This is a genomic window from Streptomyces sp. V4I2 (genome assembly GCF_030817655.1).
GTDB lineage: Bacteria > Actinomycetota > Actinomycetes > Streptomycetales > Streptomycetaceae > Streptomyces > Streptomyces plumbiresistens.
Genome location: NZ_JAUSZM010000003.1, coordinates 6,437,315 through 6,491,518, shown reverse-complemented (window position 1 = coordinate 6,491,518; position 54,204 = coordinate 6,437,315). Strand labels below are relative to the sequence as shown.

General features: G+C 68.1%; 67 protein-coding genes. 13 read left to right on the top strand and 54 right to left on the bottom strand.

Annotated features, from left to right (window positions below):
• The first annotated feature begins 10 nt into the window (after positions 1-10).
• Positions 11-862, top strand: coding sequence for an immunity 49 family protein (locus QFZ76_RS30925; protein WP_307676760.1), 852 nt, complete (start codon positions 11-13; stop codon positions 860-862).
• Here the strand turns inward: QFZ76_RS30925 and QFZ76_RS30920 are convergent.
• Entirely contained in the window at positions 808-1,188 is a 381-nt protein-coding gene (locus tag QFZ76_RS30920) for an ATP-binding protein (protein WP_307676759.1), read from the bottom strand. The two genes, QFZ76_RS30925 and QFZ76_RS30920, sit on opposite strands and share 55 nt — an antisense overlap.
• A gap of 222 nt (positions 1,189-1,410) precedes the next feature.
• On the opposite strand from QFZ76_RS30920, the gene QFZ76_RS30915 reads away from it, so the two are divergent.
• Positions 1,411-2,262, top strand: a complete 852-nt coding sequence (locus tag QFZ76_RS30915) for a helix-turn-helix transcriptional regulator (RefSeq protein WP_307676758.1) — start codon at positions 1,411-1,413, stop codon at positions 2,260-2,262.
• Positions 2,263-2,269: 7 nt separating this feature from the next.
• Positions 2,270-2,491, top strand: a complete 222-nt coding sequence (locus QFZ76_RS30910) for a DUF397 domain-containing protein (RefSeq protein ID WP_307676757.1) — start codon at positions 2,270-2,272, stop codon at positions 2,489-2,491.
• On the opposite strand, the gene glmS is transcribed toward QFZ76_RS30910, so the two are convergent.
• From glmS to QFZ76_RS30895, 3 genes are all read right to left on the bottom strand, one after another.
• The gene (glmS, locus tag QFZ76_RS30905; RefSeq protein ID WP_307676756.1) at positions 2,452-4,299 is read right to left on the bottom strand and encodes a glutamine--fructose-6-phosphate transaminase (isomerizing); all 1,848 of its coding nucleotides are present in this window, start codon (positions 4,297-4,299) and stop codon (positions 2,452-2,454) included. The two genes, QFZ76_RS30910 and glmS, sit on opposite strands and share 40 nt — an antisense overlap.
• A gap of 91 nt (positions 4,300-4,390) precedes the next feature.
• A complete protein-coding gene (locus tag QFZ76_RS30900; RefSeq protein ID WP_307676755.1) occupies positions 4,391-5,200 on the bottom strand; it encodes an ABC transporter permease in 810 nt (269 codons plus the stop codon).
• Positions 5,197-6,204, bottom strand: coding sequence for an ATP-binding cassette domain-containing protein (locus QFZ76_RS30895; protein WP_307676754.1), 1,008 nt, complete (start codon positions 6,202-6,204; stop codon positions 5,197-5,199). Before QFZ76_RS30895 ends, QFZ76_RS30900 begins: the two co-directional genes overlap by 4 nt.
• A gap of 181 nt (positions 6,205-6,385) precedes the next feature.
• Between QFZ76_RS30895 and coaA the strand changes: the two genes are divergently transcribed.
• Entirely contained in the window at positions 6,386-7,354 is a 969-nt protein-coding gene (gene coaA / locus QFZ76_RS30890) for a type I pantothenate kinase (protein WP_266434987.1), read from the top strand.
• Between the two features lie 31 nt (positions 7,355-7,385).
• Entirely contained in the window at positions 7,386-8,321 is a 936-nt protein-coding gene (locus QFZ76_RS30885) for a DUF389 domain-containing protein (protein ID WP_307676753.1), read from the top strand.
• 147 nt (positions 8,322-8,468) lie between these two features.
• Here the strand turns inward: QFZ76_RS30885 and glmM are convergent, their stop codons facing one another.
• The 3 genes from glmM to rplM all read right to left on the bottom strand — a co-directional run bounded on the left by glmM (position 8,469) and on the right by rplM (position 11,028).
• Positions 8,469-9,827 carry a phosphoglucosamine mutase gene (glmM, locus tag QFZ76_RS30880; protein ID WP_307676752.1) on the bottom strand — a complete coding sequence of 453 codons (1,359 nt, stop codon included), beginning with the start codon at positions 9,825-9,827 and terminating at the stop codon, positions 8,469-8,471.
• A gap of 188 nt (positions 9,828-10,015) precedes the next feature.
• On the bottom strand, positions 10,016-10,543 hold the full coding sequence (gene rpsI / locus QFZ76_RS30875) for a 30S ribosomal protein S9 (RefSeq protein ID WP_266434993.1): 528 nt from the start codon (positions 10,541-10,543) through the stop codon (positions 10,016-10,018).
• Positions 10,544-10,584: 41 nt separating this feature from the next.
• Positions 10,585-11,028 (bottom strand): 50S ribosomal protein L13, encoded by a 444-nt coding sequence (gene rplM, locus QFZ76_RS30870; RefSeq protein WP_266434995.1) that lies wholly within the window; start codon positions 11,026-11,028, stop codon positions 10,585-10,587.
• A gap of 625 nt (positions 11,029-11,653) precedes the next feature.
• On the opposite strand from rplM, the gene QFZ76_RS30865 reads away from it, so the two are divergent.
• On the top strand, positions 11,654-12,538 hold the full coding sequence (locus QFZ76_RS30865) for a hypothetical protein (protein ID WP_307676751.1): 885 nt from the start codon (positions 11,654-11,656) through the stop codon (positions 12,536-12,538).
• Between the two features lie 123 nt (positions 12,539-12,661).
• On the opposite strand, the gene truA is transcribed toward QFZ76_RS30865, so the two are convergent.
• From truA to QFZ76_RS30695, 34 genes are all read right to left on the bottom strand, one after another.
• A complete protein-coding gene (truA, locus tag QFZ76_RS30860) occupies positions 12,662-13,525 on the bottom strand; it encodes a tRNA pseudouridine(38-40) synthase TruA (RefSeq protein ID WP_307676750.1) in 864 nt (287 codons plus the stop codon).
• Between the two features lie 90 nt (positions 13,526-13,615).
• Entirely contained in the window at positions 13,616-14,143 is a 528-nt protein-coding gene (rplQ, locus tag QFZ76_RS30855; protein WP_307676749.1) for a 50S ribosomal protein L17, read from the bottom strand.
• 116 nt (positions 14,144-14,259) lie between these two features.
• Positions 14,260-15,282: a DNA-directed RNA polymerase subunit alpha gene (locus tag QFZ76_RS30850; RefSeq protein ID WP_019055532.1), complete on the bottom strand. Its 1,023-nt coding sequence runs from the start codon at positions 15,280-15,282 to the stop codon at positions 14,260-14,262.
• A 140-nt stretch (positions 15,283-15,422) separates the two neighbouring features.
• Positions 15,423-15,827: a 30S ribosomal protein S11 gene (gene rpsK / locus QFZ76_RS30845; RefSeq protein WP_003956432.1), complete on the bottom strand. Its 405-nt coding sequence runs from the start codon at positions 15,825-15,827 to the stop codon at positions 15,423-15,425.
• Between the two features lie 66 nt (positions 15,828-15,893).
• Complete coding sequence (gene rpsM / locus QFZ76_RS30840) at positions 15,894-16,274, bottom strand: 30S ribosomal protein S13 (RefSeq protein WP_266435005.1); 381 nt, start codon at positions 16,272-16,274, stop codon at positions 15,894-15,896.
• 209 nt (positions 16,275-16,483) lie between these two features.
• Positions 16,484-16,597 (bottom strand): 50S ribosomal protein L36, encoded by a 114-nt coding sequence (rpmJ, locus tag QFZ76_RS30835; protein ID WP_003998809.1) that lies wholly within the window; start codon positions 16,595-16,597, stop codon positions 16,484-16,486.
• A 58-nt stretch (positions 16,598-16,655) separates the two neighbouring features.
• Positions 16,656-16,877: a translation initiation factor IF-1 gene (infA, locus tag QFZ76_RS30830; protein WP_003948620.1), complete on the bottom strand. Its 222-nt coding sequence runs from the start codon at positions 16,875-16,877 to the stop codon at positions 16,656-16,658.
• Positions 16,878-17,079: 202 nt separating this feature from the next.
• Positions 17,080-17,916, bottom strand: coding sequence for a type I methionyl aminopeptidase (map, locus tag QFZ76_RS30825; protein ID WP_307676748.1), 837 nt, complete (start codon positions 17,914-17,916; stop codon positions 17,080-17,082).
• A 137-nt stretch (positions 17,917-18,053) separates the two neighbouring features.
• Positions 18,054-18,713, bottom strand: a complete 660-nt coding sequence (locus tag QFZ76_RS30820; RefSeq protein WP_307676747.1) for an adenylate kinase — start codon at positions 18,711-18,713, stop codon at positions 18,054-18,056.
• A complete protein-coding gene (gene secY / locus QFZ76_RS30815) occupies positions 18,713-20,026 on the bottom strand; it encodes a preprotein translocase subunit SecY (protein ID WP_307680176.1) in 1,314 nt (437 codons plus the stop codon). Before secY ends, QFZ76_RS30820 begins: the two co-directional genes overlap by 1 nt.
• A 442-nt stretch (positions 20,027-20,468) precedes the next feature.
• A complete protein-coding gene (gene rplO / locus QFZ76_RS30810; RefSeq protein WP_307676746.1) occupies positions 20,469-20,924 on the bottom strand; it encodes a 50S ribosomal protein L15 in 456 nt (151 codons plus the stop codon).
• Positions 20,925-20,926: 2 nt separating this feature from the next.
• The gene (rpmD, locus tag QFZ76_RS30805) at positions 20,927-21,109 is read right to left on the bottom strand and encodes a 50S ribosomal protein L30 (RefSeq protein ID WP_005481207.1); all 183 of its coding nucleotides are present in this window, start codon (positions 21,107-21,109) and stop codon (positions 20,927-20,929) included.
• Positions 21,109-21,717: a 30S ribosomal protein S5 gene (gene rpsE / locus QFZ76_RS30800; protein WP_307676745.1), complete on the bottom strand. Its 609-nt coding sequence runs from the start codon at positions 21,715-21,717 to the stop codon at positions 21,109-21,111. The genes rpmD and rpsE overlap by 1 nt, the downstream gene beginning before the upstream one ends.
• Positions 21,718-21,758: 41 nt before the next feature.
• The gene (gene rplR / locus QFZ76_RS30795) at positions 21,759-22,142 is read right to left on the bottom strand and encodes a 50S ribosomal protein L18 (protein WP_266435021.1); all 384 of its coding nucleotides are present in this window, start codon (positions 22,140-22,142) and stop codon (positions 21,759-21,761) included.
• Positions 22,143-22,145: 3 nt separating this feature from the next.
• Positions 22,146-22,685: a 50S ribosomal protein L6 gene (gene rplF, locus QFZ76_RS30790; RefSeq protein ID WP_030619159.1), complete on the bottom strand. Its 540-nt coding sequence runs from the start codon at positions 22,683-22,685 to the stop codon at positions 22,146-22,148.
• Positions 22,686-22,709: 24 nt separating this feature from the next.
• Positions 22,710-23,108 (bottom strand): 30S ribosomal protein S8, encoded by a 399-nt coding sequence (gene rpsH, locus QFZ76_RS30785; protein ID WP_007494756.1) that lies wholly within the window; start codon positions 23,106-23,108, stop codon positions 22,710-22,712.
• A gap of 211 nt (positions 23,109-23,319) precedes the next feature.
• On the bottom strand, positions 23,320-23,505 hold the full coding sequence (locus QFZ76_RS30780) for a type Z 30S ribosomal protein S14 (RefSeq protein ID WP_003948630.1): 186 nt from the start codon (positions 23,503-23,505) through the stop codon (positions 23,320-23,322).
• 5 nt (positions 23,506-23,510) lie between these two features.
• The gene (gene rplE / locus QFZ76_RS30775; RefSeq protein ID WP_307676744.1) at positions 23,511-24,068 is read right to left on the bottom strand and encodes a 50S ribosomal protein L5; all 558 of its coding nucleotides are present in this window, start codon (positions 24,066-24,068) and stop codon (positions 23,511-23,513) included.
• Positions 24,068-24,391: a 50S ribosomal protein L24 gene (gene rplX / locus QFZ76_RS30770; RefSeq protein ID WP_266435029.1), complete on the bottom strand. Its 324-nt coding sequence runs from the start codon at positions 24,389-24,391 to the stop codon at positions 24,068-24,070. Before rplX ends, rplE begins: the two co-directional genes overlap by 1 nt.
• Before the next feature lie 2 nt (positions 24,392-24,393).
• On the bottom strand, positions 24,394-24,762 hold the full coding sequence (rplN, locus tag QFZ76_RS30765) for a 50S ribosomal protein L14 (protein WP_003992364.1): 369 nt from the start codon (positions 24,760-24,762) through the stop codon (positions 24,394-24,396).
• 103 nt (positions 24,763-24,865) lie between these two features.
• The gene (gene rpsQ, locus QFZ76_RS30760) at positions 24,866-25,153 is read right to left on the bottom strand and encodes a 30S ribosomal protein S17 (RefSeq protein WP_010354232.1); all 288 of its coding nucleotides are present in this window, start codon (positions 25,151-25,153) and stop codon (positions 24,866-24,868) included.
• Positions 25,153-25,377: a 50S ribosomal protein L29 gene (rpmC, locus tag QFZ76_RS30755; protein ID WP_003998824.1), complete on the bottom strand. Its 225-nt coding sequence runs from the start codon at positions 25,375-25,377 to the stop codon at positions 25,153-25,155. The genes rpsQ and rpmC overlap by 1 nt, the downstream gene beginning before the upstream one ends.
• Positions 25,377-25,796 carry a 50S ribosomal protein L16 gene (gene rplP / locus QFZ76_RS30750; protein ID WP_004927269.1) on the bottom strand — a complete coding sequence of 140 codons (420 nt, stop codon included), beginning with the start codon at positions 25,794-25,796 and terminating at the stop codon, positions 25,377-25,379. Before rplP ends, rpmC begins: the two co-directional genes overlap by 1 nt.
• 5 nt (positions 25,797-25,801) lie before the next feature.
• Positions 25,802-26,638 carry a 30S ribosomal protein S3 gene (rpsC, locus tag QFZ76_RS30745; protein WP_030619145.1) on the bottom strand — a complete coding sequence of 279 codons (837 nt, stop codon included), beginning with the start codon at positions 26,636-26,638 and terminating at the stop codon, positions 25,802-25,804.
• Positions 26,638-26,985 (bottom strand): 50S ribosomal protein L22, encoded by a 348-nt coding sequence (rplV, locus tag QFZ76_RS30740; RefSeq protein WP_006604878.1) that lies wholly within the window; start codon positions 26,983-26,985, stop codon positions 26,638-26,640. Before rplV ends, rpsC begins: the two co-directional genes overlap by 1 nt.
• A gap of 41 nt (positions 26,986-27,026) precedes the next feature.
• A complete protein-coding gene (rpsS, locus tag QFZ76_RS30735; protein WP_030619138.1) occupies positions 27,027-27,308 on the bottom strand; it encodes a 30S ribosomal protein S19 in 282 nt (93 codons plus the stop codon).
• A 12-nt stretch (positions 27,309-27,320) separates the two neighbouring features.
• Positions 27,321-28,157, bottom strand: a complete 837-nt coding sequence (gene rplB, locus QFZ76_RS30730; RefSeq protein ID WP_097285858.1) for a 50S ribosomal protein L2 — start codon at positions 28,155-28,157, stop codon at positions 27,321-27,323.
• Positions 28,158-28,197: 40 nt separating this feature from the next.
• Positions 28,198-28,617 (bottom strand): 50S ribosomal protein L23, encoded by a 420-nt coding sequence (gene rplW, locus QFZ76_RS30725; RefSeq protein WP_030039756.1) that lies wholly within the window; start codon positions 28,615-28,617, stop codon positions 28,198-28,200.
• Positions 28,617-29,273: a 50S ribosomal protein L4 gene (rplD, locus tag QFZ76_RS30720; RefSeq protein WP_307676743.1), complete on the bottom strand. Its 657-nt coding sequence runs from the start codon at positions 29,271-29,273 to the stop codon at positions 28,617-28,619. The genes rplW and rplD overlap by 1 nt, the downstream gene beginning before the upstream one ends.
• An 8-nt stretch (positions 29,274-29,281) precedes the next feature.
• A complete protein-coding gene (gene rplC / locus QFZ76_RS30715) occupies positions 29,282-29,926 on the bottom strand; it encodes a 50S ribosomal protein L3 (RefSeq protein ID WP_307676742.1) in 645 nt (214 codons plus the stop codon).
• Positions 29,927-29,943: 17 nt separating this feature from the next.
• Positions 29,944-30,252 (bottom strand): 30S ribosomal protein S10, encoded by a 309-nt coding sequence (rpsJ, locus tag QFZ76_RS30710; RefSeq protein WP_003948644.1) that lies wholly within the window; start codon positions 30,250-30,252, stop codon positions 29,944-29,946.
• 454 nt (positions 30,253-30,706) lie between these two features.
• Positions 30,707-31,219 carry a hypothetical protein gene (locus tag QFZ76_RS30705; protein ID WP_307676741.1) on the bottom strand — a complete coding sequence of 171 codons (513 nt, stop codon included), beginning with the start codon at positions 31,217-31,219 and terminating at the stop codon, positions 30,707-30,709.
• Between the two features lie 33 nt (positions 31,220-31,252).
• Complete coding sequence (locus tag QFZ76_RS30700; RefSeq protein WP_373464546.1) at positions 31,253-32,473, bottom strand: acyltransferase family protein; 1,221 nt, start codon at positions 32,471-32,473, stop codon at positions 31,253-31,255.
• Positions 32,474-32,749: 276 nt separating this feature from the next.
• Complete coding sequence (locus QFZ76_RS30695; RefSeq protein WP_307676739.1) at positions 32,750-33,094, bottom strand: hypothetical protein; 345 nt, start codon at positions 33,092-33,094, stop codon at positions 32,750-32,752.
• On the opposite strand from QFZ76_RS30695, the gene QFZ76_RS30690 reads away from it, so the two are divergent.
• Positions 33,093-33,314: a hypothetical protein gene (locus tag QFZ76_RS30690; protein WP_307676738.1), complete on the top strand. Its 222-nt coding sequence runs from the start codon at positions 33,093-33,095 to the stop codon at positions 33,312-33,314. The genes QFZ76_RS30695 and QFZ76_RS30690 overlap by 2 nt on opposite strands.
• A gap of 21 nt (positions 33,315-33,335) precedes the next feature.
• On the top strand, positions 33,336-33,503 hold the full coding sequence (locus QFZ76_RS30685) for a hypothetical protein (RefSeq protein ID WP_307676737.1): 168 nt from the start codon (positions 33,336-33,338) through the stop codon (positions 33,501-33,503).
• Between the two features lie 223 nt (positions 33,504-33,726).
• Here QFZ76_RS30685 and tuf read toward each other — a convergent pair whose 3' ends face one another.
• The 6 genes from tuf to QFZ76_RS30655 form a co-directional block, all read right to left on the bottom strand.
• Positions 33,727-34,920: an elongation factor Tu gene (tuf, locus tag QFZ76_RS30680; RefSeq protein ID WP_307676736.1), complete on the bottom strand. Its 1,194-nt coding sequence runs from the start codon at positions 34,918-34,920 to the stop codon at positions 33,727-33,729.
• 144 nt (positions 34,921-35,064) lie between these two features.
• Positions 35,065-37,191: an elongation factor G gene (gene fusA / locus QFZ76_RS30675; protein ID WP_307676735.1), complete on the bottom strand. Its 2,127-nt coding sequence runs from the start codon at positions 37,189-37,191 to the stop codon at positions 35,065-35,067.
• A gap of 39 nt (positions 37,192-37,230) precedes the next feature.
• Positions 37,231-37,701 (bottom strand): 30S ribosomal protein S7, encoded by a 471-nt coding sequence (gene rpsG, locus QFZ76_RS30670; protein ID WP_005481264.1) that lies wholly within the window; start codon positions 37,699-37,701, stop codon positions 37,231-37,233.
• A gap of 2 nt (positions 37,702-37,703) precedes the next feature.
• Complete coding sequence (gene rpsL, locus QFZ76_RS30665; RefSeq protein ID WP_003948652.1) at positions 37,704-38,075, bottom strand: 30S ribosomal protein S12; 372 nt, start codon at positions 38,073-38,075, stop codon at positions 37,704-37,706.
• Positions 38,076-38,350: 275 nt separating this feature from the next.
• Positions 38,351-38,980 carry a DUF1707 and DUF4190 domain-containing protein gene (locus QFZ76_RS30660; RefSeq protein WP_373464374.1) on the bottom strand — a complete coding sequence of 210 codons (630 nt, stop codon included), beginning with the start codon at positions 38,978-38,980 and terminating at the stop codon, positions 38,351-38,353.
• Between the two features lie 83 nt (positions 38,981-39,063).
• The gene (locus tag QFZ76_RS30655; RefSeq protein WP_307676734.1) at positions 39,064-39,489 is read right to left on the bottom strand and encodes a hypothetical protein; all 426 of its coding nucleotides are present in this window, start codon (positions 39,487-39,489) and stop codon (positions 39,064-39,066) included.
• Between the two features lie 1,128 nt (positions 39,490-40,617).
• On the opposite strand from QFZ76_RS30655, the gene QFZ76_RS30650 reads away from it, so the two are divergent.
• The 5 genes from QFZ76_RS30650 to QFZ76_RS30630 are packed head-to-tail and all read left to right on the top strand — an operon-like array spanning position 40,618 to position 46,696.
• Positions 40,618-41,442: a glycosyltransferase family 2 protein gene (locus tag QFZ76_RS30650; protein ID WP_307676733.1), complete on the top strand. Its 825-nt coding sequence runs from the start codon at positions 40,618-40,620 to the stop codon at positions 41,440-41,442.
• A gap of 25 nt (positions 41,443-41,467) precedes the next feature.
• On the top strand, positions 41,468-41,998 hold the full coding sequence (locus tag QFZ76_RS30645; protein WP_307676732.1) for a hypothetical protein: 531 nt from the start codon (positions 41,468-41,470) through the stop codon (positions 41,996-41,998).
• Positions 41,995-43,116: a glycosyltransferase family 4 protein gene (locus QFZ76_RS30640; RefSeq protein WP_307676731.1), complete on the top strand. Its 1,122-nt coding sequence runs from the start codon at positions 41,995-41,997 to the stop codon at positions 43,114-43,116. Before QFZ76_RS30645 ends, QFZ76_RS30640 begins: the two co-directional genes overlap by 4 nt.
• Entirely contained in the window at positions 43,113-45,560 is a 2,448-nt protein-coding gene (locus QFZ76_RS30635; RefSeq protein ID WP_307676730.1) for a DUF2206 domain-containing protein, read from the top strand. Before QFZ76_RS30640 ends, QFZ76_RS30635 begins: the two co-directional genes overlap by 4 nt.
• The gene (locus QFZ76_RS30630) at positions 45,557-46,696 is read left to right on the top strand and encodes a glycosyltransferase family 4 protein (protein WP_307676729.1); all 1,140 of its coding nucleotides are present in this window, start codon (positions 45,557-45,559) and stop codon (positions 46,694-46,696) included. The genes QFZ76_RS30635 and QFZ76_RS30630 overlap by 4 nt, the downstream gene beginning before the upstream one ends.
• A gap of 80 nt (positions 46,697-46,776) precedes the next feature.
• Here the strand turns inward: QFZ76_RS30630 and QFZ76_RS30625 are convergent, their stop codons facing one another.
• The 7 genes from QFZ76_RS30625 to QFZ76_RS30595 form a co-directional block, all read right to left on the bottom strand.
• Complete coding sequence (locus QFZ76_RS30625; RefSeq protein WP_307676728.1) at positions 46,777-48,033, bottom strand: glycosyltransferase family 4 protein; 1,257 nt, start codon at positions 48,031-48,033, stop codon at positions 46,777-46,779.
• On the bottom strand, positions 48,030-49,190 hold the full coding sequence (locus QFZ76_RS30620; RefSeq protein ID WP_307676727.1) for a glycosyltransferase family 4 protein: 1,161 nt from the start codon (positions 49,188-49,190) through the stop codon (positions 48,030-48,032). The genes QFZ76_RS30625 and QFZ76_RS30620 overlap by 4 nt, the downstream gene beginning before the upstream one ends.
• Positions 49,187-50,524: a lipopolysaccharide biosynthesis protein gene (locus QFZ76_RS30615; protein ID WP_307676726.1), complete on the bottom strand. Its 1,338-nt coding sequence runs from the start codon at positions 50,522-50,524 to the stop codon at positions 49,187-49,189. Before QFZ76_RS30615 ends, QFZ76_RS30620 begins: the two co-directional genes overlap by 4 nt.
• Positions 50,525-50,665: 141 nt before the next feature.
• The gene (locus QFZ76_RS30610) at positions 50,666-51,856 is read right to left on the bottom strand and encodes a cellulase family glycosylhydrolase (protein WP_307676725.1); all 1,191 of its coding nucleotides are present in this window, start codon (positions 51,854-51,856) and stop codon (positions 50,666-50,668) included.
• A gap of 147 nt (positions 51,857-52,003) precedes the next feature.
• Complete coding sequence (locus QFZ76_RS30605) at positions 52,004-52,876, bottom strand: glycosyltransferase family 2 protein (RefSeq protein ID WP_307676724.1); 873 nt, start codon at positions 52,874-52,876, stop codon at positions 52,004-52,006.
• A 370-nt stretch (positions 52,877-53,246) separates the two neighbouring features.
• Positions 53,247-53,453, bottom strand: a complete 207-nt coding sequence (locus QFZ76_RS30600) for a hypothetical protein (protein ID WP_307676723.1) — start codon at positions 53,451-53,453, stop codon at positions 53,247-53,249.
• Entirely contained in the window at positions 53,450-54,055 is a 606-nt protein-coding gene (locus QFZ76_RS30595) for a hypothetical protein (protein ID WP_307676722.1), read from the bottom strand. The genes QFZ76_RS30600 and QFZ76_RS30595 overlap by 4 nt, the downstream gene beginning before the upstream one ends.
• Between the last annotated feature and the right edge of the window lie 149 nt (positions 54,056-54,204).

Genomic DNA, 54,204 nt, shown 5'->3' with positions numbered 1-54,204 from the left:
GAGAAATGCGTTGGTCTCGATCATTTCCCGCCCTCCCCTGCCCACGGGGAACGCGGAAGAGGGCCTCGCCATGCTCCAGGAGAACGCTCAGGAGCTGATCGACGGTCTGGAAGAACGCTCCACGCGCCTGGGCGACACCCAGCGCATCACGCTCACCCTGGCCCAGTCGCGCTGCCTGGTGGACCCGCGGGCGTCGATCTTCCCCACGTGGGACGCCTGGGTCAACGCGATGCAGGTCAGCTCCGCCGTGTTCGCCGCCGCGACCACGACCGAGGACCAGGTCCAGTGCCGCATCGCGCACAAGGACCGCACCCTCCAGGCCACCGGCCCGCAGTGGTACGTGACTCCGGGCGCCTGGATCAGCGCCTTCTACCTGGCCGTGGTGTGCCGGGAGCGGGACAGGATCACGGCCCTGTGCAACGTACCCATGGCCCTGCTCCGGGAGAACGGCGCGCAGTTCGAGGAGTACCACTACGCCTGGATCGACACCCTCCAGACGTACTGGCTCGGGGGCCCCGACCTCGGCCCGAAGCTCGTCGCCGCGGTCGACGGCACCGAACCGGAAGCCGTCGCCGACCCGGAGACCGTGGGCAAGCTGCTGTACCCGCCGATGGAGATGTTCCACCGCTTCATCCGCAAGGACAACGCCGGTTTCAACCGCGCGCTGACCAGGGCCCTCGAACTGCACAAGGACTACTGGACCGAGGAGAGCCGGGCCTTCCAGGCCTCGGGCCTCGTCGCTCTCGCCCCGCTCGCCATCGCCTGCATGGCGCACGACGCGGGCATCCCCCTCGAGGTCGAGTCCGACTACCTGCCCGCGACGCTCCTGGGCCGCAACTGGTGCGGAGAGTTCCCCACGTAAGCAGTGGCCGCGGCAAGCTCGCACCACACGAACTTGCCGCGGTTGCCCTGCCTGGCCAGCGGATGCCACCCCCACAGGTCGGCGTCCCACGCCCCGATCCGCAACACCCCCGCCGACCAGCACACCCTGAGGGCGGCCGGCCCCTTGGTATGCCGTACGGCATTGGAGACCAACTCGGCGGCGAGGAGTTCGGCGACGTCGACGAGGCCGATCAGTCCGTGCATGGTGAGGATCAGGCGGAGGGTGCGGCGGCTGACGGTGACCGCGCGCAGGTCGTTCGGGATGTAGAGGCAGTACTCCCACGGTTCGGCTTCGTTTTCGGGCATGGGTGAACTCCGTTCGTGTGATGGGGAGTTGAAGACGCCGGGCGGTGGCAGTGCCGCGGCCGCCATGGCAGGACGGGGCGGTGCGCTTCCGGTACCCCGGGGTTTCGCAGCGTGTGCGTCGCATCACCGACGGTAGGTCTAACCGTTTAGGGTTTGCAAGCCAGTCGCTTAAAGTAGCCCCCGAACGAGTCGCGCGTGCAGGCGTGTTGGGAGGAGCGGACAATGGCATTGAGGCGCGAGCCAACGGCACGTCAGATGCGCTTGGCGGTCGAGCTCCGGAAACTGCGTGACGCGGCGGGGCTCACGACCCGTGACGCGGCGGCACTGCTCGGGGTGAGCTCCGCGCAGATCAGCCAGATCGAGGCCGGGCTCGCGGGTGTGAGCGAGAAGCGGTTGCGCCGCCTCGCAGCCAACTACGCCTGTTCAGATGCCGAATTGATCGATGCCCTGGTGACCATGGCGACCGACCGAACCCGGGGCTGGTGGGAGGAGTATCGGGGCGTGCTCCCCTCCGCCTATCAGGATCTCGCCGAGCTTGATCACCACGCCACCTCTCGTCACGACGTGACGGTGATTCACGTGCCGGGACTCTTTCAGACGGCGGACTACGCGCGGGCCCTCTTCGCTTACATGAACCCGGAGTTCCCCGAAGGCGAGGTCGAGCTCCGGGTGGAACACCGGATGAAACGGAAGGTGGTCATCGAAGGCCCCGATCCCATCCCGTACGAGACCGTGATCCACGAAGCCGCACTCCGAATCAGGGTGGCCGGACGCACCGCCTCGCAGGCCCAACTGGCTCGCATCCTGGAAATGTCCGAGGCTGATCACGTCACCGTTCAGGTCATCCCCTTCGCACTGGACGACTTCGCCGGAGCCGGTAGCACCCTCGTACACCTCGGCGGAACGGTCCCCCGCCTGGACACCGTGGTGCGCGACGCTCCGCACGGCACGGCCTTCCTCGACTCCGAGGCCCAACTGGAGCACTTTCGAACGCTCTTCCGTAGGGTGAAGGAAGCGTCACTCCCCCCGGAGCAGTCACGCGACCTCATCCACCAGTTGGCCAAGGAACTGTGAGGACGACATGACCACCCCCACCCACTGGAAGAAGTCCTCCTACTCCGGTGGAGGTGAGGGCAACGACTGCGTCGAGATCGCAAACTCCCCCACCCACATAGCCGTCCGCGACTCAAAGGCCCCGGCCAGGACACCCCTCACCATCCCGACCGGAGCCTTCACCACCTTTATCGAGGCACTCAAGCCGCCCTACTCCACCGTCACCGACTTCGCCAGGTTCCGAGGCTGATCCACGTCGTTGCCCCGAGCCGTGGCCAACTCACAGGCGAACACCTGCAAGGGCACGGTCGCCACCAACGGCTGAAGCAGCGTCGGCGTAGCCGGAATCCGGATCAGGTGATCGGCGTACGGCACGACCGCCTCGTCCCCCTCCTCCGCGATGACGATCGTCCGCGCACCCCGCGCCCGGATCTCCTGGATGTTGGACACGATCTTGTCGTGCAGTACGGACCGCCCCCGAGGCGACGGCACAACGACCACCACGGGCATGTCGTCCTCGATCAAGGCGATCGGCCCGTGCTTCAACTCACCCGCGGCGAAGCCCTCGGCGTGCATGTAGGCGAGTTCCTTGAGTTTCAACGCACCTTCGAGCGCCACGGGATACCCCACATGCCGTCCGAGGAACAGCACCGTCCCCTTCCCCGCCAAGGACCGCGCCAGCGCCCGCACCGGCTCCATGGTCTCCAGCACGCGGTCGACCTCACCGGAGATGTGCGACAGGTCGCGAATCACGGCGCTGATCTCGTCGCCCCACTTGGTGCCGCGCACCTGCCCCAGATACAGCGCGACGAGATAACACGCCACGAGCTGCGTCAGGAACGCCTTGGTGGAAGCAACGGCGACCTCCGGCCCCGCATGCGTGTACAGCACGGCATCCGACTCGCGCGGGATCGTCGACCCGTTGGTGTTGCAGATGGCCAGCACCTTGGAGCCCTGCTCGCGGGCGTGCCGTAGGGCCATCAAGGTGTCCATGGTCTCGCCGGACTGAGAGATGGCGATGACCAACGACCGGGCATCCAGAATCGGATCCCGGTACCGGAACTCGCTCGCGAGCTCGACCTCGCACGGAATCCGCGTCCAGTGCTCGATGGCGTACTTGGCGATCATCCCGGCGTGGAAGGCCGTGCCGCACGCGACGATGACGACCTTGTCCACCTCCCGCAGCTCACCGGCGGAGATACGGACCTCGTCCAGTGCCAGCGAGCCGGACGCGTCGATGCGGCCCAGCAGCGTGTCGGCGACGGCCTTGGGCTGCTCGGCGATCTCCTTGAGCATGAAGTAGTCGTAGCCGCCCTTCTCGGCGGCCGAGGCGTCCCAGTCGACGTGATACGAGCGCACGTCCGCCGGGCGGCCGTCGAAGCCCGTCACCGTCACCCCGTCCCGCCGCAGCTCCACCACCTGGTCCTGGCCCAGTTCGATCGCCGAGCGCGTGTGGGCGATGAACGCGGCGACGTCCGAGGCGAGAAAGGCCTCGCCGTCTCCGACGCCCACCACGAGCGGCGAGTTCCGCCGCGCCCCCACCACCACACCAGGCTCGTCCGCATGCACCGCGACCAGCGTGAACGCGCCCTCCAGCCGCCGGCACACCAGCCGCATCGACTCCGCCAGGTCGGAGGTCACGGAGAACTCCTCGGCGAGCAGATGGGCGACGACCTCGGTGTCGGTCTCGGAGCCCAGCGAATGCCCCCGCTCCTCCAACTCGGCCCGCAGGGCGGCGAAGTTCTCGATGATCCCGTTGTGCACGACCGCGACCCGCCCCGCGTTGTCGAGGTGCGGATGGGCGTTCGCGTCCGTCGGTCCCCCGTGCGTGGCCCATCGCGTGTGCCCGATGCCCGTCACACCGGTCGGCAGCGGCCGGTTGACCAGTTCCTTCTCCAGGTTGAGCAGCTTCCCGGCCTTCTTGGCCGCCGCCAGCCCGCCGTCCGCGAGCACGGCGACGCCTGCCGAGTCGTACCCCCGGTACTCCAGTCGCTTCAGTCCGGCCATCACGACATCAAGCGCCGACTGCGACCCCACGTATCCCACGATTCCGCACATGGACCGCAGCCTAGAGGCCGACAGCCGCCGGAACTCGGTACCTCCTGCCCGAAATCGGAAATTCTCAGCGGGTTACAGACCCTCCGGGAGCTCATACCTTCGCCCGGTAGGCCCTCATCGCCAGCGGGTAGAACACGAGCGCGATTCCTGCCGCCCACACCAGCGACCACAGCACCGGCTCCGCCACCGGCCCGCCGAGCAGCAGCCCGCGGAAGGCGTCGGACAGATGGGTGACCGGGTTGACGTCGCTCCACGCCTGGAGCCAGCCGGGCATGGTGTCCACGACGACGAACGCGCTGCTGGTGAACGTGATCGGGAAGATGAGCGTGAACGCGAACGCCTGCACCTTCTCCGCGTCGCCGGCGAGCATCCCGATCAGCACCGCGCTCCACGACACGGCCGCGGCGAACACCACCACCAGCAGCGTGCCGAGCAGGAAGCCGTCGAGCCCGCCCGTGATCCGGAAGCCGAGCAGCAGACCGAGCCCGATCATCAGCAGCAGGGCCCACACATGCTTGGCCAGGTCCGCGGTGATCCGCCCGATCAGCGGCGCGGACCGCGCTATCGGGAGGCTGCGCAGCCGGTCGAAGACGCCCTTGGTGAGGTCCGTGTTGAGCGCCATAGCCGTGTACATGGTCATGAACAGGGTGTTCTGCACGATGATCCCGGGCAGCGCGTACTTCAGATACGCCTCGGGCGATCCGGCCATCTGCCCGCCCAGCACGTACGTGAAGAGGAACACGAACATGATCGGCGTGATGCTGTAGTCGACCAGTTCGAGCGGGTTGTGTTTGACAGCGACCAGGCTGCGCCAGGCCATGGTGAAGGTCTGCCGCAGTCCGTCGAGGGGCCGCACACGGCCGGATTCGGTGACCGGCGCCGTGATGGTGGTGGCGGTCATGACCGGCTCACCGCCTTCTCCCTCTCGCTGTCGTCCCGGACGGCCGCGCCGCCGTTGCCCTCCGGCCCGCCGGGTTCGGCGCGATGGCCGGTCAGGGCCATGAAGACCTCGTCGAGCGAGGAGCGGCGCAGGGCCAGCTCGCCCACCGCGATGCCCTCCCGGTCGAGCGTGCGCACGACGGCCGGCATCAGCTCGGGGTCCTTCACCGGCGCCGTGATGGTCTCGCCCTCTATCTGGGCCTGCGGACCGGCCGCCTGGGCGACGAGCGCGTGCACCCGCGTGAGGTCCTGCGCCAGCACCGGCCGCAGTTGCAGCACCTGGCCGCCGACCTGCGACTTCAGCTGGTCCGGCGTGCCCTCGGCGATCACCCGGCCCTTGTCGATCACCACGATGTCGTCGGCGAGGACATCGGCCTCGTTCAGATACTGCGTGGTCAGCAAGGCCGTCGCGCCGTCCGCGACCAGGCCGCGCAGCATCTTCCACAGCTCACCGCGACTGTGCGGGTCCAGGCCGGTGGTCGGCTCGTCGAGGAAGAGGATGCTGGGCCGGCCCACGAGGCTGGCCGCCAGGTCCAGGCGCCTGCGCATGCCCCCGGAGAAGGTCTTCACGGCCCGCCCGGCCGCGTCCGTCAGCTGAAAGCGCTCCAGCAGCTCACCCGCCCGCGCTTTGGCCTCCCGCCGCGGCAGACCGAGCAACCGGCCGATGAGCAGCAGGTTCTCCGTGCCGGTCAGGTTCTCGTCCACCGCCGCGTACTGCCCGGTCAGCCCGATCATGGAGCGCACGACCCCGGCCTCCCGGACCACGTCGTGCCCGGCCACCTGGGCCCGGCCCGCGTCGGGCCTGAGCAGCGTCGCGAAGATCCGCACCGCGGTCGTCTTCCCCGCGCCGTTGGGACCCAGCAGCCCGAGCACCGAGCCCTTGCGGGCTCCCAGGTCGACGCCGGCCAGCGCCTCTGTCTCCTTGAACCGCTTGACCAGGCCTTCCGCCTCAATCGCATACGTCATGGGTCACCCCTCGGGGTTCGTGGACCCCGGCCTGGGCCCACCTCTCCCACAACTGTGACGCACGGCACTGACATTCCCCGTCTTGCCCGGGTTCGCCCCGAATCCTGATGCGTGACGGACCCCACCCCGCCATCCGTTCGTACTGCCGTAACAATGGACTGTGATCTCTCCGGTCTCCCCGATGCCCCGGAGCGCCCACCGGCACAGGCCGGAGGCGACTCCCTACGTCGACCTCACCCGAGCCGAGTGGAGTGCGCTGCGCGAGAAGACGCCGCTGCCGCTCACCGCCGAGGAGGTCGAGAAGCTGCGCGGCCTCGGCGACGTCATCGACCTCGACGAGGTGCGGGACATCTACCTCCCGCTGTCCCGGCTCCTGAACCTCTACATCGGGGCCACCGACGGCCTGCGCGGTGCCCTGAACACCTTCCTCGGCGAACAGGGCTCCCAGTCCGGCACCCCGTTCGTCATAGGGGTCGCCGGCTCGGTCGCCGTGGGAAAGTCCACGGTCGCCCGCCTCCTCCAGGCCCTGCTCTCGCGCTGGCCCGAGCACCCGCGCGTCGAACTAGTCACCACCGACGGCTTCCTGTTGCCCACCAAGGAGCTCCAGGCCCGCGGCCTCATGTCGCGGAAAGGTTTCCCCGAGTCGTACGACCGCCGCGCCCTGACCCGTTTCGTCGCCGACATCAAGGCGGGCAAGGACGAGGTGACGGCCCCGGTCTACTCCCACCTCATCTACGACATCGTCCCGGACCAGCGGCTCACGGTCCGCCGCCCCGACATCCTGATCGTCGAGGGCCTGAACGTCCTCCAGCCCGCCCTGCCCGGCAAGGACGGCCGCACCCGGGTCGGTCTCGCCGACTACTTCGACTTCAGCGTGTACGTCGACGCCCGCGCCGAGGACATCGAGCGCTGGTACCTCAACCGCTTCAAGAAGCTGCGCGCGACCGCCTTCCAGAACCCCTCCTCGTACTTCCGCAAGTACACCCAGGTGTCCGAGGAGGAGGCCCTCGACTACGCCCGCACGACCTGGCGGACCATCAACCGTCCGAACCTGATCGAGAACGTGGCCCCGACCCGCGGCCGCGCCACCCTCATCATCCGCAAGGGCCCGGACCACAAGGTCCAGCGCCTGAGCCTGCGCAAGCTGTGACGCCGTAACCAGGGCCTGTTAGAAAGACCCCATGCTGCATCTGCGTCTGATCACCCCATCCGGCAAGACCGACGAAGTGGTGCGCCTGATCGAGAAGACGGTCGGCACCGCGCACCTCGTCGTCATGCCGGGCGCCGCCCGCGACCCGGCCGGAGACGTGGTGATGTGCGACGTGGCCCGCGAGGCGGGAGACGAACTCCTCACCGGTCTCCAGAGGTTGGGCCTCGAGGACTGCGGCTCCATCGCCGTCGAGAACATCGACCTGTCCCTGTCCAAGCGCGCCGACCGGGCCGAGGAGGACGCACCCGGCGAGGGCGCGGACGCGGTCCTGTGGGACCACCTGACGGACGCGACGCACGAGGAGTCGACCCTCTCCGTCACCTACCTCGCGTTCATCACGCTCGCCACGATGATCGCGGCCTGCGGTGTGGTCCTGGACAACGCGATCCTGATCGTCGGCGCGATGGCGGTCGGCCCGGAGTTCGGCCCGCTGGCCGGTATCTGCACGGCCGCGGTACAGCGCGCGCCACGCCTGGCACTGCGTTCGTTGATCGCCCTGCTGGTGGGGTTCGCGGTGGCGATGGCGGTGACGGTCGGCTTCAGCCTCTTCATGGACGCCGTCGGCCTGTTCACCAAGGACCTGTTGGAGGCCGACCGCCCCAACACCGGCTTCATCTACGCCCCGGACTGGTTCTCGTTCGTCGTGGCCGTCCTCGCCGGAGCCGCCGGCACCCTCTCCCTGACGTCCGCCAAGTCCGGCGCCCTTGTTGGCGTAGCCATCTCGGTGACGACGGTCCCCGCAGCCGCCAACGCGGCCGTCGCCCTGATCTACAGCGACACCAACCAGGCCTGGCGCTCCTCGGAACAGCTCCTGCTGAACCTCTTGGGCATCATCCTGGCCGGCACCCTGACCCTCATGCTCCAGAAGTGGCTCTGGTCGACCCAGCGCAAACGAACGGCACTCTGAAACACCGGAGTTGAGCTACGCCCCTCAGGGGCGCGGGGCTCTGTCCATATGCGGCTCCGCCGCGTGGGCGCGACCAGCCACGACGCAGCCGCAGCCGCAGCCGCAGCCCGCAAAGCACAGACCCCCCCACCCCGAACCCGGAAAGACCTACCCCAGCGCCGACTTCACCGCATCGGCCAACCGCCCGGCCACAGACCGAGCCTGATCAATATCAGCCGCCTCGACCATCACCCGAACCAACGGCTCGGTCCCGGAAGGCCGCAGCAACACCCGCCCCGTAGCCCCGAGCTCCCGCTCCGCGTCAGCAACAGCCGTCGTCAACTCCGCGGACGTACCGACCCGGGACCGATCAACATCCGGCACATTGATCAGCACCTGCGGCAACCGCTCCATCACAGCCGCCAGCTCCCGCAACGACCGCCCGCTCTCCGCGACCCGCGCGGCCAGCAGCAGCCCGGTCAGCGTGCCGTCCCCGGTGGTCGCGTGATCGAGGATGATCACGTGCCCGGACTGCTCGCCTCCCAGCGCGTACCCGTGCTCCTTCATCTCCTCGAGCACATACCGGTCACCCACCGCCGTCTGGACGAGCTTCAGCCCCTCCCGCTCCAGCGCCAGCTTGAACCCGAGGTTCGACATGACCGTCGCGACAACGGTGCCGGAGCGCAGTGCGGAACGCTCCCGCATCGCAAGCGCGAGTACGGCCATGATCTGGTCGCCGTCCACCTCCTCACCGGTGTGGTCGACGGCGAGGCACCGGTCCGCGTCCCCGTCGTGCGCGATGCCGAACGCGGCACCGTGTTCGAGGACCGCGGCCTTGAGGAGGCCGAGGTGGGTGGAGCCACAGCCCTCGTTGATGTTGAGCCCGGTCGGATCGGCACCGATGGTGATGACCTCGGCGCCGGCCCGGGTGAACGCCTCGGGCGAGACCTGGGCGGCCGCGCCGTGCGCCTCGTCGAGGACGATCTTCAGCCCGTCGAGCCGGTTCGGGAGAACGCCGACGAGGTGGGAGACGTACTTCTCGGCCCCTTCGTCATACGTCCGCACGCGCCCCACGCCCGAGCCCGTCGGCCGGTCCCAGGGGGCGCCGGTGCGGTGCTCCTCGTAGACGGCCTCGATCCGCTCCTCCAGCTCGTCGTCGAGCTTGTGCCCGCCGCGGGCGAGGAACTTCACGCCGTTGTCGGGCATGGCGTTGTGGCTGGCGGAGAGCATGACACCGAGGTCGGCGCCGAGGTCGGCCGTGAGGTAGGCGACCGCCGGAGTGGGCAGCACGCCCACCTTCAGGACGTCGACGCCCGCGCTGGCGAGGCCCGCGACCACCGCGGCCTCCAGGAACTCCCCGGACGCGCGCGGGTCCCGTCCGACCACGGCCGTCGGCCGATGGCCCTCGAAGGTTCCCGCCTCGGCCAGTACGTGCGCCGCGGCCACGGAGAGGCCGAGCGCCATCTCGGCCGTCAGATCCGCGTTGGCGACACCGCGCACGCCGTCCGTGCCGAAGAGTCGTCCCACTTGTCCTCCTGGATAAAGCGTCACTTTCGGAGATCACGCGATCACACAAGCCCTTGAACGTCTTGTGCCGTTATACGCCCATGACTGTGATAAAACGAACGCCCCGACGGCACTGTGGCGTGCCGCCGGGGCGTTCGGACGTACTGCGTACTGCTGGTAGTACCGCGAGTACGAGCAGGCAGCGAAGCTTAACGCTTGCTGTACTGCGGGGCCTTGCGGGCCTTCTTGAGACCGGCCTTCTTGCGCTCGACCGCACGGTCGTCGCGACGGAGGAACCCGGCCTTCTTGAGGGCGCCGCGGTTGTTGTCCACGTCGGCCTCGTTCAGCGCGCGGGCGACACCGAGACGGAGCGCACCGGCCTGACCGGAGACACCGCCACCCGCGATGCGGGCGATGACGTCGTAGCGGCCTTCGAGCTCGAGCACCTTGAAGGGCTCGTTGACTTCCTGCTGGTGCACCTTGTTGGGGAAGTAGTCCTCAAGGGTGCGACCGTTGATCTTCCACTTGCCGGAGCCCGGGACGATCCGGACGCGGGCGATGGCGTTCTTGCGACGGCCCAGGCCGGCGGCCGGCTGCGGGTCGCCGAAGCGGCCTGCGAGGGACTCCGAGGTGTACTCACCCTCGACGGGGACCTCGGACTCGGTGGTGTAGCTGTCAATGTCGACGAGCTCGGTCTCGGTCTCTTCGACCGGCTGCTCAACGGTGGTCTCGGCCACGATTCTCCTCAGATTCTGTTCGGTCTTAGGGGTGGCCGGACTTACTGCGCGACCTGGGTGATCTCGAACGGCACCGGCTGCTGGGCGGCGTGCGGGTGCTGGTCACCCTTGTAGACCTTCAGCTTCGAGAGCATCTGACGGCCCAGAGTGTTCTTGGGGAGCATGCCCTTGATGGCCTTCTCGACGGCCTTCTCGGGGTTCTTGTCGAGCAGCTCGTCGTAACGGACGGAGCGCAGACCACCCGGGTAGCCCGAGTGGCGGTAGGCCATCTTCTGGGTCCGCTTGTTGCCGGAGAGGTGCACCTTGTCGGCGTTGATGATGATGACGAAGTCACCGGTGTCGACGTGAGGGGCGTAGATCGGCTTGTGCTTGCCCCGCAGAAGCGTGGCGGCGGTGGTGGCGAGACGACCCAGGACAACGTCCTGAGCGTCGATGACGTGCCACTGGCGCGTCACATCGCCGGGCTTGGGGCTGTACGTACGCACGGTTCGTAGCCTTCGCTTCGAGTGAATGGTCCTAAACAAGGTCACCGAAACGATCACGACAGCCTGGGCCCACGGCGGCGACGCATACCGCGTGCGTGGGGTCGCTGGTCATCGGCCCGGTGGACCGGTGTAAGGGCCCGTCCCGTGAGAATGAGCAAGCCAATACACAACGAAGAAGCAGGATACCTGCGCTGGCCCGTACGGGTCAAAACGAGGCGACTGCAGCCGTCCGAACCGATTCTACCCGCCCCGCACACCGCCGGATCCTCCCGTGGGACACCACGGTGATCACCGGTGCACACAACGTGACAACAGCCGCAGGCGCCGTCCAGTCTGACAGGAGGAGCAGGCCATGGAGACGCAGGGCACAGACCCGGTCGCCGTCCAGGTGCGCGCGGACCGGACGACGACGGCGTCGTCCGGTCCGCCGTCCGAGGTCAGCCGTACCGTAGGCGTCGCGAGGGCGCCCGGTATCGCCGCCGACCCACCCACACCTGCCGGGTCACCCTTCGCACCAACCACCCGGAGATGTCGCCTTTGTGCTCGCTCACCGAGCGAACGCCAGGTGTTCCAGAGCCCCTTGAGGCGGACCGGCACACCGCTTCCGCCGTCTAAGATGCGGCTCATGAGCTATGGGCAGCAGGGGGGACCCCAGTCCCAGTGGGATCCCTGGACACCGCAATCCCAGCAGCCGTGGAACGGCGGCGACTCCGGCGGCGCCCCGGACTGGGCCGCGCTCGCCGAGGCCTCCGAGACGCGCGCCAAGCGGCGCCGGCTGCTGTTCATCGGTGGCGGCGCACTGGCCACGCTGGCGATCGGCACGGCCGTGGCGATGGCCGTGGTGTCGGCGGACGGCGACCCCGAGGGATCGGGCCGGCCGTCCACTCTCCCCAACAGTGCGGACATTCCGAGCGGGACGGGGACCGCGGAGCCGTCGTTCGAGCCGACCAGCGCCCCGCCGCCGCTGGACCCGAAGGAGTTCGTGTCCAGCAAGAACAAGGACACGGCCCCGATCGGCCCGAACATCCTGTTCCCGGGCACGCAGCTGACCATGGGCACGACCGTCTACAAGAAGGGCGCGACGGCCGACACCAAGAGCTGCGCCGCGGCGGCCAAGGGCACCCTCGTGAAGGTCCTCAACGACAACGACTGCACCCGCCTGATGCGCGTCACCTACACCAAGGACGGCGTCGCGGTCACGGTCGGCGTGGCGGTCTTCGACACCGAGGCACAGGCAGTCAAGGCCAAGAAGGACGCCGACACCAAGAGCATCGTCGCGTCCCTGGCCGGCGACGGCGTCAAGGAGTTCTGCAACTCCGCGGTCTGCCGCTCGACCACCAACTCCTACGGCCGCTACGCCTACTTCACGATCGCCGGCTTCACCAACGGCAAGGACGTGACGACGAAGGACACCGCCGTCTTCACCACCGGCGACGACCTCGGCGAGTTCACGTTCCGCCAGATCCGGCGACGCGGCGAGGCCCAGGCGTCGGCGGCGGCCAACGAGTGACGAGACCTGCCCGGACCTCGGCTCGACCCCGTCACCGTCACCGTCACCGGGATTCCCAGGAGACGTTCAGGGCGGGTGCGGTGCGTTCCGGCTGACGCCCGGCCGCCCCGCGCGGCCGGAGTACTAGCCGCAGCACCCGCCCCCCGACGGCAGAGACCGCCGGTTCCGCGCCTCCAGGTTCCGCGCGGCCAGCAACTCGTCGGCCGGATAGCCGACTTCCTCCAGCGTCAGCCCGTGCGGCCGTACGACGTGCACGGCGGAGTCCCGTACGCCGGCGGCGAGCACCTTGCCCGGCCAGTCGGGCGGACGGTGTCCGTCCCCCACGAACAGCAGCGCACCGATCAGCGACCGCACCATGTTGTGGCAGAAGGCGTCGGCGCGGACCGTGGCGGTGATGATCCCGTCGTCCCCTCGCTCCAGGCTCAGCTGCTGGAGCGTACGAATGGTGGTCGCGCCCTCGCGCTTCTTGCAGTAGGCGGCGAAGTCGTGCTCCCCGAGGAGCCGCCCCGCGGCCTCGTTCATCGCGTCGACGTCGAGGGGCCAGTCGTGCCAGAGCACATGGCTCCGCAGCAGGGGGTCGACGCCGCCGGGGTTGTCGGTCACGCGATAGGCGTACCGCCGCCAGACCGCGGAGAAGCGGGCGTTGAAGCCGCTGGGTGCCTCCCGCAGGGCCCACACCCGTACGTCCTTGGACAGCCGCCCGGCGAGCCGCTTGAGCAGCTTCCCGTGCTGCTCGGCCCAGACTTCCCGAGGCAGATCGACATGGGCGACCTGGCCCCTGGCATGCACCCCGGCGTCGGTCCGCCCGGCCACGGTCAGCTCGTACGTCGTCTCCCGCGACCGCGTCACCGTCCGCAGGGCATCCTCGATCTCCCCCTGCACGGTCCGCCGTCCCCCGGCCTGCTTGGCCCACCCGGAGAACGCGGTCCCGTCGTACGAGAGGTCCAAACGCACCCGTACGAACCCGGGCTGTACTTCGTCACTCACCCCTAGATCCTCTCAGCGCTGCATCGCTTTCAAAAACGTGAAAGCGGGCCCGCCCCAAGGGGGCAGACCCGCTCCATGCGAGGTTCAACCTCAGGCGTCCTTGGACTCCTCGGCCGGAGCCGCGTCCTCGACAGCCTCGTCGGCCTTGGTCACGTCGACCTTGGTCTCCTCGGCGGCCGGAGCCTCGGTGACAGCCTCGGCGTCCTTGGCGGCACGCTGGGTGGCGGCCTCGGCCTCGCCGGTCGCCTGCTGCGCGACCGTCAGCGCCTCGACCAGCTCGATGACAGCCATGGGCGCGTTGTCGCCACGGCGGTTACCGATCTTGGTGATGCGGGTGTAGCCACCCGGGCGGTTCTCGTAGCGCGGGCCGATCTCGGTGAAGAGCGTGTGCACGATGCTCTTGTCCGTGATCACCTGGAGCACCTGACGGCGGTTGTGAAGGTCGCCCTTCTTCGCCTTGGTGACCAGCCGCTCGGCGTACGGACGCAGCTTGCGCGCCTTCGCCTCGGTGGTGGTGATACGGCCGTGCTCGAACAGCGACTTCGCGAGGTTCGCGAGAAGCAGCTTCTCGTGCGCGGCACTGCCGCCCATACGGGCACCCTTGGTGGGCTTCGGCATGGTGTTTCTCCTAGGTGTCTGCCCCGGCCGTATCAGGTACCGGGGTCAGTATCCGAGCGGGCGGTCGCCCGTCGAAGATCCGGGGGCCTCAGCGAGACCCCCGGAGGTGGTGCCGATCAGTACTGCTCGGTCTCCACGAAGCCCGCGTCCACGTCGTCGTCGGCGCCGAAGGCGTCGGCGGCGGCGGTCGGGTCGAATCCGGGCGGGCTGTCCTTCAGGGCCAGGCCCATGCCGGCCAGCTTCGCCTTGACCTCGTCGATCGACTTCGCACCGAAGTTGCGGATGTCGAGCAGGTCGGCCTCGGAACGCGCCACGAGCTCACCCACGGAGTGGATGCCCTCGCGCTTGAGGCAGTTGTACGAACGGACGGTGAGCTCGAGCTCCTCGATCGGCAGGGCGAGATCAGCGGCAAGGGCGGCGTCCGTGGGGGACGGGCCCATGTCGATGCCCTCGGCGTCGATGTTGAGCTCACGGGCCAGACCGAACAGCTCGACCAGGGTCTTGCCGGCCGACGCCATGGCGTCACGCGGACGCATGGCCTGCTTGGTCTCGACGTCGACGATCAGCTTGTCGAAGTCGGTGCGCTGCTCGACACGGGTCGCCTCGACCTTGTAGGTGACCTTGAGAACCGGCGAGTAGATCGAGTCGACCGGGATACGCCCGATCTCCTGACCGACCTGCTTGTTCTGCACGGCGGAGACGTAACCGCGGCCACGCTCGACCGTCAGTTCCATCTCCAGCTTGCCCTTGCCGTTGAGCGTGGCGAGGACGAGGTCGGGGTTGTGCACCTCGACACCGGCCGGGGGCGCGATGTCGGCGGCGGTGACCAGACCCGGACCCTGCTTGCGCAGGTACATCACGACCGGCTCGTCGTGCTCCGAGGAGACGACCAGCTGCTTGATGTTGAGGATCAGGTCGGTGACGTCCTCCTTGACGCCCGGCACGGTGGTGAACTCGTGCAGAACGCCGTCGATACGGATGGACGTGACCGCCGCACCCGGGATCGAGGAGAGGAGCGTACGACGCAGGGAGTTGCCGAGGGTGTAGCCGAAGCCCGGCTCCAGCGGCTCGATCACGAACCGGGAGCGGAACTCGTCGACGACCTCTTCGGTCAAGGACGGACGCTGAGCAATCAGCATGTGGTGATCCTTCGGTCATGGGCGCCCGCTATTTGACGCCCTACCCACCGGGCGGTAGCCCGATGTTGTTACTTCTGCAAGGGTACGGGCGGCACGCCTCCGAAGAGCCGTACCGCCCGCAACCTCAAGACAACCGAGCCTCAGACGCGGCGGCGCTTGGGCGGACGGCAGCCGTTGTGCGGGGTGGGGGTGACGTCCTGGATGGAGCCGACCTCGAGGCCAGTGGCCTGGAGGGAGCGGATCGCGGTCTCGCGACCGGAGCCCGGGCCCTTCACGAAGACGTCGACCTTGCGCATGCCGTGCTCCTGCGCGCGACGGGCGGCCGACTCGGCGGCCATCTGCGCGGCGAAGGGCGTCGACTTGCGCGAGCCCTTGAAGCCGACGTGGCCGGCGGAGGCCCAGGAGATCACGTTGCCCGAGGGGTCCGTGATCGAGACGATCGTGTTGTTGAACGTGCTCTTGATGTGCGCGTGGCCGTGAGCGACGTTCTTCTTTTCCTTGCGGCGCACCTTCTTGGCAGCGCCCTGACGACCCTTGGGGGGCATCTATAACTCCTACGGGAGGTGGTCGGTCCTACAGCGAAGACCGCTTGTTCAAGCGTCCGCTGAGGACTACTTCTTGCCCGGCTTCTTCTTACCGGCGATGGCGCGACGCGGGCCCTTGCGGGTGCGGGCGTTCGTGCTGGTGCGCTGACCGCGGACAGGCAGACCGCGACGGTGACGGAGACCCTGGTAGCAGCCGATCTCCACCTTGCGGCGGATGTCGGCCTGGACCTCGCGACGGAGGTCACCCTCGGTCTTGATGTTGTTGTCGACGTACTCGCGGATCGCGACCAGCTCCTCCTCGGAGAGGTCGCGAACCCGGGTGTTCGGGTTGATGCCGGTCTCGGCCAGCGTGAGCTGGGAAAGGGTCCGGCCGATGCCGAACACGTAGGTCAGGGCGACCTCCACACGCTTTTCGCGCGGGATGTCAACACCGGAAACGCGTGCCATTCAATGGCTCCAGTTGATCTTCGGAGGTCTTCCACAGAACCGACCCCCAGCCGCCGGCCTCTTTTGTTTCAAAGATTAGGTACGAACTGGGTCCCCGGCCTCCGAACCGGGGGTGTCAGGCGATCGCTCGCGATGCCTGGGTCCTGCGTATGAACATGTTCAGCTCGCGTCGCGCGAAGTTCTGCGGTGAGCAGAGGGTGGGTCGTGCGTCAGCCCTGGCGCTGCTTGTGGCGCGGGTTCTCGCAGATGACCATGACCCGACCGTGACGGCGGATCACCCTGCACTTGTCGCAGATCTTCTTGACGCTCGGCTTGACCTTCATGGGGTGAGGTTCTCCGGGTCAGTGCCACCACCCCGCCGGAACGGGGCAAAGGCAAGATCTACTTGTACCGGTAGACGATCCGGCCACGCGTCAGGTCGTACGGAGACAGCTCCACCACGACCCGGTCGTCAGGGAGGATACGGATGTAGTGCATACGCATCTTGCCGCTGATGTGCGCCAGGACCTGGTGGCCGTTCTGGAGCTCGACCTTGAACATGGCGTTCGGAAGAGACTCGACGACAGTGCCCTCGATCTCGATGGCACCTTGCTTCTTGGCCACGCTTCGCCCTTCGAATCGACTACCTTGATCGACTCCCTTTGCGTCCCTTACGGGCGCATGCGGACATGCGGGTGCACGAGAGCCGACGAGTCAGTCTACGTCAGCGCACCCGGAATGACGAATCGAGAGAGTCTGCCCCGAGCCGGAGATCTCTAAGCACGCGTCGGCCTGGGAAGACAGGACCCCGCATCCCGGAACGCGCTCAGGCCAGCGGGTCCGGCGCCGCCGTGATCCCGTGCTCCGCGAGCTTCGCCTTGCCGCCGTCCGGAGCCGTCAGGACCAGCGGTCCCTGCTCCGTGAGGGCGACGGAGTGCTCCCAGTGGGAGGACCAGGTGCCGTCGGTGGTGATGACCGTCCAGTCGTCCTGGAGGACCTCCGTCTTCGGGGTGCCCAGGGAGACCATCGGCTCGATGGCGAGGCAGAAGCCGGGGACCAGCTTGGGGCCCTTGCCGCGGCGCCGGTCGACGTAGTTCAGCAGGTGCGGGTCCATGTGCATCTCGGTGCCGATGCCGTGGCCGCCGTAGTCCTCGATGATGCCGTAGCGACCGCCGCCGGCCTTCGGCTGGCGCCGGATGTACGTCTCGATGGCCTTGGAGACGTCCACCAGCCGGTTGCCCTGCTTCATGGCCGCGATGCCGGCCCACATCGACTCCTCGGTCACCCGGGAGAGCTCGATCAGCTCCGGAGCGTGCCCGGAGCCCACGAAGGCGGTGTACGCGGCGTCGCCGTGCCAGCCGTCGATGATCGCGCCGCAGTCGATGGAGATGATGTCGCCGTCCTTGAGGACGACCTCGTCGGACGGGATGCCGTGGACCACGACCTCGTTCACCGAGGTGCAGATCGTCGCGGGGAAGCCGCCGTACCCGAGGAAGTTCGGCTTCGCGTTGTGCTCCGCGAGCACCTTGCGCGCGACCTGGTCCAGGTCCTTCGTCGTGGCCCCGGGCACCGCGGCCTCACGCGTCGCCGCGTGGATGGCGGCCACGACCAGCCCCGCCTCACGCATCTTGGCGATCTGCTCGGGGGTCTTGATCTGCACCATGGGGGCGGGGGCCTTTCTCGGACCGGGGGTGTCACGGGCGCCTTCAACGATACGTGCACCCACGCAGCAGCCGCGGCCCCCTGGGAAGGGAACCGCGGCTACGGCGACACGTACGAAGAAGGATGTACGAAGAACGGCTACGCGACGTCCTCGCGCTTCAGGGCCTCCATGGCCCGCGCGGTGACGTCCTCCACCTTGCCGAGCGCCGAGATCGTGACCACCAGGCCCTGCGCCTTGTAGTAGTCGATGATCGGCTCGGTCTGCGTGTGGTAGACCTCCAGCCGCTTGCGGACGGTCTCCTCGGAGTCGTCGTCGCGCTGGTAGAGCTCGCCGCCGCAGACGTCACAGACGCCGTCCTGCTTCGGCGCCTTGTACGACACGTGGAAGACGTGCGCCGAGTCGTTACGGCAGATACGACGGCCGGCGATGCGCTTGACGACCTCTTTCTCGGGGACCTCGAGGTCCAGGACCCCGTCGAGCTTCATGTCCTCGTCCTGCAGCATCTCGTCCAGCGCCTCGGCCTGCGACACGTTCCGCGGGAAGCCGTCGAGAAGGAAGCCGTTCTCGGCGTCCGGCTTCTCCATGCGGTCCTTGGCCATCCCGATGGTGACCTCGTCCGGGACCAGGTTGCCCGCGTCCATGTAGGACTTCGCCAGTTTGCCGAGTTCCGTCTGCTGGCTGATGTTGGCCCGGAACAGGTCGCCCGTGGAGATGTGCGGGATCGACAGGTTCTGGGCGAGGAACGCGGCCTGCGTTCCCTTACCGGCACCCGGCGGCCCGACGAGGACGATACGCATCAGCGGAGGAACCCTTCGTAATTGCGCTGCTGAAGCTGACTCTCGATCTGCTTCACCGTCTCGAGACCCACACCCACGATGATCAGGATGCTGGTCCCGCCGAACGGGAAGTTCTGGTTTGCCCCGAAACCAGCCAACGCCATCGTCGGCACGAGAGCGATCAGCCCCAAGTACAGCGAACCCGGCCAGGTGATCCGGTTGAGTACGTAGGACAGGTACTCAGCGGTCGGTCGGCCAGCCCGGATGCCCGGGATGAAGCCACCATACTTCTTCATGTTGTCCGCGACTTCCTCGGGGTTGAACGAGATAGCCACGTAGAAGAAGGCGAAGAACACGATGAGGAAGAAGTACAGGATGATGTGCGGCGTGGCCGCCGTATCCGCGAGGTTCTTCTCGATCCAGGTCGCCCAACCGGCATTGGAGTTGGAGAACTGCACGATCAACGCCGGGATGTAGAGCAGCGACGAAGCGAAGATGACCGGGATCACACCAGCCTGGTTGACCTTCAGCGGGATGTAGGTCGAGGTACCGCCGTAGGAACGGCGGCCGATCATCCGCTTCGCGTACTGCACCGGGACACGGCGCTGGGCCTGCTCGACGAAGACCACCAGGCCGACCATGACCAGACCGACCAGGATCACCGTGCCGAACTCGATCCAGCCGTCGGCCAGCGAGCCCTGCTGCTTGATGGCCCACAGCGCGGACGGGAAGGTCGCGGCGATCGAGATGAACATCAGGATCGACATGCCGTTGCCGATACCGCGGTCGGTGATGATCTCACCGAGCCACATGACGACGGCGGTGCCGGCGGTCATCGTGATGACCATGGTCATCGTGGTGAAGATCGAGCGGTCGGGCACGATCGAGGTCGCGACCGGGCAACCGCTGAAGAGCGCACCGCTGCGGGCGGTGGCCACCAGGCCGGTGCCCTGCAGGACGGCGAGCGCCACCGTCAGATAGCGGGTGTACTGCGTGATCTTCGCGGTACCGGCCTGTCCCTCTTTCTTGAGGGCCTCCAGACGCGGGATCACGACGGTCAACAGCTGCAGGATGATGCTCGCCGTGATGTACGGCATGATGCCGAGCGCAAAAATCGTGATCTGCAGCAGCGCGCCACCACTGAACATGTTGACCAGCCCGAACAGACCCTGGTTCGCGCTGGCCTGGTCGATGCAGGTCTGTACGTTCTTGTAGTCGACACCCGGGATCGGTACATGCGTGCCGACTCGGTAGACCACGATGATGCCGAGCGTGAAGAGCAGCTTCTTGCGCAGGTCGGGCGTCCTGAACGCCCGGGCGAACGCGGTGAGCACGGAGCCTCCTGCGCCCCCCGCACGCAGAGCAGGGAGGCTAGTCGTTGACAAGGCCTTGAAAGCCAGTAGACGGTCGCCCAACAGTGCTGAGGGAGACAGACACCTGTCACCACTAGCTATGGATGGACCACAGGACTCTAACAGTGCCGACCCCCTTGCAAGAAGCGGACGAACCCGACGACGGCCGCCCGGGACCGGCTCTCCGCCACGGCCAGGAATCGTCTCTTCCTCACACACCGCCGCATTTCGCATCAATCACCTCTACGAAAGCGGCCGAACTGTGTGGAGACGCGTGCGGTGACACGTCTCATGACCCGCCTCATGACACGCCTCATATGAAAAAGGCCCGCCGAAATATCGGCGGGTCTTTTTCGGCCGGGGATACCCACAAAAGAGGTATCCCCGGTCGGGGTCGTTCAAGTCAGCGAGACGTCCGAGGGAATCAGACGAGCTCGGTGACGGTACCGCCGGCAGCGGTGATCTTCTCCTTGGCGGAGCCGGAGACGGCGTCGACCGTCACCTGCAGCGCCACGGAGATCTCGCCCTGGCCGAGGACCTTGACGAGGCTGTTCTTGCGAACGGCACCCTTGGCGACGAGACCCTCGACGGTGACCTCGCCACCCTCCGGGTACAGCTCGCCCAGCTTGTCGAGGTTCACGACCTGGAACTCGGTCTTGAACGGGTTCTTGAAGCCCTTGAGCTTCGGGAGACGCATGTGGAGGGGCATCTGGCCACCCTCGAAGCGCTCCGGAACCTGGTAACGGGCCTTCGTGCCCTTGGTACCACGACCGGCCGTCTTACCCTTCGACGCCTCACCACGACCCACACGGGTCTTGGCGGTCTTGGCGCCCGGGGCGGGACGGAGGTTGTGGATCTTGAGCGGGTTGTTCTCCGCCATGATCAGTCGACCTCCTCGACCGTCACGAGGTGGCGGACGGTGTGCACCATGCCGCGGAACTCGGGACGATCCTCCTTGACGACCTGCGTGTTGATCCCCTTGAGACCAAGGGAGCGCAGGGTGTCACGGTGGTTCTGCTTGCTGCCGATGTACGACTTCGTCTGCGTGATCTTGAGCTGAGCCATTACGCAGCACCAGCCCCGGCACGCGCACGCAGCAGAGCCGCGGGAGCGACGTCCTCGAGCGGCAGACCGCGGCGGGCCGCGACCTCCTCGGGACGCTGCAGGCCCTTCAGGGCCGCCACGGTCGCGTGCACGATGTTGATCGCGTTCGACGAGCCGAGCGACTTCGACAGGATGTCGTGGATACCGGCGCACTCGAGCACGGCACGCACCGGACCACCGGCGATAACGCCGGTACCCGGAGACGCGGGCTTGAGCAGCACGACGCCGGCAGCCTTCTCACCCGTGATCGGGTGCGGGATGGTGCCCTGGATACGGGGGACCTTGAAGAAGTGCTTCTTGGCCTCCTCAACACCCTTGGCGATGGCGGCCGGCACCTCCTTGGCCTTGCCGTAACCGACACCCACGGTGCCGTCACCATCGCCCACCACGACCAGCGCGGTGAAGCTGAAGCGACGACCACCCTTCACAACCTTGGCGACGCGGTTGATCGCGACAACGCGCTCAACGTACGCGGTCTTCTCGGCAGCAGAAGCGCCACCGTCGCGACCCTTCCGGTCCCGCCGCTCGCCGCCACCGGCACCGCCACCGCGGCGCTGGGGTCCAGCCATTGGAATTACCTCTCTCTGTTTCCGCTAGCTACGGAACCGGCTCAGAACTTCAGTCCGGCTTCGCGGGCGGCGTCCGCCAGGGCAGCGATGCGCCCGGCGTACTGGTTGCCTCCACGGTCGAATACGACAGCCTCGACACCGGCGGCCTTGGCGCGCTCGGCGACCAGGGCGCCGACCTGCTTGGCCTGCGTGGACTTGTCGCCCTCCGCTCCGCGGATCGAGGTGTCCAGGGTGGACGCCGACGCAAGGGTGTGACCCTTGAGGTCGTCGATCACCTGGGCCACGATGTGGCGGTTCGAGCGGGTCACGACCAGACGAGGACGCTCCGCCGTACCGTTGATCGACTTGCGGATCCGGATGTGGCGGCGCTTGATCGCGGCGCGCTTGTAGGCGTCGCCCTTGAGGATCTTCTGTCCGTATGCCATGGCTTACTTACCCGCCTTTCCGACCTTGCGGCGGATGACTTCGCCCTCGTACTTGACACCCTTGGCCTTGTACGGGTCGGGCTTGCGCAGCTTGCGGATGTTGGCCGCAACCTCGCCGACCTTCTGCTTGTCGATGCCCTCGACCTGGAAGCGGGTCGGGTTCTCCACCTTGAAGGTGATTCCCTCGGGCGCCTCGACGGTGATCGGGTGGCTGTAGCCCAGAGCGAACTCGAGGTTCGATCCCTTGGCCTGTACGCGGTAACCGACACCGCTGATCTCGAGCTTCTTCACGTAACCCTCGGTCACGCCGGTGATCATGTTCGCCACCAGCGTGCGGGACAGGCCGTGCAGGGCCTTGTTCTGACGCTCGTCGTTGGGGCGGGTGACGTTGAGCACGCCGTCCTCACCCTTGGCGATGTCGATCGGCGCAGCGACGGTGTGGCTCAGGGAACCCTTGGGGCCCTTGACCGAAACCGTACGGCCGTCGATGGTGACGTCCACGCCGGCGGGAACCGTGATGGGGAGCTTGCCAATGCGCGACATAGCTGTTTCCTCCGTTCCCTTCCGCTACCAGACGTAGGCGAGAACTTCTCCGCCTACGCCCTTCTTGCCGGCCTGCTTGTCGGTGAGGAGCCCGTGCGACGTGGAGATGATCGCCACGCCCAGGCCGCCCAGCACCTTCGGCAGGTTGGTGGACTTCGCGTACACCCGGAGACCGGGCTTGGAGATCCGCTTGATGCCCGCGATGGAGCGCTCACGGTTCGGGCCGAACTTCAGCTCGAGGACGAGGTTCTTGCCGACCTCGGCGTCCTCGATCTTCCAGCCGGTGATGAAGCCCTCCTGCTGGAGGATCTCCGCGATGTGCGACTTGATCTTCGATGCCGGCATCGTCACGGAGTCGTGGTATGCCGAGTTCGCGTTCCGCAGACGCGTAAGCATGTCTGCGATCGGATCAGTCATGGTCATGAATTGGCCTTCGGCCTCTCTCGCCGGGGTTTCCTGGTGCGCCATCCCTCTCCCCGATCCGAGACGGGGCGGGTGCGGCGCGGTGGACCTACGGCGTAGTAAGTCGTATGGGCGTCCAAGCGCCCAACCCTCCTAGCCTAAGCCACGAAGGGGTGGGCACCTGACACCGCCCTTTACTTACCGAGAGTTCCTGCAATCCCGAAGTACGGGACTACCAGGAGCTCTTGGTCACGCCCGGCAGCTCGCCACGGTGAGCCATCTCACGAAGGCACACGCGGCACAGGCCGAACTTGCGGTACACGGAGTGCGGACGACCACAGCGCTGGCAGCGCGTGTAGCCACGTACTCCGAACTTGGGCTTACGAGCAGCCTTGGCAATCAGAGCCTTCTTCGCCATCTCGCTCACGCCTCCTTGAAGGGGAAGCCGAGGTGACGAAGGAGCGCACGGCCCTCAGCGTCGTTGGTCGCCGTGGTGACCACGGTGATGTCCATACCCCGGACGCGGTCGATCTTGTCCTGGTCGATCTCGTGGAACATGACCTGCTCGGTGAGACCGAAGGTGTAGTTGCCACGACCGTCGAACTGCTTGGGAGACAGGCCGCGGAAGTCGCGGATGCGCGGGAGCGCCAGCGACAGGGTGCGGTCCAGGAACTCCCACATGCGGTCGCCACGAAGCGTGACGTGGGCACCGATCGGCTGACCCTCACGCAGCTTGAACTGCGCGATGGACTTGCGGGCCTTGGTGATGGCCGGCTTCTGACCGGTGATGGTGGTCAGGTCACGGACGGCACCGTCCATGAGCTTCGAGTCACGGGCGGCGTCGCCGACACCCATGTTGACCACGATCTTGACGAGACCGGGGATCTGCATGACGTTCTCGTACTTGAACTCGTCACGCAGCTTGCCCGCGATCTCCTCGCGGTACCTCGTCTTCAGACGCGGAGTGGTGGTGGTCGTCATCAGATGTCCTCACCCGTCCGCTTGGCAACGCGAACCTTGTTGCCCTCGTCGTCGAAGCGGTAACCGACACGCGTGACGACCTTGTTGCCATCCTTCTCCACGACGAGCTGAACGTTGCTCACGTGAACAGGGGCCTCGGTCGTGACGATGCCACCGGCCTGCGAACCCTTGGCGGTCGGGCCGGCCTTGGTGTGCTTCTTGACCCGGTTGACACCCTCGACCAGGACACGGTCCTCACGGGGGAAGGCCGCGATGACCTTGCCCTGCTTGCCCTTGTCCTTACCGGTGATGACCTGGACCAGGTCGCCCTTCTTGATCTTCATGCTTACAGCACCTCCGGCGCGAGCGAGATGATCTTCATGAACTTCTTCTCGCGCAGCTCACGACCCACCGGGCCGAAGATACGGGTGCCGCGAGGGTCGCCGTCGTTCTTGAGAATGACGGCGGCGTTCTCGTCGAAGCGGATGTACGAGCCGTCCGGACGGCGGCGCTCCTTGACGGTGCGAACGATGACCGCCTTGATGACGTCACCCTTCTTCACGTTGCCACCGGGGATCGCGTCCTTGACGGTGGCGACGATGACGTCACCGATGCCCGCGTAGCGGCGACCGGAGCCACCGAGCACACGGATGCAAAGGATTTCCTTCGCACCAGTGTTGTCGGCGACACGCAGTCGCGACTCCTGCTGGATCACGTCTATCTCCTGTTTGTCTGCCGGTTCCCGGCGAGCTGCGTAAGTGACTCACGCAGCTCGCCGAGCCTGGCGGAACTGTCCTGCGGGGATGCCCGCAGGAGATTTACTTGGCCTTCTCGAGGATCTCGACGATGCGCCAGCGCTTCGTGGCGGACAGCGGACGCGTCTCCATCAGGAGGACGCGGTCGCCGACGCCGGCAGCGTTCTGCTCGTCGTGCGCCTTGAGCTTGTTCGTACGGCGGATGACCTTGCCGTACAGCGCGTGCTTGACGCGGTCCTCGACGGCGACGACGACGGTCTTGTCCATCTTGTCGCTGACGACGAGACCCTCACGGGTCTTGCGGAAGCCGCGGGCCTCTGCAGTCTGCTCAGTCACGTTGTTCTCACTCATCAGGCGCTCTCCACCGTCTCGATGCCCAGCTCGCGCTCACGCATCAGGGTGTAGATCCGCGCGATGTCCTTACGGACGGCCTTCAGCCGACCGTGGTTCTCGAGCTGACCCGTCGCCGCCTGGAAGCGGAGGTTGAACAGCTCTTCCTTGGCTTCGCGAAGCTTCGCAAGAAGCTCCTCGTCACCCAGTTCGCGCAGCTCGGACGCCTTGGTACCGGCCGACATCACGCTTCACCTGCCTCGCGCTTGACGATCCGGCACTTCATCGGCAGCTTGTGAGCGGCGCGAGTCAGGGCCTCACGGGCGATCTTCTCGTTGGGGTAGGACAGTTCGAACATGACCCGTCCCGGGTGCACGTTCGCGATCCACCACTCCGGCGAACCCTTACCGGAACCCATGCGGGTCTCGGCAGGCTTCTTCGTGAGCGGGCGGTCCGGGTAGATGTTGATCCAGACCTTGCCACCACGCTTGATGTGGCGGGTCATCGCGATACGGGCCGCCTCGATCTGGCGGTTGGTCACGTACGCCGGCGTGAGGGCCTGAATGCCGTACTCGCCGAACGCGACCGTCGTACCGCCCTTGGCCTGGCCACGGCGCTTCGGGTGGTGCTGCTTGCGGTGCTTGACCCGTCGGGGGATCAGCATGTCGGTCAGGCCTCCGTTCCGGTGCTCTCAGCCGGAGCGGCAGCCGCCGGAGCCTCGGCCTTGGGGGCCTCGGCGGCGGGAGCCTGCTGCGGCTTGCGACCGCGACCGCCACGCTCGCCACCACGGCCACCACGGGCCGGGCGGTCGGCGCCGCCGCCACCACGGGCCGGGCGGTTGCCGGCGCGGGCAGCAGCGTTCTCGGCGCGGACCTCGGCGATGTTCTTGACGTCGCCCTTGTAGATCCAGACCTTCACGCCGATGCGGCCGAAGGTCGTCTTGGCCTCGAAGAAGCCGTAGTCCACGTTCGCGCGGAGCGTGTGCAGGGGCACACGGCCCTCGCGGTAGAACTCCGAACGGGACATCTCGGCGCCGCCGAGGCGGCCACCGCACTGGATCTTGATGCCCTTGGCGCCGGCCTTCATCGTGCCCTGCATGCTCTTGCGCATGGCGCGACGGAAGGAGACGCGGGAGGAGAGCTGCTCGGCAACGGCCTGGGCAACCAGCTGAGCGTCGGTCTCGGGGCTCTTGACCTCGAGGATGTTCAGCTGGACCTGCTTGCCCGTGAGCTTCTCGAGGTCACCGCGGATGCGGTCGGCCTCGGCGCCACGGCGGCCGATGACGATGCCCGGACGGGCCGTGTGGATGTCCACACGGACGCGGTCACGGGTGCGCTCGATCTCCACCTTGGAGATGCCGGCGCGCTCCATGCCGGACGTCATCATCCGACGGATGGCGACGTCTTCCTTGACGTAGTCCTTGTACAGCTTGTCGGCGTACCAACGGGACTTGAAGTCCGTGGTGATGCCGAGCCGGAACCCATGCGGGTTAACCTTCTGGCCCATTACCGGGTTCCTTCCTTGCTGCTGACGACCACGGTGATGTGGCTGGTCCGCTTGCGGATCCGGTAGGCGCGGCCCTGGGCACGCGGACGGAACCGCTTCAGGGTCGGACCCTCGTCGACATACGCCTCGGAGATGACGAGGCTGCCGGCGTCGGTGTGGTCGTAGTTGTGTGCGGCGTTGGCGATGGCGCTGTCAAGCACCTTGCCGACCGGCACGCTCGCGGCCTGCGGGGCGAAACGCAGGACCGCCTGAGCCTCCGTGGCGTCCATGCCACGGATAAGGTCCACCACGCGGCGGGCCTTCATGGGCGTGACGCGGATGTACCGCGCCTGGGCCCTGGCTTCCATGGTTGTCCTTCCAGTGTCTGTCATGGTCATTCCACCCCGCGTTAGCGGCGCTTCGACTTCCGGTCGTCCTTGACGTGACCCCGGAAGGTGCGCGTCGGCGAGAACTCGCCGAGCTTGTGGCCGACCATCGACTCGGTGACAAACACCGGAATGTGGGTCTTGCCGTTGTGCACCGCGATCGTGTGGCCCAGCATGGCCGGGACGATCATCGAGCGACGGGACCAGGTCTTGATGACGTTCTTGGAACCCGCTTCGTTCTGGACGTCCACCTTCTTGATCAGGTGGTCGTCGACGAAGGGCCCCTTCTTGAGACTGCGCGGCATCTAAACCCGCTCCTAGCGCTTCTTGTTCGTCTTGCGGCGGCGGACGATGTACTTGTTCGAAGCCTTCTTCGGCGAACGAGTACGACCCTCCTTCTGACCCCACGGCGAGACCGGGTGGCGACCACCGGAGGTCTTGCCCTCACCACCACCGTGCGGGTGGTCAACCGGGTTCATCGCCACACCGCGAACGGTCGGGCGGACGCCCAGCCAGCGCTTGCGGCCGGCCTTGCCCCAGTTGATGTTGCTCTGCTCGGCGTTGCCGACCTCGCCGACCGTGGCGCGGCAGCGCTGGTCGACCAGGCGGATCTCACCGGAGGGCATACGAAGGTGGGCCATCGTGCCCTCCTTCGCCAGCAGCTGCACCGAGGCGCCTGCGGAGCGGGCGAACTTGGCGCCGCCACCGGGACGGATCTCGATCGCGTGGATCGTGGTACCGACCGGGATGTTGCGGAGCGCCAGGTTGTTGCCCGGCTTGATGTCGGCCCCGGGACCGTTCTCGACGCGGTCACCCTGCTGCAGGTTGCGCGGGGCGAGGATGTAGCGCTTCTCGCCGTCCGCGTAGTGCAGCAGCGCGATGCGCGCGGTGCGGTTGGGGTCGTACTCGATGTGCGCGACCTTCGCCGGCACGCCGTCCTTGTCGTGACGACGGAAGTCGATCACTCGGTAGGCGCGCTTGTGTCCGCCACCCTGGTGGCGAACGGTCACACGACCGGAATTGTTACGGCCGCCCTTGCTGTGCAGCGGGCGAACCAGCGACTTCTCCGGCGTGGACCGCGTGACCTCGACGAAGTCGGCGACGCTGGAGCCACGACGGCCCGGCGTAGTCGGCTTGTACTTGCGGATTCCCATTTCTCAGTCCTCGTCCGATATCGGACGATCCGGACCGCCGTCAGGCGGTCGGACCGCCGAAGATGTCGATACGGTCGCCCTCAGCGAGGGTCACAATCGCGCGCTTGGAGCCGGCACGCTGACCGAAGCCGGTCTTGGTGCGCTTGCGCTTGCCCTGGCGGTTGATCGTGTTGACCCCGGTGACCTTGACCGAGAAGACCGCCTGGACGGCCTGCTTGATCTGGGTCTTGTTGGCGCCCGGGGCGACGATGAAGGTGTACTTGCCCTCGTCGAGAAGCGCGTAGCTCTTCTCGGACACGACCGGCTTGAGCAGGATGTCACGGTGGTCCGTGAACGACTTGCTCACCGGGGTGACGACGGTGTTCTTGCCTTCGGCCTCGTGGCGGCGCGCCTTGGCGACGCGCGCGACCTTCTTGGCCTTGGCGGCCTTCGAGGCGATGCTCGGGTGACGCGTAGCCATCAGGCCTCGCTCCCTTCGGTGTCGGTGGCCTGCGGGCCGGACACGAAGGACTCGAAAGCGGCCTGGGTGAAGACCACGTCGTCGGAGACGATCACGTCGTACGTGTTCAGCTGGCCCGGCTCCAGGATGTGGACCTGGGGCAGGTTGCGGGCGGAGAGCCACGCGGCCTCGTCGGCGCGGTCGATGACCAGGAGCACGTTCTTACGCTCCGAGATCTTGCCGAACAGCGTCCTGGCGGCCTTCGTGGAGGGGTTCTCGCCCTCGATCACGCCGGTGACGACGTGGATGCGGTTGTGGCGGGCCCGGTCGGTGAGGGCGTGGCGCAGGGCCGCGGCCTTCATCTTCTTCGGGGTCCGCTGCGAGTAGTCACGCGGCTGCGGGCCGTGGACGACGCCACCGCCTGCGAACTGCGGCGCGCGGGTCGAGCCCTGACGGGCGCGGCCGGTGCCCTTCTGGCGGTACGGCTTCTTGCCGCCACCACGGACTTCACCGCGACGCTTGGTCTTGTGCGTGCCCTGGCGGGCAGCGGCGTTCTGCGCGACGACGACCTGGTGGATCAGCGGGATGCTGATCTTCTCCACGCCGAAGATCTCCGCGGGGAGCTCGACGCTTCCGGTCTTCTCGCCTGCAGGCGAAAGGATGTCAACAGTGCTCATCGGTTACCTCAGGCCCCCTTGGCCGCGGTGCGGACCAGGACGAGGCCGCCGTTCGGACCGGGGATGGCTCCCTTGATGAGGAGCAGTCCCTTCTCCGCGTCAACAGCATGGACGGTCAGGTTCTGGGTGGTGACCCGCTCGTTACCCATACGGCCCGCCATACGCATGCCCTTGAAGACACGGCCGGGGGTGGCGCAGCCACCGATGGAGCCAGGAGAGCGGTGCTTGCGCTGGGTGCCGTGACCGGCGCCGAGGCCCTTGAAGTTGTGACGCTTCATGACACCGGCGAAGCCCTTGCCCTTGCTCTTGCCGGTCACGTCGACCTTGATGCCGGCCTCGAACACCTGAGCGGTGATCTCCTGGCCGAGGGTGTACTCGCTGGCGTCAGCGGTACGGATCTCGACGAGGTGGCGGCGGGGAGTGACGTCGGCCTTGGCGAAGTGACCCTTGAGGGGCTTGTTCACCTTGCGAGGGTCGATCTCGCCGAAGGCGATCTGGACCGACTCGTAGCCGTCGGCGTCGTTCGTACGGACCTGGGTGACGACGTTGGGGCCGGCCTTGACGACGGTGACGGGAACAACGCGGTTGTTCTCGTCCCACACCTGCGTCATGCCGAGCTTCTCGCCCAGGATGCCCTTGATCTGCTTAGCCATTCTCAGATCACCGACCCCTAGAGCTTGATCTCGATGTCGACACCGGCCGGGAGGTCGAGTCGCATCAGAGAGTCAACGGTCTTGGGCGTCGGGTCGAGGATGTCGATCAGGCGCTTGTGCGTGCGCATCTCGAAGTGCTCGCGCGAGTCCTTGTACTTGTGCGGCGACTTGATGACGCAGTACACGTTCTTCTCAGTGGGCAGCGGCACCGGGCCCGCGACCGACGCACCAGTACGCGTCACCGTCTCGACGATCTTCTTCGCCGAGGAATCGATGACCTCGTGGTCGTAGGCCTTGAGCCGGATGCGGATCTTCTGTCCCGCCATGGCTACTAGTAGTCCTGTCTCTCGTTTAACGCTCTGGAACCCGGTGTTCCGAACACTCGCTCCTCCGACCCACGCGGTCGGGTGTGTCGCGCTCTCACTGACACAGAAGTCCCATCTCTGGAACTTCCCGTCTGGGAAAGCACGGCCCTTCCGGAACCGCAAGCCGAGGGCGAAAACCCACCGGGCGCCTGGCCGGCGCTGCACTGACACTTCCCGAAAGATTCCCGTACGTCCGCCCCAGCGCTGCCATGTGGCAGTTGGGGCGACGAGTACTGTGGGACTCGCTTCCGGTCCTCCCGGCGGGAGGCGCGCAGCATCAACACTCGACCGAGCAACTCCGACAGTCTGCCATATGGGGCAGGGGCCTGGCCAATCGAGCCGGAGACAATACCCCGGGAGTGACGCAGGTCAAACCAGCGGGGCGAGCAGGGGCCGGTCACGGCCCCGCCGGCCGCTACAGCTTGCCGAAGACCACGCTGCGCCAGGTCCAGCCCGACGTGAGGACGGCGTCCCGCAGGGGGTTGCGCAGCTCCCCGCTGTCGAAGCGGAACGTCTCCGTCGCTTCCAGGCCGCCACTGTCTCCACGCTGGACCGTGTAGCGGCGGGAGACGGTCCTGTCGGGCCCGCGCGTGTACTGCTTCGAGATCGCGAGCCTCGGCGGATTCCCGACCCGGGTGACCTCCCACCCCTCCTCGAGGGCGCGCACCTGATGGCCGTCCTGGACCAGGCGCATCCGGATCCGGACGGCGCGGGACAGCTGCGACCGGACGAAGAAGTTCTCCCAGGCGGGGTCCCGCACCCGCCACTCCGCCACCAGGTCGGCGCCCTCCGGAGCGCCGTCGCGGATGACGTACGGGGCATCCGGCCGGTCGAGGCCGAGCAGGGCGGTCCGCACCTCCTCGGCCGAGCGGGGCACGACACCTTCGTCGGGATGCTTGGTTCCGGTCAGCTTGTCGAGGAGTCCCATGAAGTCAGCCTATTCGGGGGTGAGTTGCTCCGGTCATGCCCCCGACCCCGCGTTCCGCAGGCGCGCGAACGACGTGTCCAGCCCGCTCTTGAGCAGCCGCGAGACCGGCCGCTCCACAGCCCGGTGCACCAGCCAACTCAACACCAGGAAACCGGCGATCACCACGGCGACCAGCAACCGGGCGTCCATCGTGTCCCGCAGGCGGTTGATGAGCGTCGTACCGGCCGCGTAGTGCATCAGGTACAGCGGATACGTCAGTGCGCCGGCCGTCACCAGCCACTTCCAGCGGACGCGGTCCGTCGCGCCGAGGGCGACGGCCACCATGGCCAGCAGGAAGACCGTGAAGATCAGGACGCTTCCCCGCCACCCGGACACGTGCTCGACCTCGTCGATCCGGTGCCCGAGCTCCAGCTGGCCCATCAGCCACGCCATGGCGAGGATGCCCCACAGCAGCAGGTCCTGGCCGAAGCGGTGCATGAGGTACAGCGCAAGCCCGGCGATGAAGTACCAGGCGCCCTCCGGGTTGGCGACCAGCTCCAGCAGGGGGAACTCGGACACCGGTGCGAGCATCGCCGCCGCACCCCACACGCAGCAGAAGACCACGACCTTGCGGTAGGTCAGCCCGGTGGCGACCACCAGCAGGAACAGCAGGTAGAAGCGCAGCTCGGACCAGAGCGTCCAGTACACGCCGTCGACGTTGGCCACGCCCGAACCGGACTGCAGCATCGTGAGGTTGAGCAGGACCTCGCGCAGCCGCAGCCGCTCCCACACCCCCGGTACGGCCATCAGCACGCCCGTGGTGAACAGCACCGCGAACCAGTACGCCGGGTACAGCCGGATCACCCGTGACACAAAGAACTGCCGCGGCGTGCGCCCCCAGCAGGACATGCAGATCACGAAGCCGCTGATCACGAAGAAGATCTCGACGCCGATCCAGCCGTAGGAGGCGAGGCGGAACACCGTGGGCATGATCTCGGACACCGGCCGGTCCCAGATCACGTTGCCCGGCTGGTTGACGCGGTTGGTGCCGGCGAAGTGGTGCACGGCGACCATCAGGGCGGCGAGCAGCCGGATGCCGTCGATGGCGTACAGCCGGCGGCCCACCCGCTCCCGTACGACGGCCCGGCGGCCCGCTCCGGCGGGCTGCGGCGGCCGCCCCCTGGGCGCGACGAGCGGGGGCAGCGGCTGCTGCAGCCCGCCGCCGAAGCCCGCCACCCGCGTCGGGATCGTCGTTCTGCCGTCCGCACCACGCATCGGCACCTGTCAGTCCGTCCTCACGAGGGAATCCCGGTCCGGGCGGCTCCCGGCCGCCGCTCACGCTACGACCGTCGCCATCACCCCAGAGAGAACAGACCAGAACATTCCGCACCACCGCGACCCCGAGTTGCCCGAGACCTCGCCAGCACGTCCCCCGGCGTTCCGCAACACTTCACTTGACGCACGCCCCTGGGCAACTCCCCTGCCCGCAAAGGATGTTCGGCACATAGCCTCCCTCGGCCCCATGCCCCGCACCACCCCACCCCGCCCGGTCTACGTCGCCGCCCACTTCCCCGAGCTCGCGCCCCTCGCCCGCACGACCGTACGACCGTACGACTGCACCCGCGCCCCGGGTCCCCCACCGCGGCAAACAGCAGCTCGATCGGCGGCCCCCGTCAGCTCGGTCACACCCCCGAGGACGTACGGCTGCGACGGCGGATCCTCCGTGAGGCCTGGAGCCGGCCGCGCGAGAAGGGCGCCGCCCTGCTGACTCCACAGGAGCGCGCGCTCGTCGACCGCGCCGAAGAGGCCACGCCGATCCCGCTCACCGACGTCCCCGGACTCCCCCGCCCGGACGGCACCGACCTCCTGCAACTCCTGTGGTGCCCGTTCGGCCATGAGGGTCACATGCCCCGCGTCGCACTGCGCCGGCGCACCGCCGCCGAGGTCACGGATCCGGTCCCGGCCCCGCGGACCCCCGTACTGGGCCGCGAGCGTTACCGAGCTGCCCGAGGAGCCGGCGGACCGGATCGAGGCGTGGGCGGAGGGGCAGGGGCTCTTCTACCAGTACGACCTCGGCGTCGCCCCGGGCTGCAAGGTCGCCGACCATACCCCCTGAAGCTACACCGACCCGTTCCCCATGGCCTGCCCCGACTGCGGCTCGGCCGTGCGTCCCCTGCTCACGATCGCCAGCGGCGAATGGAACGGCGGCAGCCGAAGCCGGCGGCCGCTGGAGGACACCGACCGCACTCCGGCCGGTCCCACACTGCTCTCGTACGACCATCCGCATCTGCAGAACATCCAGTGATGACGCCTCTTGGCACACCCGCTGGCCCGACTTCGTCTCCTGGCCGCGCCGCTCGGGGGCCTCATCGTCCGGGCGACCATCCTCGTGTGCCTGGCACTCGGCCCGCAACCGGTGCCGGAAGCGTCCTGAAGGCGCCCACAGACAGCGAAGAGGCCCGCACGACCGAAGTCGTACGGGCCCCTTCAGGTGCTCGCGCTGGAGCTACCAGGTCAGGTCAACAAGCTTACTTGTTGATCTTGGTGACCTGGCCGGCGCCGACCGTCCGGCCACCCTCACGGATCGCGAACTTCAGGCCCTCTTCCATGGCGACGGGCTGGATGAGCTCCACCTTCATCTCGGTGTTGTCACCCGGCATGACCATCTCGGTGCCCTCGGGGAGGGTCACGACGCCGGTCACGTCCGTCGTACGGAAGTAGAACTGCGGACGGTAGTTGTTGAAGAACGGCGTGTGGCGGCCACCCTCGTCCTTGGACAGGATGTAGGCCTGCGCCTCGAACTCGGTGTGCGGGGTGACCGAGCCCGGCTTGATGATGACCTGGCCGCGCTCGACGTCCTCGCGCTTGATGCCACGAAGCAGCAGACCGACGTTCTCACCGGCCTGGCCCTCGTCGAGCAGCTTGCGGAACATCTCGATGCCGGTGACCGTGGTGGTGGTCTTCTCCTGCTTGATGCCGATGATGTCAACGGTCTCGTTGACCTTCAGGACACCACGCTCGATACGGCCGGTGACGACCGTACCGCGACCGGTGATCGTGAAGACGTCCTCGACGGGCATGAGGAACGGCTTGTCGACGTCACGCTCGGGGGTCGGGATCGCCTCGTCGACGGCGGCCATCAGGTCCAGGACCGACTGGCCCCACTCCTTGTCGCCCTCGAGCGCCTTGAGCGCCGAGACCTTGACGACCGGCAGGTCGTCGCCCGGGAACTCGTACTCGGAGAGGAGCTCACGGACCTCGAGCTCGACGAGCTCCAGGATCTCCTCGTCGTCCACCATGTCGGCCTTGTTCAGGGCGACAACGATGTACGGCACGCCGACCTGGCGGGCCAGGAGCACGTGCTCCTTGGTCTGCGGCATCGGACCGTCGGTGGCGGCGACCACGAGGATGGCGCCGTCCATCTGCGCCGCACCCGTGATCATGTTCTTGATGTAGTCCGCGTGACCGGGGCAGTCGACGTGGGCGTAGTGACGCGTCTCGGTCTGGTACTCGACGTGCGCGATGGAGATGGTGATACCGCGCTGGCGCTCCTCAGGAGCCTTGTCGATCTGGTCGAAGGCCGAGGCCTCGTTCAGGTTCGGGAACGCGTCGTGCAGCACCTTGGTAATGGCGGCCGTGAGGGTCGTCTTACCGTGGTCGATGTGACCGATGGTGCCGATGTTGACGTGCGGCTTAGTCCGCTCGAACTTCGCCTTCGCCACTGGGTCCTCCTGTGGAGTGGTTCTGGTACGCCTTGCTCATCGGCGCCAGGGTGATCTTTGCTGGGATGCCGCCCGCCGGGGTTTTCCCTTGCCGGGTGAGCCCCGGCGGTCGGTGTCAAGCCTAAAGCGTGGGAACGGGGTGCGTTACTCGCCCTTGGCCTTCGCGATGATCTCCTCGGCGACGTTCCGCGGAACCTCGGCGTAGGAGTCGAACTGCATCGAGTAGCTTGCGCGACCCGAGGTCTTGCTGCGGAGGTCTCCGACGTAGCCGAACATCTCCGAGAGGGGCACGAGGCCCTTCACGACGCGGGCACCGGCACGCTCCTCCATGGCCTGGATCTGGCCACGGCGGGAGTTGATGTCGCCGATGACCTCACCCATGTAGTCCTCGGGCGTGGTGACCTCGACGGCCATCATGGGCTCGAGCAGCACGGGGCTGGCCTTGCGGGCGGCCTCCTTGAAGGCCTGCGAACCGGCGATCTTGAACGCGAGCTCGGAGGAGTCGACCTCGTGGTAGGCACCGTCGAGAAGCGTGATGCGAACGCCCGTCATCTCGTACCCGGCGAGGATGCCGAACTGCATGGCCTCCTGCGCACCGGCGTCCACCGAAGGGATGTACTCCTTCGGGATACGGCCACCGGTCACCTTGTTCACGAACTCGTACGAGGTGTCGCCACCCTCGAGCGGCTCGATCGCGATCTGCACCTTGGCGAACTGGCCGGTGCCACCGGTCTGCTTCTTGTGGGTGTAGTCCACACGCTCGACGGCCTTACGGATCGTCTCACGGTACGCGACCTGCGGCTTACCAACGTTGGCCTCGACCTTGAACTCACGGCGCATACGGTCGACCAGCACCTCGAGGTGCAGTTCGCCCATGCCGCCGATGATGGTCTGGCCGGTCTCCTCGTTGGTGTGAACCTGGAAGGAGGGGTCCTCCTCCGCGAGACGCTGGATGGCTACACCCAGCTTCTCCTGGTCACCCTTGGACTTCGGCTCGATGGCGACCTGGATGACCGGCGCCGGGAAGTCCATGGACTCCAGGATCACCGGGCTCTTGTCGTCACAGAGCGTCTCACCGGTCGTGGTCTGCTTCAGACCCATCACGGCGACGATGTCGCCGGCGCCCACCGCCGCGATCTCCTCACGCTTGTTCGCGTGCATGCGGTAGATCTTGCCGATGCGCTCCTTCTTGCCCTTGACGGAGTTCAGCACGGCGGTGCCAGTCTCCAGGCGGCCCGAGTAGACCCGGACGAAGGTGAGCTTGCCCAGGTGCGGGTCGCTCATGATCTTGAACGCGAGCGCGGACAGCGGCTCGTCCTCGGACGGCTTGCGCTTGACGACCAGCTCGGGGTCCTTCACGTCGTGGCCCTCGATGGCCTCGACGTCGAGCGGGGTCGGCAGGTAGCGCACGACCGCGTCGAGCAGGGGCTGGACGCCCTTGTTCTTGAACGCGGTGCCACAGAACACCGGGGTGACCGTGATGCCGTCGGACTTGCCGGACGCGATGGTGATACGACGGATCGCGGCGTACAGCTGCTCCTCGGTGGGCTCCTGGCCCTCCAGGAACAGCTCCATGATCTCGTCGTCGTTCTCCGCGACAGTCTCGACCAGCCGGCCGCGGTACTCCTCGGCAGCTTCGGCGTGCGTGGCGGGGATGTCGACGACGTCGTACATCTCGCCCTTGGCCGCCTCGGCGGACCACACGAGCGCCTTCATGCGGACCAGGTCCACAACGCCCTTGAAGTCCATCTCGGCACCGATGGGCAGCTGCATGACGATCGGCACGGCACCGAGCCGGTCCTTGATCATGTCCACGCAGCGGTGGAACTCGGCGCCGGTACGGTCCAGCTTGTTCACGAAGCAGATGCGCGGCACGCCGTAACGGTCGGCCTGACGCCACACCGTCTCGGACTGCGGCTCGACACCGGCGACACCGTCGAACACCGTGACGGCACCGTCGAGGACGCGCAGCGAGCGCTCCACCTCGACCGTGAAGTCGACGTGGCCCGGGGTGTCGATGATGTTGATCGTGTAGTCGTTGTCCTCAAGCGGCCAGTGACAGGTGGTGGCAGCAGACGTGATCGTGATGCCACGCTCCTGCTCCTGCTCCATCCAGTCCATTGTGGCAGCGCCGTCGTGGACCTCACCGATCTTGTAGCTGACGCCGGTGTAGAAGAGGATCCGCTCGGTGGTGGTCGTCTTGCCCGCGTCGATGTGGGCCATGATCCCGATGTTGCGGACCCTGGCCAGGTCAAGTGAAGTGGTAGCCATAAGGCTTTCGTCTTCTCTCGGTCTCGATGTGGGTAGCGACTACCAGCGGTAGTGCGCGAAGGCCTTGTTGGACTCGGCCATCTTGTGGGTGTCCTCGCGCTTCTTCACAGCGGCACCGAGGCCGTTGGAGGCGTCGAGAAGCTCGTTGAGCAGACGCTCGGTCATGGTCTTCTCGCGACGGGCGCGGGAGTAACCGACCAGCCAGCGCAGCGCGAGCGTGTTGGCGCGACCGGGCTTGACCTCGATCGGAACCTGGTACGTCGCACCACCGACACGGCGGGACTTGACCTCGAGGGTCGGCTTGATGTTCTCCAGCGCACGCTTCAGCGTGATGACCGGGTCATTGCTGGTCTTCTCGCGCAGGCCCTCCATGGCGCCGTACACGATGCGCTCGGCGGTGGAGCGCTTGCCGTTCAGCAGCACCTTGTTGATGAGGGAGGTCACCAGAGGAGAACCGTAGACCGGGTCGATGATGACCGGGCGCTTCGGGGCGGGGCCCTTACGAGGCATTTCTACTTCTCCTTCTTGGCGCCGTAGCGGCTGCGGGCCTGCTTGCGGTTCTTGACACCCTGGGTGTCGAGCGAACCGCGGATGATCTTGTAGCGAACACCGGGCAGGTCCTTCACACGACCGCCACGCACGAGCACGATGGAGTGCTCCTGCAGGTTGTGCCCCTCACCCGGAATGTAAGCGGTGACCTCGATCCCGCTGGTCAGACGCACACGCGCGACCTTACGCAGGGCCGAGTTCGGCTTCTTCGGGGTGGTCGTGAACACACGCGTGCAGACACCACGACGCTGAGGGGAACCCTCGAGTGCGGGCGTCTTGTTCTTCTCGACCTTGTCCTGCCGGCCCTTCCGGACCAGCTGCTGGATCGTAGGCACTACTTCTCCGGTTTCTGTGTGCCGAATGGTGAAGCTAACCTGGAACGTCGCCGACCCACGCGGTCGGGTGTGTCGAATGCTGCAGACCCCCGCCGCGAGGCAGAAGGAGCGCAGATTACGGTGGCCAGTGACGGCTCCCTATGTGCGGTTGAAGGCACGCACGAGAGCCAGGGCACACCCCAGGCACAAGGTCTGAGCGTACCTACCTCATACGCTGCGGTCAAAACAACTGGACCTCGCCCCTGCCTGCTACCTGCGGGCGGACGTGTCACGTCTCATCCGGACGCGAGGCCCACGAAGAGCAACAGCGTCAGAACGAGCGCCCAGCCCCCGGTGTACAGCCAGCCGAGGACCAGCCCGGTCAGGGCCAGCCCTTCGCCGCCCTCCCCCGTGGACCGCATCTCCGAACGCGCCGCGTGCCCGAGGATCACCGCCGGAATCCCGGTGAACCCGAAGGTCGGCACGCACAGCAGCCCGCACACGGCGGCACCCACGGCCTTCCCGTTGGTCCGCGGCTGCGGCGCGGGCAGAAACGTCCGCGGGACGGCCGTGACGGGCGCCGGGTGCGGTACGGGGCCCAGGGGCAGGTCGGCGACGATCAGCGCCAGCTCGTCCACGGTGCGGGCGACGTAGGCCCGCGCCACGCGCTTGTCGAACTCGCCCTTGTCCAGTCGCCCCTCTCCGTACCCGGCCCGAAGCACGTCGACGGCACGCTCGCGGTCGGCGTGGGAGGCGAGCATGGACGGGGCACTGTAGGGCTGCCAGGACTGCTGCGCACCTCCGCCCTGCCACAGCCGCGGAACACCACCGCCGGCACTGCCGCTCAGTCCTGACGGCGACGACGACTCGTCCTTGTCCTTGTCCTTGTCCTTGTCCTGCCACGGCTGCCATGACGGTTGCGACACGGAGTACCCCCTGAGAGGTCGAATGCCTCCATGATGCTCCAACGCGCCGATATGGGGACAGGTTCCCGCACCGACCACGGTCGTCAGCCCACGACGTGGTACGTGAAGGGGAGAGCCGCACCGGCGCCGGGGACGATCGCGGTGGCGACGGAGAATCCGGCGGCGCTCTCCGCGGTCACGTACAGGCCGACCGCGGCGGCGGCCGCGTTGCGCGCGGTGAGGACGACCTTGGGAATGGCGTCGTAGGCCGTGACATAGGTGACGCGGACGATGGTTCCCGCCGCGGGAGAGGCGGCGGCCGTGGTGTTGATGACGCCGGCATTGTCCTTGGCCCCGTTGCTCCCGGCGGCCGCGGATGCCGACTGCGCCCCCGCGGTGACGGTCACGGCGGTGCCTCCGCCGATGACGTGGGCGTTCAACCGGATGTCACCGTTGAAGCGGTGCGCGGCCTGCCATGTGCGGGTGGGACCGGTCTCCAGCGGATCGCCGGCCTGCCGAGTGCCGGTCACCGTGTTGAGATGGGCGTTGACCGCCGAGGCGCTCGGGTCGCTCTTGTGGCGACCACCGAGTTCAAGGCGACGGTGACATCGGCGGAGGTTACTGGGTTCTCCATGAGGATTCCGATGTTCTGCGTGAGATCGCCGCTCCCGATGACGGTCGTACCGTCCGCGAGGCGTGCGGTGCCGACGTCGCTGATCTGATTGCCGGTCACCTGGACGTGCCTGACGCCGTTCAGATAGACGCCGGCGCGGGCGGCCCTGCGGATGTGGTTGCCGACGACGGTGATGCCCTCCGCCCAGTCGGTGGGGTTGCCCGGTCCGTGATCGGAAATCCACCGAGGTAGATACCGGCTCCGTTCAGGTCGCTCGGTCTGTCGGAGGGGCCCCGGAAGAGTCCGCAGTCGATCTCGTTGCCCGTGATCGCGCCGTACTCCGCGGACTGGCGGACGTGATCGCCCTGGAAGATCACTTCCTCGCAGAAGAGGAAGCCTGCGTCCTGGTTGTTGGTCAACTCGCAGCCGGTCACTGATGGGCAGCGCGGTCATGTTCCGTACGGCGCGGTCGCGCATGGTGAAGATCGTGAGCCGCGCCTGGCCGCTGCCTGTGGTGTCGAGATCGCCGGAGAGGAAGACGGCGGTCTGCGCGCCAGGGCCGGAGGCGGGGCGTCCGCGCTTCGGCGTGGCGGGTGACTCGTCGACGGGGCCGCGGAAGGTGAGGCCTTCGACGGCGAAGTCGGTGAAGGCCACGGCGGACCCGCCGTGCCCCCGCCCGCGTCACTGGCGGCATCGATCGCGTCGTGGCCGCCTCGGTGGTACTCGTGCTCGCGGCCGTTACGGCCAGAGCGAGGCCTCCGGCCCCGCTGCGGATCGAAGCACAGAGCGCCTTGTTGTGGTCACAGCCCCCGCCCGTCCTCGCCGCAAGGTTAACGTCCGGTCACGGGGAGGTTGCGTACACCCGAGCACCCCACGGGACGAGGGGATACAGATCACAATCCTGCGGCGAAAGTGTGTTTATAAGTTCAGTGAGCTTAAAGTAAGCGCTGCCATCGGGGGGGGTTGGTGGGGACTGTGGAAACGCAGGCACCGGGCCTTGAATCCCGAGCGCTTATGTGCATCACCAGTTGGGGGGGAGCCCACTGTGTCCACTTTGTCCATCGTCATACCTGCCCTGAACGAAGCCGAGAACCTGCCGCACGTCTTCGCGACGATCCCGCTCGAGGAACTCACCCAGGAAGGCTGGGGAGTCGAGGTGGTCATCGCCGACAACGGCTCCACGGACGGGACCGCCGAGATCGCCGCCTCCTACGGAGCGCGAGTGGTCCACCAGCCGTTGCGCGGCTACGGCAACGCCTACAAGGCCGGCATCGCCGCCGCGCGCGGCGAGGTGATCGCCACCGGCGACGCCGACTGCACCTACCCGTTCGACGACCTGCCCAGACTGCTGCGCATCGTCGACGAGAAGCAGGTCGAGTTCCTCAACACCAACAGACTCGGCCGGGAGAACCGCGAGGCCATGAAGCCCTCGCACACCGTGGCCAATCACGCCCTGAGTCTGATCAGCCGCAAGCTGTTCAAGAGCCAGATGCGCGACTCCCAGAGTGGGATGTGGGTGTTCCGTCGCTACATCTGGGAGTCCCTCAAGGTCACTTCCGACGGCATGGGCTTCTCCCAGGAGATCAAGAACGCCGCCGTCCGGGAAGGCTTCCGCTGCCTGGAGGTACCGATCGAGTACCGGCCCCGCGGCGGTGAGGTGAAGCTCAACGCCGTCTCCGACGGGGTGTCCAATCTGGCCCAGCTGTTCCGCCACCGGCTCAAGGACAACGGGCTGCGCACCGACACCCGGTCCCAGTGGCGCGACCGTTCCACCCGGCCCGTCCCGCCGCCGCTGATGCCGGCGCAGCGGCAGGCGGCACCCGCCGAAGCGCCGCAGAAGATGGTGAGGACAGGGAACCATGGCCTGTGACGAGCAGGGCTGCTGAAAGGCCACGATGCGGACTGAGACAACGCGCGAGGGGCAACGCGGCAGCGCCGACGGGACAGTCGGCGGGCGCGGCCCTGTGATCCGGCGTGTCCTGGTGGCCGTCGCGGTGGTCGCCGCGGTGGTCGTCGCCTGGTCCACACCGGCGGTCCGCACGGAACTGACGAAGTCCTTCACCCGCCAGGACCGCCCTTATCTGGAGCTGTACTTCATCGAGTTGCCGTCCTATGTGGGCGACCGGGTCAAGGCCCAGGTCGCCTTCACTCCACACGGCGGCGTGCGGTCCACGGGGCCGTCGGCGAAGGAGCGGGCCGCGGGAGCACCCCGGCCCGGGACGGACACCTTCGTACTGAAGGCCGAAGCGGACCGGGACGGTGAGCCCCTGGCCACCGGGTGGGCCACCGTGCGTGCCGTCGACGGGAAGGCAAGCGTCGTGAACATGGACGTGGACCTGCCGAAGGGCGAGGACGCCGACGCGCTGCGCGTCTCGGTGGCGGGCCGGTCCGAGTACGTAGTCGGTCATCTGGAGACCACCGGATGAGCGCGGAGACAGAGGCGGGCCTCATGGGGCGCAGAGTCATTCAGGTCACCCCCTACTACCCGCCGGCCCTCGGCGGGCTCGAGCGGGTGGTGGCGCAGCTGTCCCAGGAGCTGGCGCACCGGCACGAAGTGCACGTGGTGACCACGGGACTGCGGACGTCAGGCCTGCCGCGGCACAGTGTCGAGGACGGCGTGCACGTGCACCGGCTGCCCGCCGTGGAGGTGGCCAACACCGCCATCTCGGCGCTGCTGCCCGTCCAACTCGCCAAGGCGCGGCCCGGGGACGTCGTACATCTGCACATCGCGCACGCCCTCGTCCCCGAACTCGTCTCCGCGGTCGCCGCGCTGCGGCAGGTTCCGTATGTCGCCCACTTCCATCTCGACGTGGACGCCAGCGGCCCGCTGGGGCGGCTGCTGCCCTGGTACAAGCAGCACTTCCTGGGCCGGGTGCTGCGCCGGGCCGTCGCAGTGGTCGCGCTCACCGAGGAGATGGCGGAGTTCCTGGTCGAGCGGTACGGGGTGTCCCGGCAGCGGCTGCACATCGTGCCGAACGGCGTGTCGGACGCGTACTTCCTGCCGCCCCGGCCCGCTCCGGCCCGGCCGCTGCGCCTGCTCTTCGTCGGACGTCTGCAGATCCAGAAGAACGTGGCCCGGCTGCTGGACGCGATGGCCCAGGTCCAGGAGGACGTACGGCTGCGGATCGTCGGCGACGGCGAACTGCGCGAGCCGCTCATGGCACAGGCGGCCCGGCTCGGGCTGCGGAACGTCGAGTTCGTGGGTGCGCTGTACGGGGACGACCTGGTGAAGGCGTACGCGGACAGCGATGCCTTCGTGCTGCCCTCCGACAAGGAGGGGATGCCTCTCGTGCTGCTGGAGGCGATGGCCTCGGGGCTTCCCGTCATCGCCACCGATGTGCCCGGCAACCGTGAACTGGTCGACGGCACCGGGCTGCTCGCGGCGCCCGCCCCGGCCGCGCTGGCCCGGCGGATCGACGAGCTGGCCGCCGACGCGGACCTGTGGCGGAGCCTGGCCGAGCGCAGCGCCCGCACCGCGGCGGGGCTGTCGTGGTCCCGGGTGGCCGAGCGCGTCGAGCGCGTCTACAACGAGGCGTTGGCATGACGCTCGAGACGGACGACAACACCCTTGCGCTGACCACCGTGACGCACGACCGGCAGCACCGGACGGAAAGCGACACAGGGAGCGACACAGGGAGCGACACAGGAACCGGCACGCGCACCGACCGCCGCCGCAAAACCAAGCGGTCCGCGGTGCCGGACACCGCCGTGCTGATCGCCTCCGCGCTCTGCACCCTCGCGGTGCTCATGCCCGTCACGCCCTCGCTGGTACGTCTCGCGGCCGGGCTGTATCTGCTCTTCGGCGCCCCGCTGCAGCTGTGGCGTCCGCTCGCCGGGCGGATCGTGCCGACGGGCAGCGGCCGCACGCTGGTCTCGGTCGGCCTGGTCATCATCGGGGACATGCTGCTGGCACTGCTGGTCAACACGGTGCTGCCCCTGGTGGGCGTGGACCGGCCGCTGACCCGCGGGTACCTGACAGCGGCCACTGTGCTGGGCATCGGCGTCCTGTGGTGGTGCCGCCGGCGGTACGCGCCGTACGAGCCCACCGGGCCGACGCGGCTGTGGGCGCTCGCCCGCGCCACCCCCGGGCTTGGCATGGCGACCGCCGCGGGGGCCGTCACCTTGCTGTGCGCGGTCGCCGGAACGATCCGCCTGAACAACGGATACGGCGGGGCGGTCAGCATCGTCGCGAGTGTGCTGGGCGGCCTGCTGCTGTTGCTGCTGACCGTCAGGCGACGCAAGTACCACGTGACCGCTCTGGAGACGGGGCTGTACACGGCGGCGCTCGCGCTGCTGCTCCTGGCCTCGTTGCGCGGCTGGTTCATCACCGGGCACGACGTCCAGACCGAGTACCTGTTCTACCGGATGGCGCTGGGCGGCGAGTACTGGGACGTGTCGACGTACCGACACGCCTACAACGCCTGTCTGAGCATCACCCTGCTTCCGGTGAGCATCCGTCAGCTGACCGGCATCGACGACATCTACATCTTCAAGGCGATCATCCCGGCGCTGTTCGCCCTCACTCCGGTCATGCTGTTCCGCTCCGTGCGGAACGTGGCCCCGCGCTCCGTGGCGCTGCTCGCGGCGGTCTTCTTCGTCGCCTTCCCGACCTTCCTGACGGACATGGTGTTCCTCGGCCGGCAGGCGATCGCCTTCGTCCTGCTGGGCGGCGCGATCGTGGTGCTCACCGACAGCCGGGGCCCGCGGACGGCCCGGCGCGTGCTGTTCGTGGTGCTGATGGTCGGCGTGGTTCTCTCGCACTACTCGACCGCCTACGTGGTGATCGGGACGCTGACGCTCGCGCTCGGTTACGACAAGGTGTGGCGGCTGGTGTCGCGCCGGGGCCGGGACCGGTTCCGCCGCAGACGGCGCGAGGACCGCATGCTGAGCTTCCTCCGGTGGTGGATGGTGCTCGTGCCGGCGGTGGCCGCGCTGGTCTGGGCGGGTCCGGTCACGCACACCGGCGGCCAGTTGCACACGACGGTGGCGCAGGCGGTCTCCGATCTGGTGTCGCCCAAGAAGGGCCAGGCCGGTTCCTCCGACACCGGCTACAGCCTGTTCGGGGGCGAGCAGCTGTCGCCGCAGCAGCGCCTGGACAAGTTCGTGAAGGAGTCGGAGGCCGAGTCCTCGAAGGAGCGCGCGGACCTGCTGCTGACGCAGAAGGAGCTCGACGGCATCGACTGGAGGGCCGTGTCCACCGCGGACATGCCGCTCACCCCGCTCGGCCGGATCCTGGACGCCGTGGGCGTTCCGGTGCCGTCGTTGAACGGCGCGGTGCGGGGCGCGGTCGCCTACTTCTTCCAGTTGATGACCCTGCTCGGCATCTGGGTGGTGCTCAGGGCGCGCGTCTCGGCGTTCCGCGCCGTCCGGGACCAGACGACCATGGCCTGTGCCGCCCTGAGCACGGTCGCGCTGTTCACCCTCGTACCGCAACTGTCCGTGGACTACGGCGTGCTGCGGGCGTTCCAGCAGGGACTGTTCTTCTTCGCCCCGTTCCTGGCCGCCGGCACCCTGTGGGTGCTTCGCTGGGCACGCCGCAAGGAGGTCTTCAGCGCGGTGCTGACGTTCTGCCTGCTGCTGAACCTCGTGGGCGTCATGCCGAAGCTGCTCGGCGGCTACCCGGCGCAGATCCAGCTGTCCAACAGCGGCAACTACTACGACATCTACTACACGCAGACGCAGGAGGTACAGGCCGCGCTGTGGCTCGACGCCTGGAAGCGCGCGCGCAAGGACGCGACGCCCATCCAGATGGACACCTTCTCGTACACCCGGCTGAAGCCGTACATGGCGTCGGACGCCGCCGACGTCGGCACCCCGGTGTGGCTGGACAAGGAGGCGTACCTGCTGCTGGGCACGACGCCCGCGAAGACCGGACGGGTGTCCATCTTCTATCGCGGCGACCGGATCACGTACGAGTTCCCACGGGCGCTCGTGGAGAAGAAGAAGGACCTGGTGTACAACAACGGCGGTTCGGTGGTGCTGAGGTGACCGGTTCCGTGCGACGGGTGCTGCTCGTCTGCCACTTCTATCCACCGCACATGGGCGGGATCGAGCGGGTCGTCCAGGCCGAGGCGCGCCGGCTGGCCGCTCTCGGACTGGAGGTCACCGTGGTGACCTCGGGCGAGCGGGCGGCCGAGACGGTCGGGGAGGACGGGGTCCGGGTCGTGCGGGTGCGGGCCTGGAACGGGCTGGAGTCCCGTTTCGGCGTGCCCTTCCCCTTGTTCGGGCCGGGGCTGCCGCGGCAGATGCGGCGCTGGGCGCGGTGGGCGGACGTCGTGCACATCCACGACACCTTCTATCTGACCTCGTGGTCGGCTGCCCGCGCGGCCCGGCGGGCGCGCCGCCCCTGGCTCGTCACCCAGCACGTGGAACTGGTCGACCATCCCTCGGCGCTGGTCACAGCGGTGCAGCGGGCCGTGTACCGGCTGGCGGGGGCACGGATCTGGCGGGGCGCGCGCACCGTGTTCACCCTCAACGCCCGCGTCGCCGAGTTCGTCCGCGGCCACGGCGCGTCGCCGGAACGGATGCGGCATCTGCCCAACGGGGTGGACACCGAGCTGTACCGGCCCTGCCAGGACGCCATCGAACGACGTGAGACACGGGCCGAGTTCGGGCTTCCGCTCGACCGGCCGCTGGCGCTGTTCGCGGGGCGGCTCGTCCCGAAGAAGGGGTACGACGTCGCCGTCGCGGCTCAGGAGCGCGGCACCGGCTTCGACCTCGTCCTCGCCGGCGGTGGCGACGCCTCCGAGCTGAACGGCGGACAGGGCGTGCACTACGTCGGTGCGCTGCCGCCCGAGCGGCTGGCCCGTCTCTACCGGGCCTGCGACATGTTCGTGCTGCCCTCGGTGGCGGAGGGTTTCCCGCTGTCGGTGCAGGAGGCGATGGCGGCGGGTCTGCCGGTGGTGACCACGCCCGACCCCGGCTATGCGCCGTACGCCCTCGACACGGACCGGTTCGTGTTCGCCGAGCGGAATCCGGAGGCGGTCGCCGCGGAGCTGTCGCGGCTGGCCGCGGACGCCTCGCTGCGCACCGAGATGGCCAAGTACTCGGAGCGGTACGCGCGGACCGCGTTCTCGTGGGACGCGCATGCGGAGGCGCTCGTGGCGGCCTACGAAGAGGCGTAAGGAAGAAGGCTTAAGGAAGAGGATTGAAAGAGGGGGGCGGGACTCAGGTCCCGCCCCCCTCTGCTGTCACACCGAAGCTGTCACAGCGAGCGGAACAGCTCGTTGTACCGCTTCGTCAGCAACGGCCAGTCGTACTTCTCGACCACCCGACGGCGTCCGGCCCGACCCATACGGTCGGCCAGTTCGTCGTCGGTGAGCAGGGTGCGCAGCGCCGCCGCGAGCGCCTCGGGGTCGCGCGGCGGCACGATGAGACCGGTCTCGCCGTCGGCCACCGTGAAGGGCAGCCCGCCGACGGCCGTCCCGACAGCCGGGGTACCGCACGCCTGAGCCTCGGCGAGAGCGGTGCCGAAGCACTCGGAGTCGCTCACCGAGGACAGCACCCCGGCCCGTGCGTGCCCTACGGCGTCCACGAGTTCCTGGCCACGCAGCTCACCCACCGCGATCACGCGGTCGGCGACGCCCAGTTCGGCGGCGAGCTTCAGCAGGTTCTCCACGTCGTCGCCGCCGCCGATCAGCTTCAGCTGTGCCTCGGGCAGGTCGGTGAGCAGTGCGAAGGCGCGGATCAGCTGGTCGACGCCCTTCCAGCGGGAGGTGCTGTCCATCCGGCCCACGTAGACGACGACCGGCGGCCGCTCGGAGGGCGGCGGGCCGGGGACCCAGCGCTCGGTGTCGACGCCGGGCGGAATCTCCTGGGCGCGCGGACGGCCGTACGCCATCGACCCGGGGGCCACGGCGACGGGAACCGTGACCCGAGCCATCAGCCGGGGCAGGACGGAGCGCTCGTAGACGGCGATGATCCGGTTCGCCAGGCCGTTCCCGGCGTCCTGCTTGTGCATGGTGCCCGCGTGGTACGTCAGCACGGTGGGCCGGCGCTTCGCCGCGAACACCGCGATGTCCGCGAGGCCGGGCACCGGCGCGTGCGCGTTGACCACGTCGACGCGCTCCCGGCGCAGCCGGCGGCGGACCTGGAACGGCCACAGCGGGTTGATCGGGCTGTTCGACAGCTTCAGCCAGGGGCCCAGCCGCACCACCTTCACGCCGTTCTCGACGCTCACCCGGGTGCGCCGGCCCTCGGTGTTGGTGGTCAGCACGACCGCCCGCATCCCCGGCTCGGCGGCGACGGCCTCGGCGATCCGTGCCGCGTAGTTCTCGACGCCGCCGATCTTCGGCGGGTAGTACGACGTCACCACGGCCACCGTGCGCTCACCCCGCGGCCCCGGCGCGGCGGGCCCGACGGAGCGCAGGCGCTCGGTGAACTCCTGGGCGCGGGCCCGGCAGGCCGACAGAACGGAGCGCAGGTGGGCGCGCTCGAAAGCGTTGACGATGACGACGTTCACCGGCTGATGGCCTCTCTGTAATGGTTCTCCAACGCGTCGAGGAAGAGTTCGACGTCGTACCGCTCAGCGCGGGCGGCGGAGCCGTCACCGAGGCGGCGCAGCCGCTCCAGGTCGCCCACGAGCGGGCGCAGGGCCGCGGCCAGTGCCGGGGCGTCGCCCGCGGGGACGAGCGTCCCGTTGTCCTCGCCGACGAGTTCCGGCAGCCCGCCCACCCGGGACGCCACCAGCGGCCGGCCGATCTGCAGGGCCTCCAGGGCGACGGTCGGGAAGTTCTCGGGCCACACCGACGGGATGACCACCACCGAGGAGCCGGCCAGCGCCTCGCTCACGGCGTCGGGCGAGACCCAGCCCCGGAAGCGCACCCGTCCGGCGGCCGTGAGGTCGGCCACGGAGGTTTCCAGCGCAGCCCGGTCGGCGCCGTCACCCACGATGTCGAGGGTGGTGTCCGGGTGCTCGTCGAGCAGGAGCCGGAAGGCGTCCAGCAGGACGTGCACACCCTTCACCCGCTCCAGCCGCCCCACGTACAGCAGGCTGCCGCTCTCCTTCACCGGCTGGGGCAGAGCCGTACGAGGCACTCCGTTGGGCAGGACATGGACGGGGACCTTGCCCACGTCCCGTCGGACGAGCTCGGCGAAGTAGGCGCTGGGCGCGAGGACCCGGTCGAGCCTGCGCAGCCGCGGGAGGTAGGCCGGGCGCTGGAGGAACCGCAGGTAGAGGTAGCGGGCCTGGTCCGACAGGGAGAGCCGCTCGCCGCGGGTGGCGGAGTGCAGGTTCCAGCGCAGCAGTTCCAGCGTCCAGTCCTCCGGCCCGTGGAGGGTGAGGATCTGCGGGCAGCGGTCCGTCGCCGCGAGGGCCGCGGGACTGAACTCGCCGATGGTGTGCAGATGGACGACGTCCGGCTGGAACTCGTCCATGATCCGGGTCAGGCGGCGGTGGGCGTCCCGGTGCCAGAAGTAGCCGAGGAAGCGCTGGGATGCGCTGCCCTGGATGGCGGGGACGAGGTCGTCCGCGAAGAGGTCACGACCCTCGGAGTCGAGAGTGGTGGCGACGGTGCGCATCTCGTGGCCGCGGGCGGTCATGCCCTGCTGGATGAGGCGCACGCTGCGTTCCGCACCGCCCGCCTCGTGGCCGATGTTGATGACGTGCAGCAGTTTCATGACGGTGTCCGGGTGCCGAGGCCGTGCGGCCGGTCAACAGGGGTGGGAGTGGGCGCGGGCTCCGCCGGGGCGGCTCCGCGCTGGGGTGTCTGTCCGCGTCGGCCGCGCACCACGGCGACCAGGGCGACCAGACCGGAGGCGAGGTTGCCCAGCCCCCAGGCCCAGCCGATCCAGACCAGGCCACGCGGCGCCCACAGCAGCGCCAACGAGACCGTCACCACGGCGAAGACGGCGTTGTTGACGACGAGCTGGCGCAGCTGACGGGTGATCTTCAGGGCGAAGTTCGCCCAGGCCGAGAGCGCGACCGCCAGTGAGCCGATGGCGAAGGCGACCAGCAGGGGCCTGGCCGCGTCCGAGTAGCCCGGCCCGAACACCCACAGGATGAGCCCGCTGCCGCCCGCGATCACGGCGGCGGCCGGGGTCTGGGCGGCGGCGATGATCACGGCGGTGCGACGCAGCAGCATGGGCACCTGGGTCGGATCGTGCGACCCTTCGGCGAACAGTGCCTCGCCGACGGAGAAGGCGATCGCGTTGAGCAGGCCCGCGATCTGGAAGGCCACGTAGAAGTAACCGGTCGCCTCGGCGCCCAGGTGGTGCAGCACGATCAGCGGCAGGATCAGCTGCGGCAGCAGGTTCAGCAGTCCGGCGACATAGCTGGCCAGGGAGTAGCTGAACTGCTCGCGCAGCCGAGTGCCGCCGACGCGCAGGTCGAAGCGGAAGCCGAGCCGGCGCCGCATGAGGAACAGCGCGCACAGCACGGCGGCGGCGAATCCGATCCCGGTCGATCCGACGATCCCGTACATGCCGAATCCGGTCAGGGATGCCGGCAGGGCGAGTTTGGCCACCCCCTGCATCAGCCCGTCCGACAGGACGTTGAGTTCGGGGGCGCGCGCCCCCATGAACACCGACTTCGCCAGCTGGTTCAGCGCCGCGAAGGCGCACAGCACGGCGAACGTCGTGACGGCGAGCGGGTTCTCACGGACGAAGAGCAGTTTCTCGCCGTACCAGGGCAGGCCCGCCAGATAGCCGAGCGCCAGCACCCCGCCGGCCACGGAGACCGCGCACAGCGCCAGCGTCAGCTGGGCGTTGCGGGCATCCGAGGTGGCGGGGAACCGTATGAGGGTGTTGTTGAGGCCGAACAGGCTCAGATACGAGATCAGGCTCATCGCGGAGATGAGCGAGGTGGCGATGCCGACCTCGGCCGGGGTGTAGAAGCGCGCCACGACGACCCAGAACAGGAAGCCCAGCGCGGCCGTGGTGGCCGTGCTGGCCAGCACGAAGGCCGAGTTGCGGTAGACCGCTTGCCCTTCTTTGGGACGCCTATGTCTCGCCACGGCTGTCCCGTCGATGGCGGAGCACACGGCTCACGTTTCCCCCCACATGGTCGTAGCGCCGAAGCCGCCCGGTGGTACCGGCGGCAGCGATCGTGTGGACGGCCCGCCCGGGTCGGTTCCCCCCGCCCGGGTCACCGGCCGTCAGTCCTTGGCCCGATATGCCGCGATCGCGTCTCGAAAAGCGTCGAACGACGGCTTGCGCTCGCCGGCGTAGTCGATGAGCCCGTAGTAGGCCCATGTGCCCGCGTTCGCCTCGGGAGACTTGACGTCGCGGTGTCCGTACCAGAACACCTTGGTGACCGCGGTGAGTTCGTCCGCCGCCTTGACCATGTCGGTGGCGATCCGCGCCTGATGGGCGAGGGTGACATGACTGGTCTCCACGCCGGGCCGCTCTCTGTCGGCGACCGCGCCCCTGCCGTCGGTGGGGGCGCCCGTCTCGGTGAGCCAGATCTCCAGATCGGTCTGCTCGTGCCGGGCGAGGACCGCGGTCAGGCTGCGGCGGACGCCGGTGACCTGCTCGTAGGGGCTGTCACCGGTCTTCGTGCTGAGCAGCATGCCGTGGGAGAACGCCTGGAAGCTGATCCCGTCCACATGGTCGCCGACGCCGCGCTCCAGCACGTTGTCCAGGAAGTCGGCGGGGGTCTGACGTCTGCTGTTGGTGGTGGCGGCATTGGCGAGGCCGGCCAGCAGGACGAAGGAGTCAGGGTCGGCGGCGCGGATGGCCTTGGACGTCTCCTTGACCATCTCCGCGTAGCGCTCGGGGTCGGCGCCACCCGCCCAGAAGCCGCTGATGTTGGGCTCGTTCCAGATCTGCCAGGTGTGCACGCCCATCGCCGAGTAGCGACTCACCGCCTCGCCGACGAACTGGGCGAAGCGGGCGTTGCTCGCGGGAGGGCAGGTCGCGCCCTCGGACGCGCACGCGGCGTCGCGGGACCACTGAGGGGTGTAGCCGAGGGTGGCGAGCACCTTCAGGTCCCGCTCCTGCGCGGCGCGGGCCACCCGGTCGAAACGCTCCCACAGATACTGCGTCTCGCCGTCGGGCTGGATGTTCGTCCAGGACACGTCGGCGCGGATCCAGGTGACGCCCAGGTCGACGGCATCGTCGAGCGCCTGGGCGAGATCCGCGTCGTTCATCCACGGCAGGGTGTCGCTGTAGGCGAGCCCGAAGTCCAGGGGCTTCGTGCGCGCCCCTTCCGCCTGCGCGACCGCCGAGGGCAGTTCGTACGGCGACTTGGACGAGTCCGTTGCCTCGGGCGAGGCGGTGCCGGTGTCCGCCGAGCATCCACTGCCCAGCGCGACGAGGGCGGGGGCGGCCCACAGCGCCCTCAGCACCCTACGACGAGAGGTGAAATGCCCGACTTTCCCAGGCTCTTCACCTTGTTCGAATTCTGTCGACATGCGGTGCACCTTAACGGACGGCAAGGCATCCCCATTCCAGGGATCGCCCCGCGCGGAAGCGGGCCGCGCACCACCGACTGCTCACGCCAGTTCCAGACGTACGTCGTCGACCGTGCGCGGAGTCGGCAGGGCGGGAAGGGTGGCGCGGGCGGCGAGCTCCGCGACGAGAGCCGCGGCCTGTTCGGCGGCCTGCGCGGCCCGCTCCGCCGCGGCGTTGGCCCGGGCCGCCTCGGCAGCGGGGACCATGCGGGCGGGCGTGGTGCGGAAACGATTGTCCCGGAGCTTGTGTTCGAACAGCTGGCGCAGGTTGGCGACCCCGTCCGGCAGCGCGTTCAGCTTGACCTCGCCGCCGCGCACCCGGTACTCGATGGGCACCTCCAGGCAGCGGAAACCGGCCCGGGTCGCCGCGTTCTTGATCTCCTGGGAGAACGCCATACCGGGCGAGCGGACGTCGATCCCGGTCCACACATGCCGCTGGAAGATCCACATCCCGGACTGCGAGTCGCGCAGGCCGTTGCGGAACAGCGCCCGGCTGAGGCCGCTCAGCGCGTGGTTGGCGATGGTGTGCGAGGGCTTCATGGCATGCCGGTTCTCCCGGCCGAGCCGGTTCGTGGTCATGAACTCCACGTTCCTGGCGTCCAGGATGTGCAGCAGGTGCGGCAGCGCGTCGAACGGGTAGGTGCAGTCGGCGTCACCTGTGGCGATGACATCGCCCGTCGCCGCGTCGAACCCGGCGATGTAGGCATTGCCGTACCCGCGCCTGGGCTGCGAGACGACGGTGGCGCCCAGGGACCGGGCGACTTCGGCGGTGTCGTCGGTGGAAGCGTTGTCGACGACGATGACCTCCGTCGCCCACCCCGCCTCCATCAGCTCGACCCGCGGGATGGACGCCATCACCGCGGGCAGGTTCTCGGCCTCGTTGAGCGCGGGTATGACGATGGACAGCGATCTCAAGGAGTCCCCCCCAGGGACTTGAACACACTGGACATCACTCCGGGCGGGCCCCCTTGCCCGACCGCGGCGACGCTTCGGCTCGTGTCCTGCGACACGGGCCCCCTCTGCGCACCACGGGAAACCGGAAGCCCGTTGCGAACACGTGCACACGCAACGAGCAGATGTCTCATTCAACTACTTTCAGCGCACCTTAACCGGCGCTTACTTGCCCCACGCACCTTCTTCATGGACTTGTTATGGAGCTCACTACTTCTTTACGGGGCGGCGAACGCCGAAGGCGGCCACCGCCCAGGTGACCGCCCTGGTGACCGCCTTCGGCAGACAGGAATCGGGAAGGAACAGCGAGCAGCGAGGCCGCCGGCGCGACAGCTCAGCGCAACCGTCTTCGGGTGGTGGCGCGGGCCGCCGCGCGCTCCGCGGCGAACACGTCTTCCAACCGGAAGAGTTGGGCGCGCCCCACCTTGCCCGCCGCCGTGAGACGGCCGAGCTGGACCCACTTACGGATGGTCGCGGGGGCGACACCGGCCTCCTGGGCGGCGAGGGGGCCGGGGATGAGCGTCGGCAGGTCGGTCCTCATCGGTGGTTCCACTCCCCCTCGTTCCAGGTGTGCCGGTAAGCCGGATCGTCGTGGCAGCCGCAGTCGGGTGCCGAGCAACGGCAGGCCGGGTTGACGCAGAGGACGGCCGCGCGGTCCGGGAAGGCCCGCAGCGAGACGGAGTCGCACCAGGGGCAGCGTCCGGAGACACGGACGACGGTCTCGGTGTCCCCCAGGGCGCGGGCACAACGCCGTGCCATCCGGCGGGTCTCGTCCCTCACGTGCGCGGCGAGCACGGGGTCGGCGGCGATGCCGTCGAGCAGGCCGCCGATACGACGCAGCCGCTCGGGCACGGTCGCACGGCGGGCCCGGGGCAGACCGAGGCGGTCGCGCACCGCCTCCTCCAGTTCGATCACGCCGTCGGTGATGTCACGGATGGTGTCGGAGATGTGCAGACGCAGGGGCGCCGCGCTGTGGCCGGAGGCGACGAGTCCGTGGGTCTGCTGGAGGAGCAGAGCCTCGGCACGCTCCTCGCGGAGGCGGTCGGCGAGGTCCGCGGGGGGTGTGGGGGCGGGGCGGTTGGTCGGAGTGGAGCGGCCGGGGGCGAGCTCGGTCGCCAGCTCGGGGAACTGCTGGAGGAGCATGCCGATCCAGAGGGCAGCGGTCTCGAAGCCGGCTTCGGTGGAGTGGCTGGTGGGTGTTGGGGCCGGGGCGGGGGTCGGGCGGCGGGTGGGAGTCGGGCGGCCGCCGGGAGACGGGCTACCGCCGGAGGACGGGCTACCGCCGGGAGACG

Coding starts and splice junctions, on each gene's coding strand:
- QFZ76_RS30635 (WP_307676730.1), top strand. CDS start 43,113: ATGACGCTCGAGACGGACGACAACACCCTTGCGCTGACCACCGTGACG.
- QFZ76_RS30920 (WP_307676759.1), bottom strand. CDS start 1,188: ATGCCCGAAAACGAAGCCGAACCGTGGGAGTACTGCCTCTACATCCCG.
- rpsE (WP_307676745.1), bottom strand. CDS start 21,717: ATGGCTGGACCCCAGCGCCGCGGTGGCGGTGCCGGTGGCGGCGAGCGG.
- rplR (WP_266435021.1), bottom strand. CDS start 22,142: ATGGCATACGGACAGAAGATCCTCAAGGGCGACGCCTACAAGCGCGCC.
- QFZ76_RS30685 (WP_307676737.1), top strand. CDS start 33,336: ATGGCCTGCCCCGACTGCGGCTCGGCCGTGCGTCCCCTGCTCACGATC.
- rpsC (WP_030619145.1), bottom strand. CDS start 26,638: ATGGGCCAGAAGGTTAACCCGCATGGGTTCCGGCTCGGCATCACCACG.
- rpmC (WP_003998824.1), bottom strand. CDS start 25,377: ATGTCGGCCGGTACCAAGGCGTCCGAGCTGCGCGAACTGGGTGACGAG.
- glmS (WP_307676756.1), bottom strand. CDS start 4,299: ATGTGCGGAATCGTGGGATACGTGGGGTCGCAGTCGGCGCTTGATGTC.
- rpsG (WP_005481264.1), bottom strand. CDS start 37,701: ATGCCTCGTAAGGGCCCCGCCCCGAAGCGCCCGGTCATCATCGACCCG.
- QFZ76_RS30640 (WP_307676731.1), top strand. CDS start 41,995: ATGAGCGCGGAGACAGAGGCGGGCCTCATGGGGCGCAGAGTCATTCAG.
- QFZ76_RS30885 (WP_307676753.1), top strand. CDS start 7,386: ATGCTGCATCTGCGTCTGATCACCCCATCCGGCAAGACCGACGAAGTG.
- QFZ76_RS30900 (WP_307676755.1), bottom strand. CDS start 5,200: ATGACCGCCACCACCATCACGGCGCCGGTCACCGAATCCGGCCGTGTG.
- rplV (WP_006604878.1), bottom strand. CDS start 26,985: ATGGAAGCCAGGGCCCAGGCGCGGTACATCCGCGTCACGCCCATGAAG.
- rpsM (WP_266435005.1), bottom strand. CDS start 16,274: ATGGCACGCGTTTCCGGTGTTGACATCCCGCGCGAAAAGCGTGTGGAG.
- rplC (WP_307676742.1), bottom strand. CDS start 29,926: ATGGCTAAGCAGATCAAGGGCATCCTGGGCGAGAAGCTCGGCATGACG.
- QFZ76_RS30850 (WP_019055532.1), bottom strand. CDS start 15,282: ATGCTGATTGCTCAGCGTCCGTCCTTGACCGAAGAGGTCGTCGACGAG.
- QFZ76_RS30695 (WP_307676739.1), bottom strand. CDS start 33,094: ATGGCCGAACGGGCACCACAGGAGTTGCAGGAGGTCGGTGCCGTCCGG.
- QFZ76_RS30780 (WP_003948630.1), bottom strand. CDS start 23,505: ATGGCGAAGAAGGCTCTGATTGCCAAGGCTGCTCGTAAGCCCAAGTTC.
- rplX (WP_266435029.1), bottom strand. CDS start 24,391: ATGAAGATCAAGAAGGGCGACCTGGTCCAGGTCATCACCGGTAAGGAC.
- map (WP_307676748.1), bottom strand. CDS start 17,916: ATGGTGCAGATCAAGACCCCCGAGCAGATCGCCAAGATGCGTGAGGCG.
- rplQ (WP_307676749.1), bottom strand. CDS start 14,143: ATGCCGAAGCCCACCAAGGGTGCCCGTATGGGCGGCAGTGCCGCGCAC.
- rpsH (WP_007494756.1), bottom strand. CDS start 23,108: ATGACCATGACTGATCCGATCGCAGACATGCTTACGCGTCTGCGGAAC.
- rpsQ (WP_010354232.1), bottom strand. CDS start 25,153: ATGAGTGAGAACAACGTGACTGAGCAGACTGCAGAGGCCCGCGGCTTC.
- QFZ76_RS30915 (WP_307676758.1), top strand. CDS start 1,411: ATGGCATTGAGGCGCGAGCCAACGGCACGTCAGATGCGCTTGGCGGTC.
- coaA (WP_266434987.1), top strand. CDS start 6,386: ATGCCCCGGAGCGCCCACCGGCACAGGCCGGAGGCGACTCCCTACGTC.
- QFZ76_RS30645 (WP_307676732.1), top strand. CDS start 41,468: ATGCGGACTGAGACAACGCGCGAGGGGCAACGCGGCAGCGCCGACGGG.
- QFZ76_RS30700 (WP_373464546.1), bottom strand. CDS start 32,473: ATGCGTGGTGCGGACGGCAGAACGACGATCCCGACGCGGGTGGCGGGC.
- QFZ76_RS30820 (WP_307676747.1), bottom strand. CDS start 18,713: ATGCGTATCGTCCTCGTCGGGCCGCCGGGTGCCGGTAAGGGAACGCAG.
- rplD (WP_307676743.1), bottom strand. CDS start 29,273: ATGAGCACTGTTGACATCCTTTCGCCTGCAGGCGAGAAGACCGGAAGC.
- rplW (WP_030039756.1), bottom strand. CDS start 28,617: ATGGCTACGCGTCACCCGAGCATCGCCTCGAAGGCCGCCAAGGCCAAG.
- QFZ76_RS30600 (WP_307676723.1), bottom strand. CDS start 53,453: ATGAGGACCGACCTGCCGACGCTCATCCCCGGCCCCCTCGCCGCCCAG.
- QFZ76_RS30895 (WP_307676754.1), bottom strand. CDS start 6,204: ATGACGTATGCGATTGAGGCGGAAGGCCTGGTCAAGCGGTTCAAGGAG.
- rpmD (WP_005481207.1), bottom strand. CDS start 21,109: ATGGCTCAGCTCAAGATCACGCAGACGAAGTCGTACATCGGCAGCAAG.
- QFZ76_RS30690 (WP_307676738.1), top strand. CDS start 33,093: ATGAGGGTCACATGCCCCGCGTCGCACTGCGCCGGCGCACCGCCGCCG.
- rplF (WP_030619159.1), bottom strand. CDS start 22,685: ATGTCGCGCATTGGCAAGCTCCCCATCACGGTTCCCGCCGGCGTGGAC.
- rpmJ (WP_003998809.1), bottom strand. CDS start 16,597: ATGAAGGTCAAGCCGAGCGTCAAGAAGATCTGCGACAAGTGCAGGGTG.
- QFZ76_RS30620 (WP_307676727.1), bottom strand. CDS start 49,190: ATGAAACTGCTGCACGTCATCAACATCGGCCACGAGGCGGGCGGTGCG.
- QFZ76_RS30705 (WP_307676741.1), bottom strand. CDS start 31,219: ATGGGACTCCTCGACAAGCTGACCGGAACCAAGCATCCCGACGAAGGT.
- QFZ76_RS30910 (WP_307676757.1), top strand. CDS start 2,270: ATGACCACCCCCACCCACTGGAAGAAGTCCTCCTACTCCGGTGGAGGT.
- rpsS (WP_030619138.1), bottom strand. CDS start 27,308: ATGCCGCGCAGTCTCAAGAAGGGGCCCTTCGTCGACGACCACCTGATC.
- rpsK (WP_003956432.1), bottom strand. CDS start 15,827: ATGCCCCCCAAGGGTCGTCAGGGCGCTGCCAAGAAGGTGCGCCGCAAG.
- rpsJ (WP_003948644.1), bottom strand. CDS start 30,252: ATGGCGGGACAGAAGATCCGCATCCGGCTCAAGGCCTACGACCACGAG.
- QFZ76_RS30595 (WP_307676722.1), bottom strand. CDS start 54,055: ATGCTCCTCCAGCAGTTCCCCGAGCTGGCGACCGAGCTCGCCCCCGGC.
- rplO (WP_307676746.1), bottom strand. CDS start 20,924: ATGGCGGAGAACAACCCGCTCAAGATCCACAACCTCCGTCCCGCCCCG.
- rplP (WP_004927269.1), bottom strand. CDS start 25,796: ATGCTGATCCCCCGACGGGTCAAGCACCGCAAGCAGCACCACCCGAAG.
- fusA (WP_307676735.1), bottom strand. CDS start 37,191: ATGGCTACCACTTCACTTGACCTGGCCAGGGTCCGCAACATCGGGATC.
- QFZ76_RS30865 (WP_307676751.1), top strand. CDS start 11,654: ATGAGCTATGGGCAGCAGGGGGGACCCCAGTCCCAGTGGGATCCCTGG.
- rplB (WP_097285858.1), bottom strand. CDS start 28,157: ATGGGAATCCGCAAGTACAAGCCGACTACGCCGGGCCGTCGTGGCTCC.
- rplE (WP_307676744.1), bottom strand. CDS start 24,068: ATGACGACCACCACCACTCCGCGTCTGAAGACGAGGTACCGCGAGGAG.